The 57,671-nt window shown below is 49.0% G+C and carries 50 protein-coding genes (2 of these 50 only partly in view); 32 read left to right on the forward strand and 18 right to left on the reverse strand.

What is annotated here, in order from left to right; all coding sequences use genetic code 11:
- Positions 1–1,076, forward strand: partial view of an ABC transporter ATP-binding protein/permease gene (locus LPA26_RS09220; RefSeq protein WP_229008075.1) — the 3' portion only. 739 nt of this gene lie to the left of the window's left edge; 1,076 of the gene's 1,815 nt are visible here — the last part of the coding sequence; the start codon falls outside the window, past its left edge; it ends in the stop codon at positions 1,074–1,076.
- A gap of 141 nt (positions 1,077–1,217) precedes the next feature.
- Entirely contained in the window at positions 1,218–2,309 is a 1,092-nt protein-coding gene (locus LPA26_RS09225) for an ADP-ribosylglycohydrolase family protein (RefSeq protein ID WP_229008076.1), read from the forward strand.
- An 88-nt stretch (positions 2,310–2,397) separates the two neighbouring features.
- Here LPA26_RS09225 and LPA26_RS09230 read toward each other — a convergent pair whose 3' ends face one another.
- The gene (locus LPA26_RS09230; RefSeq protein WP_229008077.1) at positions 2,398–2,601 is read right to left on the reverse strand and encodes a hypothetical protein; all 204 of its coding nucleotides are present in this window, start codon (positions 2,599–2,601) and stop codon (positions 2,398–2,400) included.
- A gap of 46 nt (positions 2,602–2,647) precedes the next feature.
- On the reverse strand, positions 2,648–2,806 hold the full coding sequence (locus LPA26_RS09235; RefSeq protein ID WP_229008078.1) for a hypothetical protein: 159 nt from the start codon (positions 2,804–2,806) through the stop codon (positions 2,648–2,650).
- A 110-nt stretch (positions 2,807–2,916) separates the two neighbouring features.
- Between LPA26_RS09235 and LPA26_RS09240 the strand changes: the two genes are divergently transcribed.
- From LPA26_RS09240 to LPA26_RS09250, 3 genes are all read left to right on the forward strand, one after another.
- Positions 2,917–3,852 (forward strand): hypothetical protein, encoded by a 936-nt coding sequence (locus LPA26_RS09240; protein ID WP_229008079.1) that lies wholly within the window; start codon positions 2,917–2,919, stop codon positions 3,850–3,852.
- A gap of 139 nt (positions 3,853–3,991) precedes the next feature.
- Positions 3,992–5,656: an anti-phage dCTP deaminase gene (locus LPA26_RS09245; RefSeq protein WP_229008080.1), complete on the forward strand. Its 1,665-nt coding sequence runs from the start codon at positions 3,992–3,994 to the stop codon at positions 5,654–5,656.
- A complete protein-coding gene (locus LPA26_RS09250; protein ID WP_229008081.1) occupies positions 5,628–5,816 on the forward strand; it encodes a hypothetical protein in 189 nt (62 codons plus the stop codon). Before LPA26_RS09245 ends, LPA26_RS09250 begins: the two co-directional genes overlap by 29 nt.
- 70 nt (positions 5,817–5,886) lie before the next feature.
- Here the strand turns inward: LPA26_RS09250 and LPA26_RS09255 are convergent, their stop codons facing one another.
- The 3 genes from LPA26_RS09255 to LPA26_RS09265 form a co-directional block, all read right to left on the reverse strand.
- Entirely contained in the window at positions 5,887–6,174 is a 288-nt protein-coding gene (locus tag LPA26_RS09255) for a hypothetical protein (protein ID WP_229008082.1), read from the reverse strand.
- Between the two features lie 12 nt (positions 6,175–6,186).
- The gene (locus LPA26_RS09260) at positions 6,187–6,735 is read right to left on the reverse strand and encodes a hypothetical protein (protein ID WP_229008083.1); all 549 of its coding nucleotides are present in this window, start codon (positions 6,733–6,735) and stop codon (positions 6,187–6,189) included.
- A gap of 316 nt (positions 6,736–7,051) precedes the next feature.
- Positions 7,052–7,696, reverse strand: a complete 645-nt coding sequence (locus LPA26_RS09265) for a hypothetical protein (RefSeq protein WP_229008084.1) — start codon at positions 7,694–7,696, stop codon at positions 7,052–7,054.
- 318 nt (positions 7,697–8,014) lie between these two features.
- On the opposite strand from LPA26_RS09265, the gene LPA26_RS09270 reads away from it, so the two are divergent.
- From LPA26_RS09270 to LPA26_RS09290, 5 genes are all read left to right on the forward strand, one after another.
- Positions 8,015–10,342, forward strand: coding sequence for an ATP-binding protein (locus LPA26_RS09270; RefSeq protein ID WP_229008085.1), 2,328 nt, complete (start codon positions 8,015–8,017; stop codon positions 10,340–10,342).
- A gap of 172 nt (positions 10,343–10,514) precedes the next feature.
- Complete coding sequence (locus LPA26_RS09275; RefSeq protein WP_229008086.1) at positions 10,515–12,737, forward strand: bifunctional (p)ppGpp synthetase/guanosine-3',5'-bis(diphosphate) 3'-pyrophosphohydrolase; 2,223 nt, start codon at positions 10,515–10,517, stop codon at positions 12,735–12,737.
- 386 nt (positions 12,738–13,123) lie between these two features.
- Complete coding sequence (locus LPA26_RS09280) at positions 13,124–13,735, forward strand: hypothetical protein (protein WP_229008087.1); 612 nt, start codon at positions 13,124–13,126, stop codon at positions 13,733–13,735.
- A 346-nt stretch (positions 13,736–14,081) separates the two neighbouring features.
- Positions 14,082–14,369 carry a hypothetical protein gene (locus tag LPA26_RS09285; RefSeq protein ID WP_229008088.1) on the forward strand — a complete coding sequence of 96 codons (288 nt, stop codon included), beginning with the start codon at positions 14,082–14,084 and terminating at the stop codon, positions 14,367–14,369.
- A 2-nt stretch (positions 14,370–14,371) separates the two neighbouring features.
- On the forward strand, positions 14,372–15,154 hold the full coding sequence (locus tag LPA26_RS09290; protein ID WP_229008089.1) for a sce7726 family protein: 783 nt from the start codon (positions 14,372–14,374) through the stop codon (positions 15,152–15,154).
- On the opposite strand, the gene LPA26_RS09295 is transcribed toward LPA26_RS09290, so the two are convergent.
- The 4 genes from LPA26_RS09295 to LPA26_RS09310 form a co-directional block, all read right to left on the reverse strand.
- Positions 15,151–16,206 (reverse strand): beta family protein, encoded by a 1,056-nt coding sequence (locus tag LPA26_RS09295; RefSeq protein WP_229008090.1) that lies wholly within the window; start codon positions 16,204–16,206, stop codon positions 15,151–15,153. The genes LPA26_RS09290 and LPA26_RS09295 overlap by 4 nt on opposite strands.
- Complete coding sequence (locus LPA26_RS09300; RefSeq protein WP_229008091.1) at positions 16,196–16,615, reverse strand: hypothetical protein; 420 nt, start codon at positions 16,613–16,615, stop codon at positions 16,196–16,198. Before LPA26_RS09300 ends, LPA26_RS09295 begins: the two co-directional genes overlap by 11 nt.
- A gap of 71 nt (positions 16,616–16,686) precedes the next feature.
- Positions 16,687–17,379 (reverse strand): NrdJb, encoded by a 693-nt coding sequence (locus LPA26_RS09305; RefSeq protein ID WP_229008092.1) that lies wholly within the window; start codon positions 17,377–17,379, stop codon positions 16,687–16,689.
- Positions 17,380–17,566: 187 nt separating this feature from the next.
- On the reverse strand, positions 17,567–19,732 hold the full coding sequence (locus tag LPA26_RS09310; RefSeq protein WP_055868885.1) for an adenosylcobalamin-dependent ribonucleoside-diphosphate reductase: 2,166 nt from the start codon (positions 19,730–19,732) through the stop codon (positions 17,567–17,569).
- A gap of 371 nt (positions 19,733–20,103) precedes the next feature.
- Here LPA26_RS09310 and waaA point away from each other — a divergent pair, with 371 nt between their 5' ends.
- Entirely contained in the window at positions 20,104–21,369 is a 1,266-nt protein-coding gene (gene waaA / locus LPA26_RS09315; RefSeq protein WP_229008093.1) for a lipid IV(A) 3-deoxy-D-manno-octulosonic acid transferase, read from the forward strand.
- A 978-nt stretch (positions 21,370–22,347) separates the two neighbouring features.
- Here waaA and LPA26_RS09320 read toward each other — a convergent pair.
- Both LPA26_RS09320 and LPA26_RS09325 read right to left on the reverse strand, forming a co-directional pair.
- The gene (locus tag LPA26_RS09320; RefSeq protein WP_229008094.1) at positions 22,348–23,088 is read right to left on the reverse strand and encodes an LrgB family protein; all 741 of its coding nucleotides are present in this window, start codon (positions 23,086–23,088) and stop codon (positions 22,348–22,350) included.
- Entirely contained in the window at positions 23,081–23,461 is a 381-nt protein-coding gene (locus tag LPA26_RS09325; RefSeq protein ID WP_055830336.1) for a CidA/LrgA family protein, read from the reverse strand. Before LPA26_RS09325 ends, LPA26_RS09320 begins: the two co-directional genes overlap by 8 nt.
- An 80-nt stretch (positions 23,462–23,541) precedes the next feature.
- Between LPA26_RS09325 and LPA26_RS09330 the strand changes: the two genes are divergently transcribed.
- The 6 genes from LPA26_RS09330 (at position 23,542) to LPA26_RS09355 (ending at position 35,633) form a co-directional block, all read left to right on the forward strand.
- Positions 23,542–24,243, forward strand: a complete 702-nt coding sequence (locus tag LPA26_RS09330) for a DUF2490 domain-containing protein (protein ID WP_229008095.1) — start codon at positions 23,542–23,544, stop codon at positions 24,241–24,243.
- 58 nt (positions 24,244–24,301) lie between these two features.
- The gene (gene metH / locus LPA26_RS09335; protein WP_229008096.1) at positions 24,302–28,090 is read left to right on the forward strand and encodes a methionine synthase; all 3,789 of its coding nucleotides are present in this window, start codon (positions 24,302–24,304) and stop codon (positions 28,088–28,090) included.
- Between the two features lie 1,224 nt (positions 28,091–29,314).
- Positions 29,315–29,638 (forward strand): hypothetical protein, encoded by a 324-nt coding sequence (locus LPA26_RS09340; protein WP_229008097.1) that lies wholly within the window; start codon positions 29,315–29,317, stop codon positions 29,636–29,638.
- A gap of 266 nt (positions 29,639–29,904) precedes the next feature.
- On the forward strand, positions 29,905–30,984 hold the full coding sequence (locus LPA26_RS09345; RefSeq protein WP_229008098.1) for an efflux RND transporter periplasmic adaptor subunit: 1,080 nt from the start codon (positions 29,905–29,907) through the stop codon (positions 30,982–30,984).
- Positions 30,985–31,006: 22 nt separating this feature from the next.
- The gene (locus LPA26_RS09350) at positions 31,007–34,195 is read left to right on the forward strand and encodes an efflux RND transporter permease subunit (RefSeq protein WP_055830345.1); all 3,189 of its coding nucleotides are present in this window, start codon (positions 31,007–31,009) and stop codon (positions 34,193–34,195) included.
- A 49-nt stretch (positions 34,196–34,244) separates the two neighbouring features.
- Complete coding sequence (locus LPA26_RS09355; protein ID WP_369814566.1) at positions 34,245–35,633, forward strand: TolC family protein; 1,389 nt, start codon at positions 34,245–34,247, stop codon at positions 35,631–35,633.
- A gap of 679 nt (positions 35,634–36,312) precedes the next feature.
- Here the strand turns inward: LPA26_RS09355 and LPA26_RS09360 are convergent.
- The 3 genes from LPA26_RS09360 to LPA26_RS09370 all read right to left on the reverse strand — a co-directional run bounded on the left by LPA26_RS09360 (position 36,313) and on the right by LPA26_RS09370 (position 39,057).
- Positions 36,313–37,005, reverse strand: a complete 693-nt coding sequence (locus tag LPA26_RS09360; RefSeq protein ID WP_229008099.1) for a VacJ family lipoprotein — start codon at positions 37,003–37,005, stop codon at positions 36,313–36,315.
- Positions 37,006–37,454: 449 nt separating this feature from the next.
- Positions 37,455–37,811, reverse strand: coding sequence for a DUF4186 domain-containing protein (locus tag LPA26_RS09365; RefSeq protein ID WP_229008100.1), 357 nt, complete (start codon positions 37,809–37,811; stop codon positions 37,455–37,457).
- Between the two features lie 13 nt (positions 37,812–37,824).
- Positions 37,825–39,057: an MFS transporter gene (locus LPA26_RS09370; protein WP_055868875.1), complete on the reverse strand. Its 1,233-nt coding sequence runs from the start codon at positions 39,055–39,057 to the stop codon at positions 37,825–37,827.
- Between the two features lie 165 nt (positions 39,058–39,222).
- On the opposite strand from LPA26_RS09370, the gene LPA26_RS09375 reads away from it, so the two are divergent.
- From LPA26_RS09375 to tmpT, 14 genes are all read left to right on the forward strand, one after another.
- A complete protein-coding gene (locus LPA26_RS09375) occupies positions 39,223–39,918 on the forward strand; it encodes a hypothetical protein (protein WP_229008101.1) in 696 nt (231 codons plus the stop codon).
- Between the two features lie 58 nt (positions 39,919–39,976).
- Positions 39,977–40,576, forward strand: coding sequence for a hypothetical protein (locus LPA26_RS09380; protein ID WP_229008102.1), 600 nt, complete (start codon positions 39,977–39,979; stop codon positions 40,574–40,576).
- 80 nt (positions 40,577–40,656) lie between these two features.
- On the forward strand, positions 40,657–41,565 hold the full coding sequence (locus LPA26_RS09385) for a hypothetical protein (protein ID WP_229008103.1): 909 nt from the start codon (positions 40,657–40,659) through the stop codon (positions 41,563–41,565).
- A 50-nt stretch (positions 41,566–41,615) separates the two neighbouring features.
- Positions 41,616–42,254 carry a DNA oxidative demethylase AlkB gene (gene alkB / locus LPA26_RS09390; protein ID WP_229008104.1) on the forward strand — a complete coding sequence of 213 codons (639 nt, stop codon included), beginning with the start codon at positions 41,616–41,618 and terminating at the stop codon, positions 42,252–42,254.
- Between the two features lie 209 nt (positions 42,255–42,463).
- A complete protein-coding gene (gene hpf / locus LPA26_RS09395; protein WP_055830357.1) occupies positions 42,464–42,790 on the forward strand; it encodes a ribosome hibernation-promoting factor, HPF/YfiA family in 327 nt (108 codons plus the stop codon).
- A gap of 162 nt (positions 42,791–42,952) precedes the next feature.
- Positions 42,953–43,903, forward strand: a complete 951-nt coding sequence (gene hprK / locus LPA26_RS09400) for an HPr(Ser) kinase/phosphatase (protein ID WP_229008105.1) — start codon at positions 42,953–42,955, stop codon at positions 43,901–43,903.
- A gap of 19 nt (positions 43,904–43,922) precedes the next feature.
- Positions 43,923–44,804, forward strand: coding sequence for an RNase adapter RapZ (gene rapZ, locus LPA26_RS09405; protein WP_229008106.1), 882 nt, complete (start codon positions 43,923–43,925; stop codon positions 44,802–44,804).
- Positions 44,805–44,828: 24 nt separating this feature from the next.
- Positions 44,829–45,236, forward strand: a complete 408-nt coding sequence (locus LPA26_RS09410; RefSeq protein ID WP_055830362.1) for a PTS sugar transporter subunit IIA — start codon at positions 44,829–44,831, stop codon at positions 45,234–45,236.
- A 12-nt stretch (positions 45,237–45,248) separates the two neighbouring features.
- Positions 45,249–45,518 carry an HPr family phosphocarrier protein gene (locus LPA26_RS09415; RefSeq protein ID WP_055830364.1) on the forward strand — a complete coding sequence of 90 codons (270 nt, stop codon included), beginning with the start codon at positions 45,249–45,251 and terminating at the stop codon, positions 45,516–45,518.
- Positions 45,519–47,270 carry a phosphoenolpyruvate--protein phosphotransferase gene (gene ptsP, locus LPA26_RS09420; protein ID WP_055830366.1) on the forward strand — a complete coding sequence of 584 codons (1,752 nt, stop codon included), beginning with the start codon at positions 45,519–45,521 and terminating at the stop codon, positions 47,268–47,270.
- A 159-nt stretch (positions 47,271–47,429) separates the two neighbouring features.
- A complete protein-coding gene (locus tag LPA26_RS09425) occupies positions 47,430–49,460 on the forward strand; it encodes a M3 family metallopeptidase (protein WP_229008107.1) in 2,031 nt (676 codons plus the stop codon).
- Positions 49,461–49,537: 77 nt separating this feature from the next.
- A complete protein-coding gene (locus LPA26_RS09430) occupies positions 49,538–49,855 on the forward strand; it encodes a hypothetical protein (RefSeq protein WP_055830371.1) in 318 nt (105 codons plus the stop codon).
- Positions 49,856–50,060: 205 nt separating this feature from the next.
- Positions 50,061–51,323: a hypothetical protein gene (locus LPA26_RS09435; RefSeq protein WP_055868870.1), complete on the forward strand. Its 1,263-nt coding sequence runs from the start codon at positions 50,061–50,063 to the stop codon at positions 51,321–51,323.
- A gap of 82 nt (positions 51,324–51,405) precedes the next feature.
- Entirely contained in the window at positions 51,406–52,047 is a 642-nt protein-coding gene (tmpT, locus tag LPA26_RS09440) for a thiopurine S-methyltransferase (protein WP_229008108.1), read from the forward strand.
- Here tmpT and LPA26_RS09445 read toward each other — a convergent pair.
- Positions 52,040–52,699 (reverse strand): HAD family phosphatase, encoded by a 660-nt coding sequence (locus tag LPA26_RS09445; RefSeq protein ID WP_229008109.1) that lies wholly within the window; start codon positions 52,697–52,699, stop codon positions 52,040–52,042. The two genes, tmpT and LPA26_RS09445, sit on opposite strands and share 8 nt — an antisense overlap.
- Positions 52,700–52,979: 280 nt before the next feature.
- Between LPA26_RS09445 and LPA26_RS09450 the strand changes: the two genes are divergently transcribed.
- On the forward strand, positions 52,980–53,888 hold the full coding sequence (locus LPA26_RS09450; RefSeq protein WP_229008110.1) for an N-acetylmuramoyl-L-alanine amidase: 909 nt from the start codon (positions 52,980–52,982) through the stop codon (positions 53,886–53,888).
- Positions 53,889–53,916: 28 nt separating this feature from the next.
- Here LPA26_RS09450 and LPA26_RS09455 read toward each other — a convergent pair whose 3' ends face one another.
- From LPA26_RS09455 to LPA26_RS09465, 3 genes are all read right to left on the reverse strand, one after another.
- Complete coding sequence (locus LPA26_RS09455) at positions 53,917–54,804, reverse strand: transglutaminase family protein (protein WP_229008111.1); 888 nt, start codon at positions 54,802–54,804, stop codon at positions 53,917–53,919.
- A gap of 2 nt (positions 54,805–54,806) precedes the next feature.
- A complete protein-coding gene (locus LPA26_RS09460) occupies positions 54,807–57,347 on the reverse strand; it encodes a circularly permuted type 2 ATP-grasp protein (protein WP_229008112.1) in 2,541 nt (846 codons plus the stop codon).
- Between the two features lie 107 nt (positions 57,348–57,454).
- Positions 57,455–57,671 carry the 3' end of a DUF2126 domain-containing protein gene (locus LPA26_RS09465; protein ID WP_229008113.1) on the reverse strand. 3,071 nt of this gene lie beyond the right edge of the window, so 217 of the gene's 3,288 nt are visible here — the last part of the coding sequence; the start codon falls outside the window, past its right edge; its stop codon occupies positions 57,455–57,457.

Consider the following 57,671-nt stretch of genomic DNA (forward strand, 5'->3'; position numbering starts at 1 on the left):
AAAATCTAAAAAAATATGCGCATGCCGCCATCAAATCGCAAAAATCACTGGCTTTTCTAAACGTGGGTCAACAAACCATCATCGTGATTGGCCTGGTGTTTATTTTAGCGTTGGCAAGCCAAGGCGTTGCCAGCGGCAAAATGACTATCGGCGACCTGGTGCTGGTGAATGTACTGATGATTCAGTTATATATCCCACTGAATTTTTTAGGCGTGCTTTACCGCGAGATGAAACAATCGCTGACAGACATTGATCGCATGTTTCACCTGCTTGAAATGGGCCAGGAAATTGCCGATGCACCTGATGCACAAGCATTGAAAATTCATTCTCCGGCGTTAGGACCCCACGTCAGTTTCAAAGACGTGTGTTTTTATTATGAACCAGACCGGGGCATCCTGAACGGCGTGTCATTTGAGATACTACCTGGCCAAACCACGGCAGTGGTCGGACATAGCGGCGCGGGTAAAAGCACCCTTTCACGCCTGCTATTCCGCTTTTACGATGTGCAATCGGGCGAGATTCATATTGACGGGCAAGAGATTAAATCCGTCAAACAAGACAGCCTGCGCAAAGCCGTAGGGATTGTGCCGCAGGATACGGTGCTGTTTAACGACACCATTGGTTTCAATATCGGCTATGGCAAGCCCGGCGCTACTCAGGCTGAAATCGAAGCGGCGGCAAAATCCGCGCAAATCCATGACCTTATTACGCGTTTACCAAAAGGTTACAACACAGATGTGGGAGAGCGTGGGCTCAAGCTGTCAGGCGGTGAAAAACAGCGGGTGGCCATCGCAAGAACGCTGCTGAAAAACCCTGCTATGCTCATTTTCGATGAAGCGACTTCAGCGCTGGATTCCGAAACCGAACGCTCCATTCAAAACGCGTTGAATGCACTGGCCAAAAACCGGACTACCTTGATCATTGCCCATCGCCTGTCTACGATTACGCATGCCCATCAGATTTTAGTCATGGAAGATGGTCAAATCATTGAGCGCGGTACGCATGCTTCATTATTGATGCTGGGTCAACGTTATGCCGAGATGTGGCGGGTACAGCATACTCAAACTGAGTCATAAAAGCATACCGCTGAACCCCTCTTTCACTTTACGTTTTGGGCTTGAAAAATGGATGACAGCATAGACCGTTGAACTTCGTCTCATCATGCTAGCCTCCTCTCAAGGACGCAGCCCGCCAAACCATTAAAACAGGATAACCTTATGCCCGCCCAACCATTGAGTAAAGCCGACCGCATGCGAGGCGCGCTATGGGAAATGTTTATTGGAGATGCATTAGCGATGCCAGTGCATTGGTACTACAACATCGCTGCCCTCTGGCAAGACTTTGACCAAATCCGCGATTACCAGGCGCCAAAGTCACACCATCCAAACTCGATCATGCCCTTAGCTAACACAGCCAAAGCTGGCCGTGGCACTCAAGAAGGCGACATCGTCGGCAACGTGATTCTTAAAGGCAAAAAACAGTTTTGGGGGTTACCCAACGGCCATTATCACCAGGGCATGCAAGCAGGTGATAACACCCTGAACCTGTTATGTGCGCGTGTATTCATGCGCTCACTGATCGCCACCGGCCATCACGACCCGGCAGACTTTTTGCGTGAATACATCCGTTTTATGACCGAGCCAGACCGGCACAACGATACCTACGCTGAATCGTACCATCGTGATTTTTTTGCAAACTACGCACAAGGTGTCGCGCCAGAAAACTGTGCCGGCAAAGAAGGCCATGACACAGCCTCCATCGGTGGCCTGGTCAGTTTACCTCTGGTGATGATGGCGACCTTACGCGAGGCCGACCTGGCAGCTTCCAATCAAGCAGCGTTGACCCAGCAACGCCTGACACACCGCTCATCCGTGTTAGAAAAACACACACTGGAACTCAGCCAGTTACTGTTTCATATTTTTCATGACACAGCGCCAGAGACAGAACAGCTGGCTTGTGCGGCGGCTAATCGCCTAGGTTTTCCGGCGGCAAAAGTGCTTGCGCGTGTGCGCGCCAACCAGAGTCCGGATCGCGATATTATTGGCGGCATGCTCAGCCCTGCCTGCTATGTAGACCAATCGTTTCCCGCAGTGCTCTACCTTGCCGCACGTTACCATGATGATTTTGAAAAAGCATTGATAGCCAACACAAACGTGGGCGGTGATAACTGCCACCGCGGCGCCGTGCTTGGTGCAATACTGGGTGCCTCACTGGGTGTGGACGCCATCCCTCAACGCTGGATTCACGGACTTACTGCGTATGCTGAATTAAACAATGAGATAGAACAGTTTATTGCCCGTTTTGCATAAAAAAATGTGAGTGGGTTCAGGTAATTGAGCCTGTCGGAACAATAAAAAATAGCCCGTGCAGGGCTATTTTATTAGGGCGAAAACACATTTAGTTCTCAGTGAATTTCTTATCTTCAGGTAATTTTCCCGGCTCAACATCCGGCGGTGTTTTCCGGTCAATGGCAGGGTTTTTCGCGATGTTACCCAAGTTATCTTTTACGTCTTCTTGCTGCCTGGTATCTTTATCTACATTCTTCACCACAGTAGATTTTTCTTCCACGCCTTCCACAGGTACTGCTGAATCAAATGCCATCATCATCTCCAATTCAAGTTATATTTTTACCAGAAGCATCACTACGCTAAAGCTCTTCTGCCGGAATAAAGTTTTCTGAATCCTTCAGTGGCTTCTCCACCGATTCGTCATAAGGTTCTAAATCGGGATCAACCACAGTATCGTCATCGGGTTCAACGACTGTGTCTGATTCAGGGTCAGCAATCTCGTTTGGGTCACTAGCCATTTCACTCTCCTTTTACCGAGTAGAAATCCAAGTCTAAATATTAGTGAACAACTGACACAATATTTATCAGAGATAGGCTGATTATGTTGTCGGAGTTTTCAGCGCTTAAAATGATGTTTTACTGGCTTAAACAGCCGACTGGGCATTCGCAAGATAAAATGGATGACATGAAAGTGAACTACGATTTCAACCTGCCACCAACCTATACCACGGTGCGGCTGCAAAACCTCAGTGTGGCCGAACAAACCAGACTGCTGCCGCAAGTGTTTGCGCTTGCCAGAGAACAGTATCCCGAATGGCCTGCCGAGCAACTGGAAAACTGGCTTGCCGCCTTAGCGGGCGGCAATAAAAACGGCACCAAAATGGCAGTCTCGGTAGTGCTGGATGAACTTGGCGATGTAGCCGGCACCAGCGCAATGGAGCTGTATCACAACGGCACCGCCATGATCAACTATAGCCTGGCCAGAAAAAGTGCCGACAACGATTCTTTCCCTAGCTATGCCGCCCTTATATACGCTGCCACTAAAGACATGGCTGCAGGCATCAAAGAGCTACAGGCACGCGGACAAATCATCCACTTTGTTGGCAAAGAACATCATCTAAAAAGCCTGCGGGCGATTGCGGGCTACTATGCGGTTGGTAACGTGCCCATTGATGGCCCGACTTCGCTGCTGACAGCTAAAGTGAAATATTACGAAGTGGCCTATGGCGACCCAAAAGAGGTAGAAAACCAGGACAGGATAACCCATGCGTTTAAGCTGGCAGACCCTAAAAATGGCTATAAAGAAGAGGAAGATGTTCACCTGTGGTTGCTTGGTGACTTCATCCCCAGCGACTCGAATAAACCACTTGCTGAATCGCTTAGGGCGCTGGCGGAAACTTACGCCAAGGAGCACAGCATATTTCGAGAAAAAGATTATCGGTTAGACCCTGGTTATATATCGCTAAATCAGCTTGCCGATCATTTGCCAACTACGACAACTTACCGACGAATATTAGTCGCTTCCGGACGCGGTGCAAAGCAAGTGATGGGCTTGGCTTTATGAAGATAAAGTCGCAAAAGCTGTATAACCATACATAAAGTATGGCTTTTTCGTAAACTTTATATAAAAATGTCAGAATACGTAGCTAAAAACTCAGATTCCACGATCTAGTGATCAAACTCAAAAAACAATGGAGATCGAAGTGGCAACAATTCAAATAAAAATAGCATCCAATGAAGCTTTAACAAGCTCAAAAAAAGTAGACTCCACAAAAGAAGCTATTGCTAGCCTTACTCCTGAACTGGTAGTTGCTTTATGTGGTCCTATTGGCTCTCCAATTCACGAAGCTTCAGATCAAATTAGTTACAGTCTTAGCGACTTTGGTTATAAAACTAAACAGATTAGGCTAAGTGATTTAATTAGATTAAATGCTGATATTGCGCAAGTACCAATCGATGACTCAAGTCGATTTAATCAAATTAATACACTAATAAAGGCTGGTGATGAGTTACGTAGGACATTAGGTAATGATGTATTAGCGAAAATGGCAATCGCAAATATTGGTGCAGACCGTAAAAAAAGTTATGGTGACCCTAGTGATCGAGCTGATGAAGTTAATAAACCGCAAGATAAGAAAGTAGAATCGCATCGAATCTGCCATGTAATTGATTCAATAAAAAACATAGATGAGTTAAAACTACTTAGACTAATCTATGGTGACGCCTTAATTGCAATTGGAGTTTTTTCTCCGCTTGAAGTTAGAAAGCAGAATCTAGCACGACCTGGTTCACTAACTCAAACTGACATTGAAAAGTTAATTGATATTGACTCAGGTGAAGAGTTTAGTCATGGACAATCAGTTCGCGATACATTTCCAATGTGCGATTTTTTTCTGAGGGTCGATGGAGCTGTTAGCGGTCCAAGTGAAGAACAATCGATAGGCCAACTAGTTTCAAAACTTCGGAGACTTTTTAATTTAATTTTCAGAACCTCGGTAATATCTCCTTCCTCAGAAGAAAATGCTATGTATGCAGCTGCATCTGCTGCTAAAAACTCAGCCTGTCTTTCTAGACAAGTTGGTGCAGCCGTAACCTCATCGTCTGGTGAGCTATTGTCTACAGGATGGAATGATGTTCCAAGAAGCGGAGGTGGTCTTTACGGGAAAAGTCCATTAGTTATTAACAATGATCCGTCAAAAGATGATGAAAGGTGTTACGCATTAACGGGTACAAAATGCCACAACGATGCAGAAAAAAGAATTATTACGGAAAAACTTATAGATTTATTAGTGGATAATTCTGTTTTAGATTTAAGTAAGAGAAGCCTTGCTATTCAGACAATTTCAAACTCTAGAATGAAAGATTTAATCGAGTTCTCAAGAGCAGTACATGCAGAGATGCACGCAATTCTTGGTGCTTCAAGAGTTGCTGGGGATAGAATACTTGGTGGAAAAATATTTGTCACGACCTATCCATGTCACTCATGTGCGAGACATATTGTTGCCTCTGGAATATCTGAGGTGTACTACATCGAGCCATACCGTAAAAGTCTAGCAACAAGACTCCATTCAGATTCGCTTAGCGAGGATGTAACTGACAACAGTAAAAAAGTTAGATTAATGCAGTTTGATGGAGTATCACCAAGAAGATTTATTGATTTTTTTGATGCAGGGAATCGTAAATCTAAAGCTGGAGTGTTAGACTTACCACCTAAGAATTTAGCAACACCATATACAAATGTAAGTATGAAAGCTATTCCGAGGCTTGAACAAGTTGTGGTTGCAGAAATTTCTAAAACCAACTTGAAACTTCCAGAATTATCAGACTTAGGAGAAGCAAATGACCCGACTCAAACACCAGCAGCTTGAACTGCCAGTAATGGTTGATATAAATTGCAAATCTAATAAAAGCAGTATTTCTGAAGGCAGCCAGGTTATCGATATCAAAAGTGATGAATATCACAAACAAGCTACCCACTCAGATCAGCTTATATATAAATCCATAAGTGATAACTATTTCAAAGATTAAATTTTTTGTGAATTTAATTAAAAATAAGCCGCAATATGCGGCTTATTTTTTTAGGTTTTAAGAGTAAAAACTAACTAGAGCTTCTATTTTCTCTATCATTACGATTATCTGTCACGAATAGCTTTAATGCCTCATATATATATCTTCTACGATATGTATTCATTTCGGTAGTAACTTGTTGACCATCAAGCCTCGCTGTAACTCTAGGTCCTATTTCGACATTATTAAACTTTAAATTCTTTCCGACTAATGAAGAAAGATTGTCTTTAGAATTAGGAAACAGCGGCATTACACTCGAATCAAAACCTTTTTCTGTAATTGCTTGTTTTACTGTTATAAACTCATCTAAGTCTCGCATAGTAGGAAGTGCTTATTTGATTTCAGCAATTACTAAATCATGTTCTAAAAGCTTATCATCATGAGCACGTAATCTGGGCGCAACAGCTTGCTTAATTGCTTCTAATAAAGTTTCTTGAGTAACTGGCGTATTTCTCTGGTTATCGCTATTAAGAACACTACTTAAAGCACGCTCCTGTAAGTCATAACCCCAATTAATTAACCTCTCGTAGTTATTATGAAATGTCTCAATTTCTCTCTGCTCATCTAAAGGCCTGCGCTTATAACCATGCTGATACCACTCACGATCAAATGCTCTTAAAAGGTCTCCAACAGCATGCCATCTATATACTGGGGTATCTAAATGTATCATTTCCAGATCGCCACCAGCTGAGTCTTTTTTCAGCATCGCTGTTCTAGTCAAACCAGTCTCAAACCACTTTTGCATTGAGCTAGGCACTTGCAATGCTCGAGTCCATGATTTAGCCGAAGCATATACTCTGCCGCCACTAAGTAAATAATTAAGCTTATTTCCGTTTGGAGACAAATCAGTCATCGTAATAATGTTTGAAAGCTGTTTCATATCCTGTATCCCATGACAAATATTGTGACACCGTTCGCAAACTGGAATCAAACTGTGAGGATGCTCATCTCCGAAGCGTTTTGGATATTGAACGTGATGAACGTTAATTGCAAAGTTTCCACAAAATTGACAGAAACCTTCAGTACGCGCAAGAGCATAAAGTCTATGCTCCTTCCAAGTATCAGAGTTCAAATAATTTTTATACTCGTTCTTTCGGGTCATTCAATTTTATCTTTGAGCACTACAACTCTAACAAATAGTAGATTTATCAAATCCTTTTAAGCTTTGGCGTTATACCTTTTACTAAATTGAGCATTTAATATGTTTGAAGCACAACCTTAGCCCAAACAAAAAAACCACCTGCTTTAGCTGAAGAATAATCCAGCTCTACCACTTTCAGCTTATCACCTATCTTCGAAACCGTAGTCACCGGCGCTTTAGAGTGCCATTGATCATTAGTGACTGCACGTATGTAAACATCATCTTTAACCGTCACCACATCATCGGGTTTGATTGGCCATGCTGCGGTAGTGGTGGGTGAGCCGCCGTCTTGCCATTGGGTTTTATTTTTATCCACGCGCCCCAGGAAAACCCAGCCTGCGGATGGCAGAATTTGTGGTGCTACGCGCTCTGCTTTGAGGATGGCTTCTTTAAAGTTTGGATCGACGGGTTTATTGGATGCTTCGACGGGTGCTTCGTCTGAGTTGGTGCTGGTGGAGGCGACCACCTGGGCGGTGACTTTTTCTTGGGCTTTGGCGATGATTTCTTTTTCTTCAGCTACTTCAACCGTGAAGCCCCAGCCGCCGAATTTACTCAGGCCGCTCTCTTTAAGAAATGATTTGATATAGCTGGGCTGGAAAAAGCATATGGCGATCAACAGCGTGATCAGGATATCTCTGGCTAGTGATGAAAATTCTTTTAAATAGAATAAGACATCAACCTTTTTTGGCTCTTCACTCATGGCTTCTCCCTTTTTATTATTTGGGCAAAACGTATTTACACGGGCAAAAGAAATGCGGGTTAACGCATCAACTGTATTCAACCACCACTACAAATCAAACACTTACCAATCAAGAAAACATCTTAATGCGAAACTGATTTACGCATCAGTTGCAACTGTCTTTAATATAATAACTCCAATCACGAATTCAGGCTTGAATGGCGCAGTAAACCATTCGCCAGATCAAAAACCTGGTAAGGCATATAAGTAACGCTATAAAATTGCCTTAAGTGTAGTTAAACATTGAGCAGGTAGTCATAAGGGGACGCATCCATGCGGATGGCTGATGTAATCGATTCACATTTGGACGACATTCTTAAAGAGTGGGATGCATTCGTCGCGTCGCAGTTTTCATCTGCCGCAAACACAAACGCACTGGCGGGACGTGACCACCGCTCTGAAATTCTTCGTTCTATTGCCGCAGACTTGCACCAGCAACAAACCGGTGCCGCCAGTATCGATAAATCGCGAGTATTGGCACCGGCTGTAAAAAGTGCACCGGAAACCGGCGCTGAAATGCATGGCAGGCTGCGGGCAGAAGAAGGGTTTTCCATCACCGAGATTGTGAGCGAGTTTCGCAACCTGCGAGCTACAGTGATGCGGTTGTGGGCCATGAGGAATACTACGTTATCCGATGTCACGGCCATAGAGGATGTGACGCGCTTCAACGAGGCGCTCGATCAGGCGATTGCCGAATCTGTCGATTACTTCAACCAAGTGTTTTCCAGTGACCGCATTGCACGGGATACCTTGGATAAAGAACTCAAGATCAATCGCGGGCGCCTCGAATACGCAAGCCGGATATCGCATGTAGGCTTTTGGTATTGCGACCTGCCCTTTGACGTTCTGGAATGGGACACGCAGGTAAAGAATCATTTCTTTATGGAACCTAACGCGACGGTCACGATAGAAGACTTCTACGACAGGATTCATCCAGAGGATAGGGAGCGCACCAGGCTAGCGATTGCTGAATCGATCAGCAGCCGCGATGCCTATGACATCATTTACCGCACAGTGCACCCCATGACGAATGAGGTGAAGTGGATTCGCGCGCTCGGGGGCACCGATTACGACGCTGACGGTAACCCTATCCATTTTGACGGGATCACCGTGGACGTGACAGCGCAAAAACTGGTTGAGATGCGCGTGGCTGAAAGCGAAGCCAGGCACCGTGGTGTGATCACCAATATGGATGAAGCGTTTGCCCTGTTTGACCAGGACTTCAACATTATTGAAGTCAATGACGCCACTTGCAAGTTTGTAGCCATGCCCCGCTCGCAAATGCTAGGTGCTAATCACTGGCAGCTGTTTCCGGGCACATACGAATCTGATATTGGCAAAATGTACAGGCAAGTCCAACTGGATGGGCAGCCTAAATTCCTGGAACATCATTATGTATTCCCGGACGGCCGTACATTCTGGTTTGAGGCACGCGCCTTTAAGGTTGGGGATGGCGTGGCGGTACTTTTCCGCGACATTACCAAAAGAATCAAACTGATTGAAGCGCTGAAAGAGTCCGACAAGCGCAAGGATGAGTTTCTTGCCATGCTGGCCCACGAGCTTCGCAATCCGCTGGCCCCGATTGTGACGGCAGGCGAGATTCTTTTGCGGCTTTCTCAAACGAATGAATCGATTGCGCGCCCTACTGCCATCATCCGCCGACAGGCCAAGCACATGACGCGGCTGATTGATGACTTACTGGATGTTGCCCGGGTCACGCAAGGGCATATCCACCTGCAAAAAGAAGTGATTGATATTAATGAGGTGCTCGCTCAGGCAGTTGAAATGTGCGAGCCGCAACTGCAGGCAAAAGAACTGCACCTTAATATATCCACAGAGAAGACCACGCCGGTATTTGTTGAAGGAGATATGGCACGGCTGGTGCAATGCGTCGCAAACATACTGACCAATGCCATCAAATATACCGAACCCGGTGGGAAGATTAGTATCGTGGTCCGCAGTGAAGATGCGGAAGTGATCATTGAAGTGGCTGACACCGGCAGTGGCATTGCGCCTGAGATGCTCACCCAGATTTTCGAACTGTTCGTGCAAAGCCAAATTACCATTGATCGCTCCCAGGGAGGGTTGGGCGTAGGCCTGGCCATCGTCAAGCGCCTGATCAACATGCATGGCGGCCATGTAAGCGCATTCAGTCAGGGTGAGGGGCTAGGCTCCACTTTCGAAATACGACTGCCGCGCATTGTTTCTTCCACCACCACTGATCTCCAGGCCATAGAAGACAATGGAGCGAATGGGCGCGTGTTGATTGTCGACGACAACGTGGATGCAGCCGATACCCTGGTGATGATCATGGGGATACTGGGGCATGATTGTATGGCTGTGCATAGTGCTCAAGAGGCACTGTCCACTATTGATACTTTCAAGCCAGACATAATGCTAATTGATATTGGCCTGCCTGATATCAATGGTTACGAACTGGTACAGCAAATTGGCAAGTTGCCGATGGGGCGAGACCTGCGCAAGATTGCTTTAACGGGTTATGGGCAGCCTGAAGATAAACAGCGTGCGCTTGAGGCCGGGTTTGACGAGCATCTGGTAAAGCCGGTCGAGATTGATATATTGGAGCGGGCGATAGGTGGAGGTTAAGGTTCATACATTGAACTGAAAACCATCACCAGGCAATTGACTGTCGAGCCTTTCCGTACTTACAGGAAAATACACGGTGAATGATGGCTTTTGCTTGTATCGAGATGCGATTTTGCAAAATCCGGCCCCGTAGATTCTGGCTTGTTGCACAGGACTGATGCCATAATATCCCATGGTTTCTGTGCATCATCCAATCTCTGCTTTACTCGCCTCAAATGAAGGCGATTTTTCCACATGGCTGCAAGCGGCAGCGAAACGATTCTCGCCCTCCGAAGTGGAGTTGATCAGTTGCGCCTATGCGTTGGCAGTGCCTCTCTATGCCGGGCGCTCATCACTAACTGGCACGCCACTGCTGTTACATGCACTAGGTGCGGCGACTATCCTCATTGACATGAACATGGATGTCGAAACAATCGCTGCCACGATATTGCATGCAGTGCCTGAATATCTGGCCGATTGGCGTGCAACGCTGGAAACGCGTTTGGGCACCAATATTGCGGACCTGGTGGAAGGCATTTCACGCATGGAGCAAATCCAGGCACTCAGCGAGACCGAGCGCTTGCATGGCACGGACCGGAAAAACGACGACCACGCGCAACAAATAGAAAGTCTGCGCAAAATGCTTCTGGCCATGGTGCAGGACATCCGTGTGGTGTTGATCAAACTGGCAGATCGTACGCAAACCCTGCGCCATTTGTCCGGGGCTAGCACTAGCCTGCAGAAACAGATTGCACAGGAAAGCCAGAGCCTCTTTGCGCCACTTGCCAACCGACTTGGCGTGTGGCAAATCAAGTGGGAGCTGGAAGACCTCTCTCTGCGCTATCTGGAACCCCAGATCTACAAGGAAATCGCACATAAGCTGGATGAGCGCCGCGTCGACAGGGAACAATATATCATTGACGTCGTGGCAGAGCTGCAAAAAGAGTTGCTTGAAGCAGGCATCAAAGCGGAGGTCGCTGGGCGTCCCAAGCACATTTACAGCATCATCAAGAAGATGAAAAGCAAGCGTCTGGATTTTACCCAGCTCTATGATGTCCGTGCTGTGCGCGTGCTGGTTAACGATATCAAGGACTGCTATGCCGTGCTCGGGCTCATCCACAACCTGTGGCAGCCCATCCCCGGTGAATTTGACGACTATATCGCGCGCCCCAAGAGCAACAATTATCGTTCGCTGCATACCGCGGTCAGTGGGCCGCGTGGGCTGGCACTTGAGGTGCAGATCCGCACTTTCGAAATGCATCAGCACTCTGAATTGGGTGTCGCGGCACATTGGCGCTATAAGGAGGGTGGAAAATCCGACGCCAAATTTGACGAAAAGATCGCCTGGCTACGCCAGATTCTGGCATGGAAGGATGACGTCTCTGAGAGTGGCGACCTGATTGAGCAATTCAAGAGTGAACTGTTTCAGGATCGCGTCTATGTGCTGACGCCACTTGGTAAAGTCATCGACTTACCAAAAGGGTCTACGCCGATCGATTTTGCTTACACGCTACACACCGACCTGGGGCACCGTACGCGTGGCGCCAAGATTAATGGCAGCATCGTGCCGCTCAACACCAAATTACAGAATGGCCAGCGCGTAGAAATCCTGACTTCAAAACTTGGTTCGCCTAGCCGGGACTGGTTGAATGCTTCACTGGGTTATCTGCAAACCACCAGCGCCCGCGCCAAAGTCAGGCAATGGTTTAAATACCAGCATTTTGATGAACATGTGGCCCAGGGTCGGGTGAAGCTGGATCGTGAGCTACATCGGGCCGGCATCGGTACCATCAATCATGAAAAGATCGCACAGAAACTGCACTTCCAGAAACTGGAAGATTTTCTGGCTGCCATTGGGCGTGGTGATGTCACTGAACATCAAATCTCGCTTGCGATCCAGGAAGATACTTCGCCCAAGACAGTAGACGTCGCAATCACACGCCCTCCCAGACGGAACACAGCGGTGCACCCCCACGCCGGTATCGTGATTGAAGGCGTTGGCAACTTGCAGACGGGGTTTGCCAAATGCTGCAAACCATTACCGCCGGATGCGATTGTTGGCTACCTGACGCGCGGTCACGGGGTGACTATCCATCGCAGCACCTGTGGCTTTATAGCACGGTTACCAGAGGAGCGGCGCGACCGTGTACTTGGTGCGCAGTGGGGCAGCTACGAGAACTTCAGCGCAAATGTTGATATTGAAGTGGAGGCCCATGATCGCCAAGGCTTGCTCCGGGATATTAGCGATCTATTTGCACGGGAAAAGATCAATGCCACCAAGGCTAACACCATCAGCAGGCACAATCTGGCGCTGATGCAGTTTTCGATTGAGGTGACAAACCTTGAGCAACTCAGCCACCTACTGACGTTGATTCAGCAGGTGCCGAATGTCATTTCGGCACAGAGACGGTACTAGTCGGCTTCCCGCACGATGGTAGACACCGTGATAGTGAATTAAACTGAAGGCCATAAGCGTCAGGTCCTGAATAGCAGCAAATCATCATCGCCTACCTCAGCCCATGAATATGCTACATAGCTAGACCCGACCCCTCGCTTTCCTGGTTATGTATCTCTGCATCAGCTGGCTGAGCGTTTGCCAGACATTGCCACTTACCAGCAAGCCGTACAAGCGTCGTCGCGAGGCCAGAGCAATGGTTGGGATGAGCTTGATTAAACATTAAGATATCTGGAAATCACTTATCAAAATCAATCGAGTCTGACTTTATCGACTTGCAAATAGGTAGAGACGCGTAGAAAATAACTTTAAATATTGAGTCAAACAAACAATAAGAAAGAAAAACTATGGGTTTGCAACAATTTGATCCAACCACCTATCGCTTTGAATATATTCCTCAAAGAATCGCTTCACTTGAAACATGCATCATCGCTTGCCACACAGTTCTATCATCTCATGTAGATATGCCTCTTGATTTAAATTTCGGCAACACTAAGTTAAGTCTTCCAGATTCAAACCTAATTATCGGATTAGCTATTGATGCTGGTTTAATTGCTAATCGCACTCTGCTTAATTTTATGGGACTTAAACTTTCAAATGGATCCGTTATCAATGAAAGCTATGCTCTTACAATCGAAAGATTCTCAATACCACTTACCCCTGTGGTGGACGCATTTAAAATACTTGAGCCTATGATTCCAAGCACTGAGATGCATAAAATTTGGGCCGAAACCCTTAAGGTTGCGAGTAAATCTGCAGCTCACTTTACTGAAGATGGCGCTACAATTCAAGTTGCTCGGTTAGGGTTTGCTTGCCTAGCTACAGCGAAGTTGGTCAGACATCGATTTTTTAACGTGACCGGAACTCCTGAACCACATTGTATTATACCTTCTGATATTGAGCCGAAAATTGGAAGTATTTGGGATGCGGTTGATCCAACTGTGAATCTTTTTTGCTAATCGCTGGACTCAATTGTTTCTTGTAAAAAGACAAACTAAAAGCTTAAAAAAATTCTCTTTCATTGTTTTAGATATATTAAATTAGTCAATGTTACTAATACGTAAAATTGAATTCAGATTTTCTTTAAGTTGGAATTGAGTTTCTTCTAAAGACCTTCCCCATATCTCTGACAAATGCGTCTGGGATCAGAGTAAAATTTATATCTTCTACTGAGCCAACTTCAAGTGTTTTAACCAGTTCTTGTTTTATTTATCTGCAATTACTCCGCTAATTTTAATTATGTATTGACTTAAGCATAAGTAATGCTCATATTATTGTGAGATATTCTCTTTTTTTATTGCATCTATGGACTATATCGAGTTCCGCCGACATTTAGGTAAAGCTGGCATGACTATTGAAAGGTTTTCAAGTCTAGTTGGTGTTAGAGCCAATTCGGTTTCTAACTACTCTAAAAAGAAACATGTACCTACTCAGTATGCAATTATTGCAATACTAATGGGTGACAGCGTGGATAGAGGTGTCGATGTGAATACTCTACTTTCCAGATTTGGCATTAAACCTCAATCTACAGCAATGAAAAATATTACCAATATTGATCATTTTCGTACCCAGCACTCCCTTGGTGAAATCTAAACATGTTAGATGAATTAGAAATTAAAACTGCAGTAATTGACCGTTTGTATTTAACAAACGCATTGGAGAATGCCGTCTTAATTAATGAAATGGTTATTGCAAACTGGAGCCGAAGAACAGATTTAACCGTCGTTAATGGCAAGCTTCATGCCTTTGAAATCAAAAGCGACCTTGACAATCTTGATAGGCTAGAAGGTCAAATAACAACTTATTTGACAAGGTTTGACAAAGTGACTGTTGTAACAACACCGCGATTCTTATCAGTAATGAAAGAAAAACTACCAGAGAATGTAGAGTTGTGGGAGATATCAGAGCTGAACTCTGAAATAACTATTCGGACTATAAGACGTGGCAAGACTAAAGCTATTACTAACAAGAGAATGCTATGTGAATTTCTCCATAAGCCTGAATTAGTATCCTTTCTAAAACAAAATGATATCGCTTCATCAACATCTTTTTCACGCAATTATTTAATTGGGAAATGCGAAGAAATGGCATCCAGGAAGCTAAGAGATTTTGTTTTATTTGCGTTAAAAAATCGATATAAAAACACTTTTAATCGATTCGATAGTAATCGCAATGGCAAAACGAAAATTGAAGATTTATTGTCTCTTAGTAAAAGCAGCTTGCTTAAAAAAACTTATGTTAGTCAAAGACCTGTGTTTACCCCAAGCCCTTTACACGAAAAGTATACAAGGACATTAGACATATCATCTCTTAGAATGAAATATGGGCTAGAGGCCGAAAATATCCAAAAAACTGTATTGCTAAGAAAACCATCTTAAAACTCATCATCCAACGTATCAGTTAAAGACAATTCAAGTTGTTTTTCTATATGTATATTGACTCGAGTAGCGATCCATTTAGATCGCACCTTCATACCATTATTATTGCCTTGTGAGACTTCAATAATTTTTTTGCTACCCCAATAGTCCTCATCGAGAATCTCTGGATATCTTTCTACGAGCGCTTTCGCAGTTTCAATATATCCATCCCCATCCAATCCTGGCCTTCTCTCAATTGCCCATGCATCATAAAGCGGATACTCAATTTGAGGCGTATACTTCCCCCCCTTTGCAAGATAAACTTTTGAGTGAATTGACCCATGATCTCCATAAATTGCAGCATCCACTCCAATAGCTTGGAGAAGTTCACGCTCTAAGATATTTATTACGCCACTTTTTCTATCACTATTCACTTCAAGAAATTGGGTAACTGTTGAAGGGTAGCTAGTCGATATAATTGAAATTATGGCTTCAGGTATTTCCTCACGTATATCGTTTATAGCAGACACACACGCTGCAATAGATGCGGCCATAGTCTCACGTATGTAACCTGCATCAATTATAACAAGCGCGTTTTCTGGAGAATCCATTGCGGATATGGCATTAATAACCTTCGAAGTATCATTTACGTAATCCGTTATACGAAATGCAACTCGATTTAAACCAATCCCCTCTAAAAATCTTGTTTGCCTAATAATTTGAGACTGTTTTGCCTCTTGCACCATCTGTATGGTTGGGATGAAGTTATTTTGTGATTGAATAAAATCACACCATGCGTTGAAGTTACCACTAGGATTCAATAACTTTGTGAGCTCATCATTTTGATATGCATTTTCTCTTGTCAAGTCAACAATACAAGGCCTTTCATCAACAGCAGATTTTAACTTACTGATAGACTCACTTAAGCCATCCATTTTTGGCCATGCACCTATAGTGAAAATTGGGATTAAACTATCTTTTGTGGATTGTTTTAGCTCCGAATATCCTTCAATTTCGGATGGTCGAGTTCTTAAAGCAGGGTAATATTGACGCTCTTGAAATTTAATTGTCATTTTCTAAGCCCTCTTCTTTAACTTCTTGTTTAGGTTTTCTCGGTGTAGCTGATCGCAAAGATTTAGATGCAAGAAACTCACTAATAGATATTAATCGTTGCTTCTCATTCTGCAACTCTACTTTTACCTCAGTAAGCTCAATTAATTGATCAGTATATGATTTTGCTAACTTGGAAGCTTCTTCAGATTGGTTTGCTAATAACTCAATAAGTTTTGAACATACTCTGATAGAGGCTATGGTTGAAAGAATCGCAGCCCCCCACCCAGAAAGCGCCAAATAATATGCATTCGGATTTGATGAGTAAGAAAAATAAAGAGTCAAACCTATGCCAGCTAATCCCGTAATAAAACCGCCGACACCAAACCACAAGCCCAAGATCGTTGCAGAGTCTGTATTAATTTTTTTCATTTAGCGATCAAACTAGAAAATGTCTTCTGTAATAGCCATAAAAAAAGCCAGCTCACACTGGCCTTTACTTTTTAACCGCACTTACTATCCCCACAATTCAAGCAGGTCATACATCCATCCATCAATATGCTTGCTTTGGTATTACACTTTTTGCAAAGCTGCGCTCCTTTTGGGAAGCCTTCGTCGTTTGCTTCTTCACCTGACTTGGCGTGCTTTTCCATGTATTCCGCTTTTTTCTCTTCAACCAGTTTTTGCTGGTGTTCGTCCAGGCCCGGTTTTTTCAGCATGCCGATTTCCTGCAGGTGGGTTTCGACTACTTCACCAATTTCGGCGACCAAGCTAGGCACGAACTTGCCGCCTTTTTTGAAGTAACCGCCTGAAGGCTCAAACACGCTTTTCAGTTCTTCTACCAGGAAAGTGACATCGCCACCTTTGCGAAACACGGCGGACATCACGCGGGTCAGCGCGACGATCCACTGGAAGTGCTCCATGTTTTTGGAGTTGATGAAGATTTCGAACGGACGGCGGTGCTCTTGCGGCGTGCCTTCGTTCATGATGACGTCATTGATGGTGATGTAGAGCGCGTGCTCGGTCACCGGCGTCTTGATCTTGTAGGTGTTACCCACAAGCATATCCGGGCGGCTTAGCGGTTCGCCCATCTGGATAACATTCGTAGCAGCCGCTGCTGCGGCTTCGGTTGCTTTTTTGTCTTCATCGGTCACCAGTTTGTAGGCGGTGATTTTTTTGTCGATCTTGATTGCCATGTTGTTCTCCCTATTGGAGTAATCAATTATTTAATAATTTCCTGTCAGCCAAAAATTCTATGGGATGACCGTAACGAGCGACTCGGGGGCTAGGCGCAAAGTGATTTTTAACCGGAGTGTACAAGTAGTACATGAGGATTAAAAATCACTTTGTAACACCGCACCCGTGAGCGCAGTAGGTCAGGGCTTAGAATTTTCCGTAGTAGCCTTCTTTAAAGGCATCGAATAAGTTGGCCGCCGTATGAATCTCGCCGTCATACTCAATCTCTTCATTCCCCTTGGCTTCGATCTCGGTGCCATCTTCCAGCGTGAACTTGTAAGTGGTGCTTTCGAGATCTTTCTCGGTCACCAGCACACCCTGGAATGCTTCCGGGTTGAAACGGAACGTCGTACAACCTTTCAGGCCCTTGTCATACGCGTAGAGGTAGATGTTCTTGAAATCCTCAAAGTCGTAATCGGTAGGCACGTTGATGGTTTTGGAGATGGAGCTATCAATCCATTTTTGTGCTGCGGCCTGGATATCGACGTGCGCTTTCGCCATGATGGTGGATGAATCGAGGAAGTAATCCGGCAATTGCTCTTCTGGTTTATCACTGAACGGCATGGCGTTGGCATTCACCAGTTCGCGGTAAGCCAGCAGCTCATAGCTGAATACATCGACTTTCTCTTTGGACTTTTTGCCTTCACGAATCACGTTACGTGCATAGTGGTGGGCAAAGCTGGGCTCGATACCGTTGCTGGCGTTGTTGGCCAGGCTCAGGGAAATCGTACCGGTAGGTGCGATGGAGCTGTGATGCGTGAAGCGTACACCCTTGGTCGCGATCTGGTTACGCAGGCCTTCCGGGAACTGCTGCATGTAGCGGCTGTATTTACCCAGCAACACTTTACCGGCCAGTTTCTGGCCGACCTTGATGCCATCGGCAGCCATTTCAGGACGCAGGCGCAGCATGTCGGCAGTCACTTCAAATTTTTCGTCCATGATAGGTGCCGGGCCTTTTTCTTCGGCCAGTTGCACGCCGACTTCCCAGCCTACTTCGGCCATGATGCGGGTGACTTCTTCGGTGAATTTTACGGAATCATCTTCACCGTATTTCATTTTCAGCATGGTGAGTGTGGAGCCCAGGCCAAGGTAACCCATGCCGTGACGGCGTTTGCGGGCGATTTCCACGCGTTGCTGTTCCAGTGGCAGGCCGTTGATTTCCACCACGTTATCCAGCATACGGGTAAACACACCAACCACGTCGCGGTATTCTTCCCAGTCGAAATGCGCTTCTTCGGTAAATGGCTTGCGCACGAACTTGGTCAGGTTGACGGAACCCAGCAGGCAGGCACCATATGGTGGCAATGGTTGTTCGCCGCAGGGGTTAGTAGCGCGGATGTTTTCGCAGAACCAGTTGTTGTTCATTTCGTTAACGCGGTCGATCAGGATAAAACCTGGCTCGGCAAAGTCGTAGGTGGAAGACATGATCACGTCCCACAGGCGGCGGGCCTTGATGGTTTTGTAGATGCGGCAGGCGACCTTGCCTGCATCCGGGCCATCGACCTTGCTCAGGTATTTATGCTTGATTGGCCAGTCACGCCACACCACCTGTGACTCGTCATTCACGTTCAGGCCATCAATAATCGCTTCTTTCTCGGTGACCGGGAAAGCCAGGCGCCATTCGTCATCGGCTTTCACGGCTTCCATGAATTCTTTGGTGATCAAGCAGCTCAGGTTGAACTGGCGCAAACGGCCGTTTTCACGCTTGGCCTTGATAAAGTCAGTCACGTCGGGATGCGAAATATCAAAGGTTGCCATTTGCGCGCCACGACGGCCACCGGCAGAAGACACGGTGAAACACATTTTGTCGTAGATATCCATAAACGAGAGCGGGCCGGAGGTATAGGCACCGGCACCGGCGACAAATGCGCCTTTTGGACGCAGGGTGGAGAATTCGTAACCGATACCGCAACCAGCTTTCAGGGTCAGGCCGGCTTCGTGCACTTTGCCCAGGATGTCATCCATGCTGTCTTCCACCACGCCGGATACCGTGCAGTTAATGGTAGAAGTGGCTGGCTTGTGCTCCAAGGCACCGGCGTTGGAAGTGATACGCCCGGCAGGAATGGCGCCGCGGCGTAACGCCCACAGGAATTTCTCGTGCCATTCGGCTTTTTTCTCTTCGGTGGTTTCTACATCGGCCAGCGCACGGGCGACACGGCTATAGGAATCATCCATGTCCTGATCGACATGCTCACCGGTTTTAGTCTTGAGGCGGTATTTTTTATCCCAGATATCGAGCGAGACCGGCTGCACCGGAATGTCCACTGCACCCTCTTCTGAATAAACCTTCTTCGTTTCAACTGCTTTTAGCATTGAGCTTCTCCATACCTTGGTGATTCTTATGATTTGACACATCAGTCTGTAAGCACCAAGGCTTGAGCGACTGACATCGCTTTCTGAAACCCGCCGGGCAAGCATTTGCATACTCGTCAATGCACGCGCTACTGCTAGAAGCACGTACCCGGCTAAACACAATATCTTGTGTTAGTTGCGGTAATTTATGCCTATATTTTGTTGACGTCAACCCATTTTTTACGCCTTTTTTTGGTGCGTAATGCTTGCATTTTTCCAATCACTTTAGACACAAGGGCTGTGGCATAGGTGAGTCATCACTCTCCTGTTTCGCATGCATTTCATTGGTGCGTTCAATCAAGATATCAACACAAATATGCGAGAATAGCGCCATGCCAAAATTCGTGTATACCGCACTGATCTATATGGTGGCGCTGCTGCTGCCAGTCAAGCTGCTCTGGCGCGGCCTGAAACAACCCGCATACCGCCAGCATGTGGCCGAACGTTATGGGTTCTATACCCAAAAAATAAACGCACCATTGATCTGGGTACATTGCGTCTCGGTCGGCGAAACCCGCGCCACTCAACCGCTGATCCAGGCACTACTGAAAGAATATCCGCAACACCAGATACTGATGACGCATGGCACCCCCACTGGGCGCGAAACCGGTCAGCAGGTATTGCGTGAAGAAATTGCCAGTGGCCGTGTGTTACAAGCGTATTTACCGGTAGACACGCCTGGCGCCGCCAAACGCTTTTTTGCTCACTTCAAACCGGCATTAGGTTTGTTAATGGAAACAGAACTATGGTTTCACCTGATTGCTGAAGCCAGTCGCAGGCAGATGCCGGTCGCCTTATTAAGTGCTCGCCTGTCGGAAAAATCAGCACGCGGTTACGCCAAACTGGGCAAGCTCACGCATGATTGCCTGGAGCAACTGGCGCTGGTGGCTGCCCAAACTGAGGCGGATGCAAAACGACTACAAGCCTTAGGTGCCAGCAATGTGATGGTATGCGGCAACCTGAAGTTTGACGTCACGCCACCGGCAGAGAGTGTGACCAACGGTGCACGTTTGCGCGAGCTGCTTGGTACAAACCGCACTGTGCTGATGGCTGCCAGCACACGTGAAGGCGAAGAGCAGCTGATTCTGGATGCGGTAAAAGACAGTGACGTTTTGCTGTTATTAGTCCCGCGCCATCCGCAGCGTTTTGCCGAAGTGGAAGCATTGCTAAAAGCACGCGGCTTACGCTATGTGCTGCGCACCGAGCTTGCGCAAACGCTGAATGAAGATGTGCAAGTGGTGCTGGGTAACAGCATGGGCGAGATGTATACCTACTATGCGGCGAGTGATTTTGCGGTCATGGGCGGCAGTTTGCAGCCACTGGGCGGGCAGAACCTGATTGAAGCAGCGACGATGGGAGTGCCCACTATTTTAGGGCCGCATATGTTTAATTTTGCGCAGGTGACGAGAGAGGCGGTTGCGGCGAATGCGGCGATGCAAATGGCGGATATTGCTGAGTTAAAAAACACGATTGCAAACCTGGCGAAAGACAAAGCCAAGGTTAGAGCAATGTCTAAAGCGGCGAAGGATTTTACGGTGCAACATCGTGGAACGACGCAAAGATTGATGGCAGCAATCAATAAATTATTAAAAACTTAATTCTTTAGAATTAAAAGCTATTGGCTAAATTTATTAGCTTCGTAACGCTTTTACTGCATTCCTTTTCGCCTCTAGGCGACCGTTCTTTCTTCCATAAGTAAAAGCAAAGAGAAAGACGAGCATCTTTTTCAGAAAAGTTATGCTTTGTAGAAGGTTTCTAGTTAGGGGAGTTTCCATTTCGCCTCTAGGCGAGTTACTTTTCTTTGCTTGCACAAAGAAAAGCTAACCAAAAGAAATGCACCCTAGCTTCCGCTTGTTTCCTGCGTTGCTCGTCAAAACAAGCGGTCGCGAAACTCGACCTGGCAACTCACACAAATCGTGAGCTGCCGCGGGACTCAAACAAACGCTCCCTTTCTCCTTGTTTTGCCTGCGCTACTCGGCGCGTCAGATAGGGACCCGTTTAAAACCACCACGATGGAACATACCTTAGGCATGTAAGGTTAAAGGGCGCTAAGTGCGTTTTGAGCCTTGAAGACAAAACTCAAATTCTAATAAATCTAATTCTTTTGTTTCTTTTTCCCAGAGTGGTCGAGCGTGGTGCGACGCAAAGAATTACAGTCAAGCGAAAGCGTGTGCTTTTCATGGGCCCCTATCTGACGCGCCGAGTAGCGCAATCAGCGTGGGAGCCTTTGGCCAGCGTCTGTTTGAGTTCCGCAACAAGCCACGTTGTGTGTGGCTTGTCAGGGCGAGTTTCGTTGGACGCCCACGTTGATGAGCAACGCAGGAAACAAGCGGAAGCTAGGGTGCCTTTTCTTTTGGTTACTTATTCTTTGGGCAAGCAAAGAAAAGTAACTCGCCTAGGGGCGAAAGGCACTGGTAAATATTCTTAGAAGTACCTATTAAAAACAAACCTAAGCAAGTGCAGCATACCCTCTTCGATTGCAACTAAGTTAAGTCACCACCTCGCCTGGATTCTGGCCGTCGCCAGAATGACGATGAGATGCAATAAATTAATGTACGAGGCATTCCTCCTCAATCTCAAAACCCCAAATGCGGCCGTAAATAAGTCAGCACTATCGGCAATCCAATCGCACTGATCACCCCATTCAAACCCATCGCCATACTGGCATAAATACCCGCCTCTTCATTCACACTAAATGCCCGCGTAATCCCCAACCCATGTGCACCCACACCAATCGCCGTGCCACGTATCCACCATTGATGTACTTTGCAAGCATTCAAAATATAGGGTGCCAGGATCGCGCCCAGCATTCCGGTAATCACAGTAAATACCGCTGTCAGCGTGGGCGACACACTCAGCCGCTCGGCAATGCCCATCGCAATCGGCGCAGTGACCGATTTGGCATACATGCTGCCGACAATATTGTCAGACGCGCCCATCAGTTTGCTGATGGCAACTGCACTGACGATCGATACCGTACTGCCCGCAGTCAGTGCAACCCAGATATGGAAAATCTTGCCCTGCATGCGTTTGAAACCGTGATAGATAGGTACTGCCAGCGCCACGGTTGCCGTGCCCAGCAGGAAGTGTACAAACTGCGCGCCTTCAAAGTATTTCTCGTACGGCATATCCAGCGCATCAATAATCAGGCAGGTCAGGATCACCGCAATTGCCACCGGATTGACCAAGGGATGGCGTTTGGCACGTACATACATCAGATAGCCGAGCTGGTAAGTGGCCAGCGTGATGATCAGCGCGAACAGCTGGTCGCCGGAAAGGTAGACCCAGATTTCCGAGATAGGCAGGCGGTTACTCATGGCGCTGCTCCCGGGTGATGCCTTTATTACGCTTCAGTGAAAAGTACCAGAATACTTTGAGCACGATTGCCGTCACCGCAATGGTCAGGATGACGCTGACCAGCAAGGCGGTACTCACTGCCAGCGCATGCGTTTGCAATTCAGGCAGGAATAACAGCACGCCGACCGAAGCGGGCACAAACAGTAAGCCCAGATGCTGGCGGAAAGCGTCCGCAACGTCGGCAAGGTCTTTATCCACCTGGCCGCGCAGGCACAGGAATGCCAGCAGTAACAATAAGCCAAGCACCGGCCCCGGAATACTGGGCAGGAAAAACTTGCTGAGCAACTCACCCAGGCCCTGCCACAAAAAGAGTTGAACCAAACCTGATATCATGCAATCCCCTTATATACATGGCCGCGCTGCTACGGCCGATTTTCCATGCCGATTTACAGCCATAGAATGCCGCGATGTTAATGTCATTTACCAGATTCGACCATATTTTTTTCAACCGTGTGCTGTTCATGCTGGGATTACTGTTCGCAGCTGCCGCTTTTGCCGATACAGAGGAAGATGGCCGTTACTGGTTAAGCATCTACACCCAGGGCAAGTTACCGGCAGATAACTTTTACTGGAGTATGGATACGCATCCGCGTTGGCGTGAAGAAGGCATGGAGTTTGACCAGCTGATTTTGCGGCCAGCGGTATTTTACAGATTCAATCCAAAATCCAGCGTCTGGCTGGGTTATGACACCGTGATCAATCATCCTGCCGGGCAATCCGATTTTCGCGAAAACCGGCTATGGGAGCAGTTCCAGTACCAGTTTGATGAAGTGGCCGATATCACTTTCACCAGCCGCACCCGTTTCGAGCAACGCCGCCGGGAGGACTTCCAGGACGTAGGGCATCGCCTGCGGCAGATGGTGCGGGCTACGACGCCAAGTACACTGCATCCGCAGATGCAGTGGGTGGTGTATGACGAATTGTTTATCAACTTCAACCAGACCGAATGGGGCGTGCGGCGCGGCATAGACCAGAACCGCCTGTTCCTGGGTATCAACTGGAAATTCAGCGATTTTTCCAACGTGGATGTCGGTTACCTGAACCAGTTCATCAATACCCGCACGGTAGACCGCGAAAACCACGTATTGATGACCACCTTTCGCTTCAACTTCTAGCCACTGAGCTTGAAACGCGCTGTGTTAAAATGGCGCTTTTATTTTCAAGTTGATACGCATGACGCAACTGACGGTTTCCCCCACCGAGCAATGGCTACGTGAAGCCTTGTCCAAACGCATCCTGATCCTGGATGGCGCGATGGGGACCATGATCCAGCAATACAAGCTGACTGAAGCCGACTACCGTGGCGAGCGTTTCAAGGACTTCCAGGGACCGGCCGGCGAGCGGGAGCTGTTTGTCAAAGGCAATAACGAACTGCTGACACTGACCCAGCCGCATGTGATCCAGGAAATCCACGAGAAATACCTGGCTGCCGGTGCCGACATTGTAGAAACCAATACCTTTGGTGCTACCAGCGTGGCGCAAGATGATTACCATATGGCGCACCTGGTGTATGAAATGAACGTTGAGGCGGCCAAATTAGCCAAGGCCGCCTGCGTCAAATACAGCACACCGGACAAGCCGCGCTTTGTGGCTGGCGCGTTGGGCCCTACTCCAAAAACCGCTTCGATTTCACCGGATGTCAATGATCCCGCCGCCCGTAATGTCAGTTTTGACCAGCTGGTAACTTCTTACCACGAGCAGATCCGCGGCCTGGTGGATGGTGGCGCCGATATCCTGATGGTGGAAACTATTTTCGATACCCTCAACTGTAAAGCCGCCTTGTTTGCGATCGAGACGTTTTTTGATGAACAGGGCAAGACTTGGCCGATCATGATTTCCGGCACGGTGACTGATGCTTCCGGCCGTATCCTTTCCGGCCAGACCGTCACGGCTTTCTGGCACTCAGTCCGCCATGTCAAACCGCTGACCGTAGGCCTGAACTGCGCGCTGGGTGCGACGCTGATGCGCCCATATGCTGAAGAACTCAGCAAAGTGGCGGATACCTTTGTGTGTATCTACCCAAATGCCGGTTTGCCTAACCCGATGTCAGACACCGGTTTTGACGAAACGCCGGATGTGACTTCCAGCCTGGTCAAAGAGTTTGCTGACAGCGGCTTTATCAATATCGCCGGTGGCTGCTGCGGTACCACGCCCGGGCATATCAACGCGATTTATACCGCGATCAAGGACCTGCCCCCGCGCCAGGTACCCACGTTACCGGTCGCCACCAAGTTGTCCGGGCTGGAGCCATTTATCATTGATGAAAGCTCGCTGTATGTGAACGTCGGCGAACGTACCAATGTGACCGGTTCGAAAGCGTTTGCGCGCATGATCATCAACGAGCAATACGAAGAAGCGCTCAGTGTCGCCCGCCAGCAGGTGGAGAATGGCGCCCAGGTCATCGATATCAATATGGATGAAGGCATGCTGGATGCGGTCAAGGCGATGACGCACTTCCTTAACCTGGTTGCCTCCGAGCCGGATATCGCCCGCGTGCCCATCATGATCGACTCCTCCAAATGGGCGGTGATTGAGGCTGGCCTGAAATGTGTGCAAGGCAAGGCCATCGTCAACTCGATCTCGATGAAAGAAGGCGAAACCGAGTTCCTGCGCCAGGCCAAGCTATGCCAGCGTTATGGCGCGGCCGTAATCGTGATGGCGTTTGACGAAGCCGGCCAGGCCGACACATTTGCGCGCAAAACCGAGATCTGCAAACGCGCTTACGATCTGCTGGTAGGCCAGGGTTTTCCGCCGGAAGATATTATCTTTGACCCGAATATTTTTGCGATTGCCACCGGTATCGAAGAACACAACAACTACGCGGTGGACTTTATCGAAGCCACGCGCTGGATCAAGCAAAATCTGCCGTATGCGCGTATTTCCGGTGGCGTATCCAACGTCAGTTTCAGCTTTCGTGGCAACGAACCGGCACGTGAAGCCATCCATACCGTGTTCCTCTACCACGCCATCCAGGCCGGCATGACCATGGGTATCGTTAACGCCGGCATGGTCGGTGTTTATGACGATATTCCCGCAGAATTGCGGGAACGCGTCGAAGACGTGGTACTGAACCGTGTGGTCGACCCGGACAATCCGCTGGCGGCGACAGAGCGCATGATCGAGATCGCCGGTACTTTGGTCGCTGGTGGCAAAAAGGCGGAAGCCACACTGGCCTGGCGCGGTACACCGGAAAATCCGGTGCCAGCCAGCAAGCGCCTGGAATATGCACTGGTACATGGTATTACCGACTATATCGTCGCCGATACGGAAGAGGTTCGCCAGGACATCATGAACAACGGTGGTCGCCCTATCCATGTGATCGAAGGCCCGCTGATGGACGGCATGAATGTGGTCGGTGACCTGTTTGGTCAGGGCAAGATGTTCCTGCCGCAAGTGGTGAAATCGGCGCGTGTGATGAAATCCGCGGTCGCGCACCTGATCCCGTTTATCGAAGAAGAAAAAGCACTGGAAGAAAAACGCACCGGTGTGGTGGCCAAGCCCAAGGGCAAGGTGGTGATTGCCACGGTAAAAGGCGATGTACACGATATTGGTAAAAACATCGTCTCGGTGGTGTTGCAGTGCAATAATTTTGAAGTGGTGAATATGGGTGTGATGGTGCCTGCCGCTGAGATCCTGGCCATGGCCAAGGCTGAGAATGCCGATATTATCGGCTTAAGCGGCCTGATTACGCCATCGCTGGAAGAAATGGCCTATATCGCCAGGGAAATGCAGCGCGACCCGCATTTTGTAGCACAACAGACACCATTGCTGATCGGTGGCGCGACAACCTCTCGCGCGCACACCGCCGTGAAAATTGCGCCTAACTACGAAGGCCCGGTGATTTACGTACCGGATGCTTCCCGCTCGGTCAGCGTCATGCAAAACCTGCTGACGCCGGAAACGCGCGGCGCTTACCTGGCCGAGATCCAGGCCGATTACGAAAAAGCCCGTCACCAGCATGCCAATAAAAAAGGCGTGCCTATGCTGACCATCGCTGATGCGCGTGCCAATGCAGCCAAAGTAAACTTCGCCGCGCCAAATGCGCCGGTAAAACCCAAATTCATTGGTCGTCGTGTATTCAAAAATATCGACCTGGCATTGATTGCACAATATATAGACTGGGGTCCTTTCTTCCAGACCTGGGACCTGGCCGGTTTTTATCCTGCCATCCTCAAGGACGAGGTCGTCGGTGAAGCCGCGACCAAAGTGTTTGCCGAAGCGCAAACCATGCTCAAGCGCATTATTGATGGCCGCTGGTTAAATGCCAATGGCGTGATTACCTTGCTGCCAGCCAACCAGGTCAATCACGATGATATCGAGATCTATACTGATGAATCCCGCAGCCAGGTAGCGTTGACCTGGTACGGCATGCGCCAGCAAACACAAAAACCGGTGATTGACGGCGTGGCACGCCCTAACCAGTGCCTGGCCGACTTTGTTGCGCCCAAGGGCACCGATGACTACATCGGCCTGTTTGCGGTGACGGCTGGCCTAGGTATGGAAAAACGCCTGGCTGAGTACGAAAAGAATCATGATGACTACAACGCCATTATGTTCAAGTCACTGGCTGACCGTTTGGCCGAAGCGTTTGCCGAGTATATGCATGAGCGTGTGCGTACCGATTTCTGGGGCTATGCCGCCAGCGAAGCACTGGATAAGGAAGCGCTGATCAAAGAGCAATATAAAGGTATCCGTCCGGCGCCAGGCTACCCAGCCTGTCCGGACCATACGGTGAAAGCGGATATGTTCAGGGTGCTGCAGGCGGAAGAAATTGATATGCAGTTGACGGATAGTTACGCGATGTTGCCGGCAGCGGCAGTAAGCGGTTTTTATCTGGCCCATCCGGAATCCAGATATTTCAGTGTCGACAAGATAGCCAATGACCAGGTGGAAGACATGGCGAAGAGAAGGCATGTGGATAAGGCCTGGTTGGAGAGATGGTTAGCGCCTAACCTTGGGTAAGTAGTAACTACATATACAAAGCGCACTATTCAGTGCGCTTTTTGTTTTGTCTGATTGATTTAGAAGTCATTCTTTGGGTTGTTGTATTGGCGGATTGGTTGGCGTTTTTTCGCCCCTCGGCTACCCTCTTTCTTATGCTTGTCCGTAAGAAAGAGGGTAAAGAACAAGACACCCTAGCTTCCGCTTATTTCCTGCGTTGCTCGAACCAGGACTTTCGTCCGTTGCTTTGCCGGACTTAGGCATAAGCGGTCACGAGACTCGCCCTAGCGGCTTGCATACTGCGCAAGCCACCGCGGAGCTCAGACAGTCGCTCCCTTTCTCCTAATTTTGCCTGCGCTACTCGGCGCGTCAGATAGGGGCCCGTTTAAAATCACCACGATGAGACAATGGTAGAGCGCAAGAGGCAGCGGGCGCTAAGTAACCTTTTAAAAAGCTAAGACTAAAACCCACAAGCTATTCGATATGTCTTGTTCGTTTTTTGCTTTGCGTTTTTTTCACTGATTGAGCGGGAATGACTGTGACGAGTCTGAACATAACTAAAAGCGTGTTGGTTTTTACGGGCCCCTATCTGACGCGCCGAGTAGCGCAGTCAGCGGGGGAGTTGTCGGCTAGCGTCTGTTCGAGTTCCGCGGCAGCTTGCGTTCTTTGCAAGCCGCTAGGGCGAGTTTCGCTGGACGCCCACGTTGATGAGCAACACAGGAAACAAGCGGAAGCTAGGGTGCCTTTTCTTTTTTAGTTACTTTTCTTTGGGCAAGCAAAGAAAAGTAACTCGCCTAGGGGCGAAAAATAATCTTGAATATCGAAGAATTAACGATTAGAACTATCAGCAAGCGCGATACTAGCTTTTATATTGCAGCCAAGCTAAGCACTAACCCGGCCTGGATTCTCCCTGCGGAACCCCTGCTATACCCTCCCCCAGAATGACAATGCAAACACCAAACCATGTTCTGAAAACTCTTGTCACATTCCCTCAACCACCCGATAAATTGAAATAAATGCTTACGAAACTGACACCCACCTTACAAAGCGCCATTTAATGCGAACTACGCCCTTTGGCGACTTGTCATTTCCCATGTAAAAGCGTTTAATGTAAGTATTGTAAAGATCATAAAATCTTTTTGATACTTGGATCTTGATACTTTGCCTTACGCATTTACACCATTATAAAAACCGTTATTACAGAAATTTGATTCTTTTCCGTTAACTGATTTAATGCATAAACATTTGAATACAGCCGCAACACAACTCAGACTGTGGGTCGTCACAGTGCTGCTGACTGTACTCGGCTTTGCATTAGTCGCTGAATTCTCCGATCACTCCAGCTACAGCGATGATACCGTCCGGATACGGGTCGCTGAAATTGTTGAATATAGCGGCGATGGCGAATCACCCCTGACTGCGCCGCTTTACCTGATCCCCCCCGCCGCAAGCATCACTATTGCCTGCATGATTCCTTTTGCGTTGCTGTGTCTCTCTCGCCGTCGCGTGGCTCCACGCCCGGTGGTTGTTCGTCACCTGCATTCGCGCGCTCCGCCTGCCTCAAACTAAGGTGTCATCCGCGTAAGCGCCTGTGCATGGCGCGCGCTGAACCTGAACACCCACACGCCTAATTCCGCCATAAGGTACCCGTTTGCTTGCCTCAAAATAAGCAAGAATGACCTAGCAATATCACCTTAATCACCGCGGACAACACAGGCTGTGTATCACAAGACAGGTTCAACGCTCATGCCAGTTCAGCACCCGGATGGTCATGCGTTGCATTACCCTTTCTTTATTATCTGATACACATAAATATGATGATTAAACAGCACTCAATGATTAAGCAGTTGGTCGTTTTAGGCTTTCTTGGCACTGTGCTCAGCGCCTGCCACAAAGAGGAAGAGCACAAGGAAGCGCCTCCTAAACTGGAAGTCACGTCGCCGTTGCGCAAAGACACCAACATTACCAAGGAATATGTCGCCCAGATCCATGCGACCCAGCATATTGAATTGCGTGCGCTGGAGCGTGGTTACCTGCAAGACATCTTTGTCGATGAGGGGCAAGTCGTCAAACAGGGGCAACCGATGTTCAAGATCATGCCTAACGTTTATCAGGTCGAATTACTGAAAGCGGAGGCGGAAGCCAAAACGGTGCAGATCGAATATGAGAATACGCGTGCGCTGGCGGAGAAGAATATTGTTTCGCCCAACGAACTGGCGCTGGGTAAAGCCAAGCTAGATAAAGCCAACGCCGAAGTGAAACTGGCGCAGACGCATTTGAATTTTACCGATATCAAGGCACCGTTTACCGGCGTCATGGACCACCTGGCAGCACGAAAAGGCAGTCTGATGGACGAAGGCGACCTGCTGACTACGCTGTCTGATAACAGCAAAATGTGGGTGTACTTCAACGTGCCGGAAGCCGAGTACCTGGATTACATGGCGATAAAAGACCGCGATGAACACCGCAAGGTCAAACTGAAAATGGCCAACGGGCAAGTGTTTAACCAGGAAGGGACCATCGAAACCATTGAAGGCGATTTCGACAATAAAACCGGCAATATTGAGTTCCGTGCCGTGTTTAACAATCCTGACCGGGTGCTCAGGCATGGTGAAACCGGCAATATCCTGATGAATGTGCCTTTCCCTAATGCGTTGCTGATTCCGCAAAAAGCGACATTTGAAGTGCTGGATAAAACCTATGTGTATGTGGTGACCAAAGCCAACAAGCTGGAACAGCGCCTGATTACGATTGCTGCCGAGCAACCCCATCTGTTTATCGTGAAATCCGGCCTGAAGGAAGATGATCGCGTGTTGATCGAAGGCCTGCGCAGGGTACAGAACGGCGAAACCATCGCGGTGAATTTCCAGACACCGGAGCATGTGTATTCCCATTTAGACCTTTACGCCGAATAGTCAGCCAGAAAGCGAATCCCCCATGCTAAGTATCTTTATCAAAAGACCGGTCATGGCGATTATTTTGTCGCTATTGATCGTGTTTTTAGGTTTTCTTTCTATCAAGTCACTGCCGACTTCGCAGTTCCCTGACATTGCGCCACCACGCGTGATCGTATCCCTGGCTTATCCTGGTGCGAGTGCCGACGTGCTTGTGCAATCATCGCTGATTACGATTGAACGCGCCATTAACGGCGTGCCTGGCATGAAATACATCGTGTCAGATGCGACCAGTGCCGGTGAAGCGACTATCCAGGTGATTTTTGCGCTGGGTACCGACCCTAACCAGGCCATGATTAACGTCAAGACCAGGATTGACCAGGTGATGAGCCGCTTGCCGGAACTGGTGCAACTCGAAGGTGTAGTCGTCGAACGCGTGCAGCCAAGCATGCTGATGTACATCAACCTGTTCAGCAAGGATAAGAACGCTGACGAGAAGTTTTTGTATAACTACGCCAACGTCAATGTGATTCCGGAAATCCAGCGTGTAAACGGTATTGCCAGTGCCAAGATCCTGGGTAGCCGCCAGTATGCGATGCGTATCTGGCTGAACCCTGACCGCATGCGTGCTTACAAGGTGTCTATCGAAGACGTGATGAAAGCCATCAGCGAGCAGAGTATCATCGGCCGTCCAGGTCGCCTGGGGCAAAGCTCGGGTATTTCCGCGCAATCAAAAGAATATGTGCTGGTTTACAAAGGCCGTTACAACAAGCCGGAAGAATATGGCGACATCATTATCCGCGCCGATTCCGAAGGTGAGATCCTGAAACTGAAAGACCTGGCCAAGATTGAACTGGGCAGCGAGTTTTTCGATATTTATTCCAACAAGGATGGTTTCCCGTCTGCTGCCATCGTACTCAAGCAAAACTACGGCAGTAATGCCAGCGAGGTGATTGAGAACGTTAAAAAGAAAATGGAAGAGTTGAAACCTAACTTTCCGGCGGGGATGGCTTACGAGATCGATTATGACGTTTCCAAATTCCTGGATGCTTCTATCGAGAAAGTATTACATACGCTGGTAGAGGCCTTTTTCCTGGTCGCGCTGGTGGTGTATATTTTCCTGGGTGACTGGCGCTCAACGCTGATCCCTATCCTGGCGGTACCGGTGTCGCTGATTGGTACTTTCTTTTGTATGCAGCTGTTCGGCATCACCATCAACCTGATCACCCTGTTCGCGCTGGTGCTGGCGATCGGTATCGTGGTCGATAACGCGATTGTGGTGGTGGAAGCGGTACACGCCAAGTTTGAAGAAGACGAGCACATCTCGCCCTACCGCGCGACGCAAAAAGTGCTGGGCGAGATTGGTGGTGCGATTGTCGCGATCACACTGGTGATGACCGCGGTATTCGTACCGGTGGCTTTCATGACCGGTCCGGTCGGGGTGTTTTACCGCCAGTTCTCCATTACCATGGCATCGTCTATTGTGATTTCCGGTGTGGTGGCGTTGTCGTTAACGCCAGTGCTGTGCGCGATTTTGCTGAAAAACCATCATGGTCAACCCAAACGCAGGACACCGGTGAGCTGGCTGATCGATAAATTCAACCGCTGGTTTGACCGCTTGACCGGGCATTACACCAGGTTCCTGAGCAAAATCGTGACCCTACGCAGTGTTTCTATTTTGGCCCTAGTCGGATTCGCCTTTGGTACCTTTGTGATGAACCAGACCTTGCCTGCGGGTTTTATTCCGGGTGAGGATCAAGGGCAGATTTACGCGATCATCCAGACGCCGCCGGGCTCAACACTGGAGGCAACGAACAAGGTCGCGCGTTTGCTGCAGAATGAGGCCAAAAAAGTAGACGGCATTGAATCAGTTTCTGCATTGGCGGGTTATGAAATACTGACTGAAGGCCGTGGTTCTAATGCGGGAACCTGCTTGATCAACCTGAAAGACTGGTCTAAACGCGATAAATCAGTGCAGCAGATTATCGAAGAACTGGAAGAAAAGACCAAAAACTTCGGTGCGGTGATCGAGTATTTCGAACCGCCTGCGGTGCCGGGTTATGGTGCGGCATCGGGGTTGGCTTTGCGCCTGCTGGATAAAACCAACGGCACCGATTATCATGCGTTCGACAAAATCAACCAGGAGTTCATGGCGGCTTTAGGCAAACGCAAAGAGCTGACCGGCCTGTTCACATTTTATGCGGCCAACTATCCGCAATATGAACTGGAAATCGACAACAAGGCAGCCATGCAAAAAGGCGTATCGATCGGTAAAGCGATGGATAACCTGAACATCCTTATCGGTAGTACTTTCGAGCAAGGCTTTATCCGCTTTAACAATTATTTCAGGGTTTATACACAGGCGAGTCCGGAATTCAGGCGCTACCCTAGCGATATCCTGAATTACTACGTGAAAAACGACGACGGTGAGATGGTGCCTTACTCCGCTTTCATGAAGATGAAGAAAATGCAGGGCCCGAACGAGATCACCCGTTATAACCTGTATAACTCAGCCACTATCCGTGCTACACCCGCGCCTGGTTACACCAGTGATGACGCGATCAAGGCAGTGAAAGAAGTTGCCAAAGCCACCTTGCCACACGGCTATGATATTGGCTGGGAAGGCCTGTCATTCGACGAGGCGCAACGTGGTAATGAAGCGTTAGTGATTTTCGCCGTGGTGCTGATCTTCGTTTACATGGTGCTCGCCGCACAATACGAAAGTTTTGTGTTGCCACTGGCGGTGATCCTGTCGCTGCCGGCAGGTGTATTCGGTACTTTCTTCCTGCTGAAATCACTGGGGCTGGCCAACGACATTTATGCGCAGGTCGGGCTGGTGATGCTGGTGGGTCTGCTCGGTAAAAACGCGGTGCTGATCGTGGAGTTTGCGGTGCAGAAACGCAATCAGGGCATGTCATTACGTGATGCGGCGATTGAAGGCGCCAAAGCACGGTTCCGGCCTATCCTGATGACCTCGTTTGCGTTCCTTGCCGGCTTGATTCCTTTGGTAATGGCCACTGGCGCAGGTGCCGTAGGTAACCGCACCATCGGTACCTCAGCCTTTGGCGGCATGCTGTTCGGCACAGTATTCGGTGTCATCCTCATCCCCGGCCTTTACTACATGTTTGCCAAAATGACGGATGGTAAAACCCTGATCAAGCACGAGGAACAAGACCCTCTGACTGAAATTTATCACTATAGCAAGGGCCTGGAAGATGATGATGAAGCATAACCTTAATTCTCGCAAAACCGTGGCCTGGCTGATTGCGGGCAGCACAGCCATGCTGCTGCAATCTTGCTCCATTCCCGGCATCACGACCAAACAGGCGGATACCACTCTACCCACCCACTTTCAGCAGGGGGTGGAGCCTGCCGGCAATAGTGCCACCGTCAACTGGAAAGACTTTTTTGAAGATCAGAACCTGATATCCCTGATTGATATCGCAGTAGCCAACAACAAGGAAGTCAACATGATGGCGCAGCGCATCAGCGTCGCCCAGAATGAAATCCAGGCCCGGCGCGGTGAGTACCTGCCATTTGTCGGCATCGGTGCGAGTGCCGATAAAGAGAAAGTTGGCAAATACACCCGTAACGGCGCCGTGGAAGAAAACCTGGATATCAAGGAAGGCCGCTCCAATCCGCGCTTCCTGGGTAACTACCAGTTTGGCCTCACCGCCTCGTGGGAGCTGGACGTATGGAAGAAACTGCGTAACGCCACCAAGGTTGCGGTGACAGAATACATGGCCAGTATCGAGGGCAAGCACTTCCTGGTGACCAACCTGGTGGCCGAAGTCGCCAATGCATACTATGAGCTGGTCGCGCTGGACAACGAGCTGGAAACGCTGGACCAGAATATCGCCATTCAGCAAAATGCCTTTGAAGTTGTGAAACAGCTGCAACAATATGCACGCGCCAACTCGCTGGCAGTGAAACGGTTTGAAGCAGAAGTGAAAAAGAACCAGAGCCGCCAGTTTGTATTGAAACAGCAAATTGTAGAAACCGAAAACCGCATCAACTTCTTGCTGGGCAGAACCCCACAACCGGTGGCGCGTTCATCGGCACACTTTATGGATATGCAACCGAAGATGGTACAGGCAGGCGTGCCATCCGAGTTGTTGGCTAACCGCCCGGATATACGCCAGGCGGAGCTGGAACTCTCAGCGGCTAAGCTGAATATCGATGTCGCGAAAGCCAACTTTTACCCTTCCTTCTCTATCCGTGGCGGGTTGGGTTTCCAGGCATTTGATCCAAAATACCTGCTCAACATTCCAGCCTCGGTCATGGCCTCGTTTGGCGGTGAGCTGGTCGCCCCGCTGATTAACCGGAATGCGATAGAAGCACAGTACAAGAGCGCAAGTGCCATGCAAGTGCAGGCCGCTTATGAATATGAGCAGAAAATCATCAATGCCTATATGGAAGTGGCCAACCAGGTATCCAATATGGACAACCTGGATAAAAACTACCAGTTGAAAAACAAACAGGTAGAGTCACTGACCCAATCGATTGATGTCGCCAACCAGCTATTCAAAGCCGCACGCGCTGACTATATGGAAGTGCTGCTCACACAACGTGATGCACTGGACGCCAAAATGGAGTTAATAGAAACCAAGCAACAACAGGTTTCTGCGGTTGTGAATCTTTATCGTTCGCTGGGTGGTGGCTGGAAGTAAGGCCAAAAATATACAACTTAACAGAAACCGACTTTAGTTTTTTGTAGCAACCGTACTTAGCGCGATTATAGGTGACCCTAATATCACCAACACCACAGCGTGGTGGTTTTAAAAGGGTCCCCTATCTGACGCGCCGAGTAGCGCAGGCAAAATAAGATACAAGGGAGCGACTGTCTGAATCCCGCAGTAGCTTACGTTTTTTGTGAGCTACCAGGTTGAGTTTCGTGACCGCTTATTTTGACGAGCAACGCAGGGAATAAGCGGAAGCTAGGGTGCCCTTTCTTTTGGTTACTTATTCTTTGGGCAAGCAAAGAAAAGTAACTCGCCTAGGGGCGAAAAGGTATGGTCAATATTCAAAGAAATACCCATTACAACTTTCAGTAATTGCATCACTTGTTGTTTTTATTGTAACCAAGCTAAACAGTAACCTAGCCTGGATTCCGGCCTCCGCCGGAATGACGATTCGTTGCATGGCGCAGTATTTTTTACAGGAGCCAACCGTTACCGAGGGGCAGAGTATGCGCGGCGAAACCCCTGCTACCTCTTTGCACAAAACCATTAAGTTGCAACCACCACCCTTGAAACGCACAAGCTGCAAATTGTTGCTAAATCCCCAGAACTTTAATCTCTAACACTTACTCATGTTCATCTGCACCGAGTGAGATTGAATACCAATGCCTTATTCAAAATCCGGGTCAGCAGGCAAGTTTCCATTATGAACTAATGACTCCCTGTAACGCAGATAGGCGTCCCGAACAAACAGATATTGATCGATTGAAATATCATCAAGAATTTCCGATGTCGTTAATTGATCGCTTCTGGCATTGGTAATTTGTAATGCAGTCAGGGAGTAATAAAGTGAATTATCAGATACAAGCGCTTGCGGAGTAACAACAAGATTACTTACCAGCGTCGTGGTATCTCTTAAAGAAGATGGCCCGAAGATTGGCCAAACGATATATGCCCCAGAGCCCATTCCCCAGTATCCAAGCGCTTGCCCTATATCCTCGTTATGCTTTTCAAATCCCAGCGGGGTCGCTACATCAAATAGCCCAAGCACACCAATCGTACTGTTGGTAGCGAAACGCATTAAATCAGACGCACCATCGATTTGCCGACCTTGAAGAAAAGAACTGATAGCAGACAGCAAATCACGCGGATTGGCGTAAAAATTACGGACACTTTGCCTTACTGTACCTGGTACAACTTTCTGATAGCCTTTAGCGACGGGCTTTAATACTACGTCATCTAATTTTTGATTAAATGCGAAAGTCTTCCGATTCACTTGTTCCAATGGGTCAGGATTACCTGCTGTTGCACATCCCGATAACGCTGCCAGCGTCATCAAATGCATCATATTTGCTACTTTCATCTGTGCTACTCCTCGTTGAAGCTTAAATGCTTCCTGTGCACTCTATTACTAGACCGTTACTGGCCTGACTAGTTGCCAAATTAAAAAATATCCCATGAATTAATGACACCCATCTTTTCTGCATCTATGCTTCAGCAGCCAGAAATCCAAAACAAGAGAAAATCCAGAGAATGGGCACGTCATAGGTCTGGTATACATAGGTGTTATAACGTGTGGTTATCCGTAACATTGCTGTTTAGGCCAGGTTCCTTCAATCGGCACCCCAGGCCGAACACTTGCAAACAATCTAGCTCAGTCTAAAACAGGGGCATGACAAGATTATTTCTATGCAAGGGCAGTGAATGTCTTAGGATAAGAAAGACTTAGGGTAAGAAAGACTTAGAAAGCAGCTAGTCAATGATTTTTATAGTGCAGGATAAAAAGAAAGAGATGTTCTTTTGATTGGGCTGTCACTCAGAAACCAACGGCATCAACCACCGCTCAATCACCACCACGATATATGCCTGTTCATCCAGACTAAGCGCCCTCCCAGACGGGATTCTGTGCCACTTGGCCAAACACCCGCGACAACAAGTCGCTGTTGCATGCTGCGCCACAAACACCGGATGCCCGCGCATCGGCGTTTGCTGACCCTCATTGGCAATGACCGCCGGGGCAAGCCGATCCGCAATAAAAGCCTCCGCGTGATCCAGCACCACCGCCAGGCCTTTTTGCCGCAGGTATTGCGTATCCCTGGCATTCAGCCGGAAACTGGTGCGGAATGTTGACCGTTGTAACGCCTGGAACAACTGATCAAGATCGCGCATGGTTTATCCGGGGTTAATGCAGTTCCGACACATGCAGATCGCGCAGTTTAGGCGCTTTGACCGCGGTGACGCCAACCACCGCAATCGTCATCAAGCCGCCGAATACCACCGAGGGCACCAGCCCCATTAACCTTGCCGTGAGGCCGGATTCGAATGCGCCCAGCTCATTGGATGAACCTATGAAAATCCCATTGATGGCAGACACCCGCCCGCGCATGCCATCAGGCGTTGCCAGTTGCAGAATGGTTTGCCGCAGAATCACCGAGACGGCATCCATCATGCCGGATATCGCCAATATGACGGCGGCCAGCCAGTAGGTAGTGGTTAAGCCGAAGGCAATCATGCACAGGCCAAATCCGGCCACTGCCAGTAATAACCAGCGTCCGCTGTGCTGATGAATCGGGTTTTTCGCCAGCCACAAGCCGGTAATAATCGCGCCTACTGCCGGTGCCGCGCGTAATACACCCAGCCCTTCAGGACCCATCTGGTAAACATCATGCACAAAAGCGGGCAACATCGCCACCGCGCCGCCAAACAGTACCGCAAACATATCCAGCAATTGCGCCGCCAGAACCACCTGCGTACGTCGGACAAACTGCAAACCTTCCGCGATACTGGCAAACACTTTCATGGGTGTATGGCTACGATGTTCTTTAACATGCAAGGTCATCGCTGAAATGGCCGCACCCAAGGCGAGTAAGGCAGATATTTCATAAGCGACGTATTTATTGGCAAAACCGACTAACAGGCCACCCATCGCCGGGCCAACAATCAGGCCAATCTGAAACATAGAACTGCCGATACCCGATGCCTTGGCTATCGATGCACGCGGAACAATCAGTGCAAACAGCGTGTTGTAACTAGGGGAAATCAGCGCTCTTGCGAAGCCGGTCAGTGCGACCGTGCCATAAATCCACATCACGGTATGCGCTGGCTGATGCAAAGTGATCAGCACCAGCATTACCGCGTTCACTGAAAGAAACAGTGCGGCGACGGTGGCAAACCCTTTGCGTGAAAAATAATGATCCACTGCGTGGCCGAGAAACAGGGCACTACTCATGTAGGGGATGACTTCTGCCAGCCCGATCAGGCCGAGTGACCAGGGGTCGTGCGTGAGTTCGTAAATATGCCAGCCGATGGCAACCATCATCATTTGGTAAGACAACACCATCTGGATACGAAAAGCGAGTAACTTGGGGAAAGCGTAACCCTGATGGGCGAGAATCTGGCGGACGGACAAGGACATACAGTCATTATACGCTATCAATATTCGCGCCCAGCCGATCGCACAAGCACTTTAGAAGTCGCGTTGATTGCCCTACAATAGCGGCGCGGGTGCGGTGAATCAGGCAGTACGCGAAGTGATTCGCTGATGAGCCGTCGTTGACCCCGTGCGACTCTGCCGATATAGATGGGGCGCACCCGCCGTTTTATTTTCAAGAACGCTTATCATGTGTCCTGCCTTAGCGATATTGCAGTATTGAGGTTGCCAAGCTCACTCACCCAATTAACACTATCCGCCATGCGTATATACCCATTTGTTATCTCATCACTGCTATTTCTGATCTCATCGCCAATCATTGCTGGCGACGCTATCAGCGCAAATCAGGCAATTGATCATCCGGTCACTATTCCTGGTTCCGTGATTAATTATTTAACCAAAGAAATTGATAGCGTGTACGCAGAGTGTGAAGAAGAAGGGTTAATTGTCAGCAAAGCCTTTGAAGCCAGACCTGTAGAATTGAACTCATCTGTGAAAGCCTTAGTCGTAAAACCACGCTCAAGATGTTTTTGCAGTAATGACGAATGCCCGATGTGGGTGTTTGATACCTTGCCCCAAAAAGCGAAAGTGATTTTTGAATCATCTATGGCAGGCTTGTTAACCCTCTCGGACAAGAAAACCAAAGGATTCCCGGATATCAGGGTTTCTGGCGGCTTACCCAGCCATGGTTATGAAGTGCGTTATGTGTGGGATGGCACCGAGTATCAGGAGATTTACAACCAGGTCTGGATCTGGAATCCGGACAGGAAATGTAATGAGGCTGAAATCGAGGAATTGAAAAACGGCAAATGGGTTAAGACATCAAACGTATGTCTTAAAGTTTAAAAATACATTCGTGCGGTGGTTACTCACCACATGAAAAATCTTAAAAGGCATCACAATAATGTTTGTAACCATGCGATCACTAGCTGCAAACGCAGCACTATCTTTTCTATTGTTTAACGCGATGCTTGCCCAGGCGGATGAAACGTTCAGCACCAAAGAGCAGTTCAAAAACCCGGCTAAAATTCCTGCCTCTATCATTTCTCACCTGACCAAAGAAGTAGGTAAATCTGCACTAGCCAGTTGCTCGGAACACAAACCTGCAGAGCTGTTTGAAGCAGAGTTATTGAGCTTGAATAAAAGCGCAAAGACTTACCTGGTGAAACCTGCGCGCACCTGTTTATGCAGCGAATCTACATGCCCGGTATGGCTGTATCAGATGAAAAGCGGTGCAGCGAAACTGATCTGGAATATGCCAGCCACCAGCAAGGTAGAGGTACTGGACAAAAAATTAAACGGATACAGGAAAATCAGTGAAGCTTCGAGTGAGGCGACACATGGTAGCGAATCTACGTGGTCATGGGATAGAAATAGTTATACGGAAATCTACAAGAACGAATGGCATATGGATGCCGAGAAAAAATGTCGTTTAGGTGAAGAAACCATACAGCTAATGGATGGAAAAATGGTGAATCACACGATTAAATGTACCCAGGATTAGTGGAGTTGCGCTAATCTGAACAACTCAGGTAATGACTCTCCGGCGTTTATTGGGATCATATGTGATTGGGATGCATGTCTATGCGCAGTCTACTCGATACATGGTTGCTGTTCGTGGTATTACTCATTTCAGGAACAGCAATGGCGACAGACAGCATGCAGCTATGGGTGACTGTCGATTGGGAAGGTTTATCGCTGGAAGAAGATAACCTACAGACCATGCGTTCTTTCCGGGAAAAATTTCCGTACATTCCCTTACTTCATCTCATCAATCCTGCCTACTTCATACAGCCAGGCGTCAATCGCGCACAGATAGGCAGCTATATCCGCAGCACGTTTTTACCGCATGACACGGTAGGTTTGCATGTGCATGCCATGCGTTCATTGGTCGAGCATTGCGGGGTAACTTTTCAGGCTAGGCCTTCCATCACTGATACGCCGGAAGACTGCGCCCAGGCCAGTTGTGGTTATACAGTGAGCCTTGAGTATGCCTACAGCCAGCAAGAACTGACCAAACTGGTTGCGTGTAGCAGCGAGTTAATGGTGACGAATGGCTTTCAGCGGCCACGTCACTTCCGTGCCGGTGCCTGGCAATCTGGCCCCAAGCTGCAAGCCGCACTGGAGGCAAACCGTTTTAAGTGGGATAGCTCAAATATCGATGCCAATTTACTCGCCGGGCGATGGCACCAGGACAGCAGCATGATCAGGCTGTTAAAAGCACTGCACCCGCATAGTACGCCGCTGGAGCAGCCTTATGCACTCAGCACCGAGCTGATGGAATACCCTGATAATGCCGCGCTGGCCGATTACACCAACACCAAAGAGCTATTGCAGCTGTTCGAGCAACTATTGAATGCCCATAAGCCAGTCATGGTGCTGGGTTTTCATCAGGAATCTGCTGCTGATTACCTATTTCATCTTGAGCGGGCTATTCCGCATATGGAGAAACTTGCCAGGCAGAAAAATGTCCGTATTGAGTGGATGCACTGAGCGCTGGCAGCGATCCCACCTGGCATTTTCTTCATACAAGATCATTATCGATGGATTTATTTTCTGAACAACAATCTTCGCAAGTAGAGCTTGCAGAAGGCGCTTTCTGGTTACCCGGCTTCGCCCTGCCATTCATAGGGATGATTTGGCCTTATTTGCAGCAGCATTTAGCGTTGCATCCTCCGCAAAAAATGACGACACCCAGCGGTTACCCTATGTCGGTTAAAACAACCAGCATAGGTGATTTTGGCTGGGTGAGCAGTCTGCGAGGCTATAGCTACAACGCAACCAATCCTGCGAACAATCTACATTGGCCGACCTTACCACCTGTCATTTTGCAGTTGGCTGCTGAGGCGGCTCAAGCTGCCGGTTATACACACTTTATGCCAGATAGCTGCCTGATTAATATCTACGAACCCGGCAGCAAGATGGGTTTGCATCAGGATAAAGATGAAAAGGATTTCTCGCAGCCGATTGTCTCGGTGTCGCTAGGTATTCCGGCTACGTTTTTATTTGGCGGGGCCAAACGCAGTGACAAATCTATCAAAGTGCCATTAAATCATGGCGATGTTGTGGTTTGGGGTGGCCCCAGCCGACGTTTTTACCACGGAATTACCACTATAAAACCAGATGTGCATCCTGTCATTGGCGCCCAGCGCATTAATCTTACTTTAAGAAAAACGCAATAAATATAACTGTTCATTACCTTGCAGTTTATGTAGTTATTTCAATATCTTAAGCGCATGGGTATCTGCAAAACGCCTGATCAGCATCAAAAAACCAGTGCTATTCCGGGTTGCATCTGTTTTTCAAAAGAGTACACTGAACTTGTCCCGGCCGCCCAATTGATAAGGCAATTGAGAACAGGAAGGGATCTTTTTCACTAAAGGAGTTTGTCATGAATTTACAACTTACAGGACATCATTTAGAAATCACTCCGGCATTGCGCGAATACGTTTTATCCAAATTTTCGCGCATCAGCAATCACTTCGACCATGTGATTGATGTCAAAGTCACCATGTCTGTAGAAAAGCTCGCCCAAAAGGTTGAAGCCACGCTACATGTTCCAGGCAATGATTTACACGCTGCCTGCGCAGATGAAAATATGTATAGTGCGATAGATATGCTTACTGACAAACTTGACCGACAGGTATTGAAACACAAGGAAAAAAACGGCGACCATCATAAATCCGGTGGTGCTGTGAAACATCAGTTAAGTGCATAACTTAATTACTTAGCCTTAGTTTCATCCTTCTCTACCCACCCGGGTAGAGAATTAAATCACCCTCCCTATACTTCAGCACTTTTACCTCGTTTGACTCCCCAGCAACAACTTTCGGTTGTAAAATAAGATTCGACTTTTTGTTGCAACTGGTTCAGGACATACATGGCACAAATCTCAGTGGCCGACTTGTACAAGCAAATTCGCGGAAAACTCAAATTGAAATGGGTGGCGGGCGAATCCGGCGGCAAAAAAATCCTTAATTCCGGCACTGTGACCAAGCCGTCACTCGCGTTGGTCGGGCATTTAAATTTTGTCCATCCAAACCGCGTACAAGTGCTGGGCTGTGCGGAAATGGATTACCTTGGTGGCCTCACTATTCTGGCGCTGCAACAGGCTGTCACCAATCTATTTTCTACCGATCTCGCCATGGTGGTAGTCGCCAATGGCGAAAAAGTGCCGCCGGCCATGCTGGAAGCAGCGCAGCAAAACCAGGTACCCTTATTCACCACACCTATGATCAGCCCGCAGCTAATGGAATTGCTTGGCCATTACCTGGCCGTCGCTACTGCGGAAACCACCAGCCTGCATGGCGTATTTATGGAAGTGCAAGGGTTTGGCGTGCTGATTACCGGCAGTGCCGCGATTGGTAAAAGCGAGCTGGCGCTGGAACTGATTTCACGCGGCCACCGCCTGGTAGCTGACGATATTGTCGATTTTTACCGTATTTCGCCGGAACGGGTCGAAGGCCGTTGCCCGGAGTTGTTGCAGGACTTTCTCGAAGTACGCGGCCTGGGCATTTTGAATATCCGCGCACTGTATGGTGATAATGCGGTCAAACCAACCAAGCCGCTGGATATGATGATACAGCTGGAACTGGCCGACGACATGAACCCGCTGGAACTGGATAGATTAAGTGCCAACCGTCATACCGAGCGACTGCTGGATGTAGAAGTCAGCAAAGTGATTATTCCGATTGCCGCCGGGCGCAACATTGCAGTACTTGTAGAAGCGGCAGTGCGTAACCATATGTTGTTATTACGTGGTGTAAACGCCACCAAGCAGCTGACGCAACGGCAAAAACAAATCATGCTGAGAGAAAGCAAATTAAGATGACAAACAGGTGGTCACACTAATGCAACTGGTGATTGTGACCGGCTTATCCGGCTCGGGTAAAACCATCGCGCTGCGCATGTTTGAAGACAGCGGTTATTACTGTATTGATAATTTACCCGCCACCCTGCTGCCGCATATCCAGAATCATGTGGCCGACCAGAATGCGGCCAAAGTCGCGGTGAGTATCGATAGCCGCAGCATCGCCATCGAATCACTGCCCGATATCCTGCAAACACTGAAAACGCAGGGCATTCAGTTTCATTTGCTGTATCTTGACGCCAACCATGAAACACTGGTCAAACGCTTTTCTGAAACCCGCCGCAAACACCCGCTCAGCACGCCTAGCCAGGCACTGGCTGAAAGTATCACCCACGAACGCGACCTGTTGTCAGGACTGAGCAATATCGGCCATCATGTCGATACCAGCAATCTGTCATCCAACGCATTACGTAACCACACCCGCGACTGGATGCTGCAAATCGAACAGGGCTTCCAGGAAGTGCGCCCGCATAACCTGGTGTTATCGTTTATTTCATTTGGCTTTAAACATGGCATTCCACTCGACGCCGATTTTGTATTTGATGTCCGCAGTCTGCCGAATCCGCACTACGACCTGATTTTGCGTCCTTACAATGGCAAGCAGGCGCCTATACAGCAATTTCTGCAAAATGAACCCATGGTGCTTGAAATGCAACATGATATTCAGCACTATATAGAAAAATGGCTACCAAGCTTTTATCACGACCATCGCAGCTATGTCACGGTTGGCATCGGCTGCACAGGGGGGCAACACCGTTCCGTCTATCTGGTGGAACAATTGGGGGCGTATTTCAAGCAACTGCATCAGGTGATGATCCGTCATCGCGAATTGCACGAGGTTGCAGCTGTTATATCTCCTTAAACAACGGACTCTGAAAGTAAAACTATGATTGGTGTTTTGATTATTGCGCATGGCAGTTTTGGCCAAAGCCTGATCGATTGCGCGACCCATGTCATGGGAAATCGCCCGGTACAATTGGATTATCTCGAAATATCCAATCACGATGACCCTTCGCAAATTCTGCCAAAAGCCCAGGCACTGGTGCAACAGTTAGATAGCGGCCAGGGCGTGCTGGTGTTATCCGATATGTATGGCGCGACGCCCTGCAATATCGTCACCCGCTTGCTGACCCCGGATGAAACCGAAGGCGTTGCGGGCGTAAACCTGCCCATGCTGGTCCGCGTGCTTAATTATCGTCACGAAGGCTTGCATGCCTGCATAGAAAAAGCCCTCAGCGGTGGCCGCGAAGGGGTGGTCCACTTTACCAAAACAACCTGTCATCACACCCAATAATTCCAATAATTTATGGCCAAAATTTCTTTAGAAATCATCAACAAGCTCGGCTTGCACGCGCGTGCTTCTACTAAACTTACCCAGACTGCCAGCCAATTTAAAAGCGAAGTCTGGATAGAAAAAAACGGTCGCCGCGTGAATGCCAAAAGCATTATGGGCGTGATGATGCTGGCCGCCGCCAAAGGCAGCATTGTGGAGATTGAAGCCACCGGCGCGGATGAAGAGCAGGCCATCACTGCCCTGCAAGCGCTAATCAACAACTATTTTGGCGAGGGTGAATAATTGACCAGCTTTAGCATGCACGGCGTGGGTGTTTCCAGTGGCATTGCCATTGGACATGCCCACCTGATCTCCCATGCCTTGCTGGAAGTTGTGCACTTCAAAGTGCCTGCCGCAGCTGTCCCGGTCGAAATCGCACGCTTTGAAAGTGCGATTGATATCGTGAAGAAAAACCTGGAACAGATCAAACTTCAGTTACCTGTCAATGCGCCTGCCGAACTGAGTGCATTTATCAATACGCATCTTGCAATGCTAAGCGACAAGGCGCTGTCCGAAGCGCCTAAAGCCATTATCCACACGGAGCGATGTAATGCCGAGTGGGCACTCAAGCAGCAAATGGATGATATCGTCGCCCAGTTTGATGCGATAGAAGACCCTTATCTGCGCGAACGCAAACACGATGTGGTGCAAGTGGTAGAGCGTGTCATCAAGGTTTTACTGGGCCGCGACCAACTGGATGCCAGCGAAAAGAAACAGCAGGCTAAACAAGAGCGCGCCATGATACTGGTGGCACATGATGTGTCGCCAGCCGACGCTATCCAGTTCAAGCATCACCAGTTTGCCGCGTTTATTACCGATGTCGGCGGCATCACCTCGCATACCGCGATCCTGGCGCGTAGCCTCAATATCCCGTCTATTGTGGCCCTGCAGCGTGCACGCGACCTGATCAATGACGGCGAGCTGATGATCGTCGATGGCACCCAGGGCGTGGTGATTGTGAATCCCGACCCGGAAGTGCTGTCCGAATACCAGCTCAAGCAAAACCAGTGGCAGCTGGCACAGCAAAAACTGCAACGCATCAAAACCACCAAAGCAGTCACGGTAGATGGTATTGCGATTGACCTTTTTGCCAACATTGAAGTGCCTGAAGATGTGGTCAGCGCCAAAGCCTCAGGGGCGGTAGGCGTAGGCTTGTACCGTACCGAATTCCTGTTTATGAACAGGCGCGAAATGCCGGGTGAGCAGGAGCAGTTTGAAGCGTACAAACATGTAGCCGAGGCCATGAAAGGCTATCCGGTGACCATACGTACGCTTGATATCGGTGCCGATAAACAATTACATCCTGATGAAATCGTGACTGCCACTAACCCGGCACTCGGTTTGCGCGCAGTACGCTATTGCCTGTCCGAACCGCATATTTTCCATACGCAGTTTCGTGCCTTATTGCGCGCCTCACATTACGGAAAAGTCAAAATCCTGATTCCCATGCTGTCGACGCTGGCAGAATTGCGCCAGACCAAACTGCTGTTACAACGCGCCAAGGATTCATTACGCCAGCAGAATATTCCTTTCGATGACCAGATTGCCCTGGGCGGCATGATTGAAATTCCTGCTGCGGCCATCAACTCCGAAGCGTTTGCGCAAGAACTGGATTTTCTGTCGATTGGCACCAATGACTTGATACAGTACACACTGGCGATCGACCGTGCCGATGATACGGTGGCGCACTTGTATAACCCGCTGCATCCGGCAGTTTTAAAGCTGATTCAGATGACGATACAAGCCGCAGAAAAATATGGCAAACCGGTTTCCGTGTGTGGCGAAATGGCGGGGGATATTCGGCTGACACGCTTACTGGTGGGCCTCGGCATGCGCCAATTGTCCATGCATCCCTCCCAGATTCTCAGCGTGAAATCCCAGATTTTGCAATGTGAAGAAGCGATACTGTCTCGGCAGGCGAAGAAGATCTTATCGTTTAGCGACCTCGAAAAAATCGAACCGCTGGTCAGGAAATTTAATGGTGAGTTTGCCTGACAGATGCCTGTGCATGCTCAGGCAATGGCCTTGATTAAACAAAACTCATCACCATCATCAAAATATACAATCACGCAATTGTGAACATTTGGCCAATAATTGCCATCTGATCATTAAAGCACTGCTTGAACTCAAACGCATTCATCAAAGGACATTGTTGTGAGCACGAATCCATTACTCGTTTTTAACGGCCTGCCAAAATTTAACGAAATTCAGCCTGCGCATGTGTCACCGGCGATTGACCAGCTGATTAGCGAAGGCCGTGCACTGGTTGAGCAGTTGGCAACCTCGCGCGAACAAGCCTCCTGGAAAAACTTTGTGCAGCCGGTAGAAGACTTCTCGGAAAAACTCTCGCGTAGCTGGGGGCCGGTGGGGCATATGAATGCCGTGGTGAATACGCCAGAACTGCGTGAGGCGTATAACGATAATCTGGCTAAACTGACCGATTTCTACAGCGATTTATCACAGGATGAGCGTTTGTATAACAAATACAAAGCGATTCAGGCCAGCACTGAATATGCACAATTGAGCCGGGCACAAAAGAAAATCATCGAAAATGAAGTCCGTGGTTTCAAACTCGGTGGCGCTGAACTGCCTCCGGCAGAAAAAGTGCGCTTCAAGGAAATCGCGGAGCAGCTTTCCAAGCTCGGCAGTAAATTTGAAGAAAACATCCTGGATAACACCAATGACTTCAAACATATCGTTGAAGATGCCTCCGAATTAACTGGATTACCTGAAGATGCGTTGCAAGCGGCTGCTGAAGCCGCCAAAGCTGAAGGTAAAACGGGCTACCTGTTCACCCTGCATTTCCCATCCTACATGCCGGTCATGCAGTATTGCGACAACCGTGCACTACGCGAAACCTTGTACCGCGCCTACGCCACACGTGCTTCTGAATTCAGCAAGCCGGAATGGGATAACACATCACTGATTGCCGAGCTGCTGAAACTCAAACGGGAAGAAGCACAGTTATTAGGTTTTAAAAACTATGCCGAATTATCATTAGCCACAAAAATGGCCGATGCACCGCAGCAAGTGACCGACTTCCTGGATACATTGGCCAAGCGTGCTAAGCCATATGCCGAGAAAGATGTGGCGGAGTTAAAAGCCTATGCCAGCAAACTTGGGTTTGACGAAATGCAAGCCTGGGACACCGGCTATATCAGCGAGAAATTGCGTCAGGAAAAATATGCGTTCTCTGACCAGGAAGTAAAACAGTACTTCCCCGAAGACAAGGTAAAAGCCGGCCTGTTCAAAGTTGTGGAAACCATCTTTGGCGTACAAGTTCGCCAGGTGGATGCGCCGCTATGGCACAAAGACGCCAGCTTTTACGAAATCAGCGACCAGAACCGCCAGCCTATCGCCTATTTCTACCTGGATTTATATGCGCGTAACGGCAAACGTGGCGGCGCATGGATGGATGAATGCATCACCCGCCGCAAAACTGCCAATGGCATTGAACTGCCTGTCGCTTACCTGACCTGCAACTTCTCGGCGCCAGTGGCCGGCAAGCCTGCCCTGTTCACGCATGACGAAGTGATTACCTTGTTCCATGAATTTGGTCACGGTTTGCACCACATGCTGACGCAGGTGGATGAATACAGTGTCTCGGGCATTAAAGGCGTGGAATGGGATGCAGTGGAATTGCCCAGCCAGTTTATGGAAAACTTCTGCTGGGAATGGGAAGTGCTGCGCCACATGACCGCACATGTAGATACCGGTGAACAACTGCCACGCGCACTGTTCGACAAAATGGTCGCTGCCAAAAACTTCCAGGCTGGCATGCAAACTGTTCGCCAGATTGAGTTTTCATTATTCGACATGCGCCTGCACAGCAGCTTTGATCCTGACAGCAACCAAACCGCGCTGGATATTCTGGAGCAGGTACGCGACGAAGTAGCAGTACTTCGCCCGCCTAAATGGAACCGCTTCCCGAATAGCTTCAGCCATATTTTTGCCGGTGGCTACTCAGCAGGTTATTACAGTTATAAATGGGCAGAAGTATTATCTGCCGATGCTTATAGCCTGTTTGAAGAGCTAGGTGTATTGTCTGCAGAAGCTGGCAGCCGCTTCAAGAATGAAGTACTGGCCCAGGGTGGCTCGCGTCCGGCGATGGAATCGTTTGTTGCCTTCCGTGGCCGAGAACCTAACCTGGATGCTTTACTCAGGCATAATGGCATGGCCAGTTAATTGCTTGAAAAAAGCCAAGTGAACAAGACTTGGCTTTTTTCTGTTTAACTCCAAGCTTTATTTATAAGGATAACAATATGTCTCGCTTATCTACGCTTATTTTTACTAAGCTTATTTTTCTTGGCCTGCTAATCCCTGCGCTGGCATTCGCCGCCAAAGATGAAGCAGATGATATCCACGCCAAAACAGCTGATGGCGATGAAGTGGTGTTACACGCCAATGGTTACTGGGAGTTTAAAGATGCCAAGAAAGCCGAAGTCGCAAAAGAAAAAGTAGAGCAATTTGAACGTAGCAATGGATGCCCTCTGGGCATGCGCCCGAGCTTTTTAGGTGTCGGGCGATGTATTGCGTTTGATGACCCGATTTTACGTCGTGGTTCGTTGAAACCTCGCTGATTTCCTTTTTGCTTGCGCTATCTTCTGGCGCAATCCGGCACTAAAACAGGGCGCGCTAATGTGCCCTGTTTGTTTCTTGCGGCTTGATTCTGGTTCAAATCGGCGATTTTATACAGTTCAGCAGCATTTTTGCACTGTGTTATGCATATGCAGCAATAGGTACAAGCCTTGCTTAATAGGGATCAAGACATCACTTGATAGCGCCATGAATACTTTATCCCGTTTTAATTCATTCCAGTTCGCCCGCCATGGCGACAAACAAAACTCGGCTTTTTTTGAGGAGTATCTGCAAAAACTGCTGGAAGAGCGTGACCGGGTCGGATTGACTGACCTGATCCAGGAAATCGACGCGCTGATGATCACAGTCGACCCTGATCATTCGATTCAATATATTGCAGAATTATCGCTGATGACGTCTTACCACTACCTGGTGACGCTGGAGAGCGAACAGCACTGGACACATGTGCTGCGCATAGACCTAGATTCACCGGATTTGCTGATCCGTGAGGTCAAAGATCCTAACTTCCGTGGCATTTTCCGTTCTTTAAATGAAATTTACCCGGTGGGCGCACGCAAGCCGAATAGTCGTTATATGGGCGAAATTATCCGCGTCACCAATATGCATGAGGTGGTCAAATTGCAGGAAGATCGCGAGTTCCGCTTCTTCACCCGTGATGAGGTGCGCAAAATGGAGCTGCCGGATAATGTCGCCGTCAGTAAACCTTCGCCATATACGCATAATATTGTCGGCTACATGCAGCGACAGCCTGGTGAGTTACGCGTGTATGCACTGGGTACCAGCACCATACGCCCTGATGTACAGGCAGCTTACGATGCAGCCAAAAACCAGCAGGCCAGACTGCGTATAGATGATTTGATTTTGCCGGTGGACCACCTGGCGACCCGTGTCTACAGTCAGAACCGGGAAGTGGCTATCCTCGAATACTTATCCTGGTCTAGCTACTATTTCTGGGGTGCTTACAACATCTGGGATCAGAACTCCTCTACCAATGTGACCAAGAGCGTGCATGGTCTGGCCGAAACCAAGAGCCCGGCCAAAGTGTTTACTGCTAACAACACGCCCTACTTCGTCAATCATTTGGGCAAACTGGCCTCTCCTACCGAAACCTTTGTGCGCAACTATGGGCCAAGGCTGCACCATGTGGCGTTATCAGTCAAAGACGGCATGCGCGATGGCATGGAAAACATTGAGTTTGTGGTCGATGCCATCGCCGCACAGGGTAAAGGCTTTTTGCTGGATGTGATTGGCTCCAAGGAAGAAGGGCTGAAACAGATTTTTTCCAATGCCTCGGAACATTCGTCACTGATCATCGAATATGTACAACGTTATGATGGTTTCGATGGCTTTTTTACCCGCGATAATGTCGCCAAGCTCACTGCGGCTGCAGGGGTAGAAGAAGGCGTACTGGAGGCGCAGGCTAAACTGAGTCAGGGTTCCGGCGTGTAGTCATCGTCAACGATTACTGGGATGTTACGCAGCATGCTGATTTATACTATCGGCAATCATACCCTTCTGTCGCGAATACTTTATGCAACACGATTTCTGGCACCAACGCTGGCAAAACCAGCAAATTGGCTTTCACCTGAGTGCAGTCAATCCGTTATTAGCGGCGCATTTTCAGGCGCTTGAGTTGCAAGCCGGCCAGCGCGTTTTCATTCCTTTATGCGGCAAAACGCTGGATATTCACTGGCTGCTTTCTAAAGGTATACGCGTGGCCGGTGCCGAACTCAGCCAGTTAGCGGTGGATACTTTATTCACAGAATTGGGGGTTACGCCGACTATTACCCGATGCGGTTCGCTGCGACACTACAGCGCTGGGCATATTGATATTTTCCAAGGTGATTTCTTTGCGCTCGATAAGGCGCTACTAGGTAACGTACATGCCATTTATGACCGCGCGGCCCTGATTGCGCTACCACCGGAGATGCGGATTCGTTATAGCGAGCATCTGATCAACCTCACCAACGGCGCACCTCAATTGTTAATCAGCTTTCACTACGCCCAATCGCTGGCAGAAGGGCCGCCATTCAATATCAGTGCTGAAGAAGTGGCAGCGCACTATGCACAAACGTACAACATTCACTTACTGGCAGATGAAGTCCTACCGACGGGTTTAAAAGGGAAGTTTCCTGCGCAGGAAAAACTGTGGTTCTTAAGCCCGCTTAAATAACGCACCCTGCCAGCGACTGGTGGTTGTCCAGCCAGTGCTGCAAACTTTCCACCACCTGGTGGGCATTGCTGCGCACCAGCGCACTCGGTTGCCTTAAATCCGGCACCACCACCACGCGCAACCCGGCAGCAATCGCGGCCTGAGCGCCTAATTCGCTGTCTTCAAATGCAATACATTCCTCCGCTTGTAAACCCAGTTTCTGCAATGCCAACAGATAAATATCCGGGTTGGGTTTGCCACGGGTGACTTCCTGGCCACTGGTGACATGGCTGAAGTAATCCAGCACACCGGTATGTGTTAAACGATGCGTAATATGCGGCGTTGGCGATGATGACGCCACACTGCAGATAATGCCTTGCGACTGGTAATACTTTAACAATGCGAGCGCGCCGGGCTTGAGCGGGAACACATGGTTGCAGGCATCCAGGTAGGTATTCAGACCCCGCATCACATGCTGGAAATTCTCTTCGCTGCCCAGTTGCTGCGTCATCAGCCGGGTAGAATCCGTCCATATGCGGCCCACCAGCTCTACATACTCGGCCTGTGTGTAAGTAATCCCTATGCTTGCTGCGGCCTGGATGCAGCCTTGCATAATGATGCGTTCGGAATCGATCAGCAGACCGTCCATATCAAAAATTGCTGCTTTAATCACCGAAATCTCAGCCAAATCTTAAAAAGGGAAAGCGCTATTTTAGCCGATTCCCTGCCCGCACCTTGTCCATCCCAACAAAAAACATACTTAATAACAACAACTTGCTTTCTGTATGCGCTAAAAATGGGTTCGAGGTATCGGTGTTAAGAAATGTTGGCTAATATAAATCCAGCATGATGCTGGTGTTCAGTGACTCATGCCATGAAAGCTGTTATGGCTGCCATTGAAATGAAAAGCTGGCGGCACATAACCATAAATATAAACGCTCAAGGAGACTCAGATGGATAAAGCCAAGCTCTACACTTTACGCTGGTCAGCCATGCAAATTGCCAGGTTAGCTTCCGACCCCAAAGTCGATGCCCTGGCGCTGCACCAGATTGAAATTTTGTCGCAATTGCTTGAAGAACCGATTCCACAGGAATTTGCCCCACCTGAACCTCCACGCCCCAGCCATCATCCCCAACCCACGCCAGCGGAGGCGGCAACCCCGGAAAAAAAGCGTTATCCGCCAGGCGAAAAAAAACTGTGGTACCCGGAAGCGCTGGTGCGCACTGATATACGCCGCGTTGCAAAAGGGGAATACCCCAAAGGCTACCCTTATGGCGCGATTGTGCACTTCACCGCCGGCCAATACAGCAAGGGGCTGGAGAATGCGATCAGTGCGATTTCGGATAGCCCTTATTTCTTTTGCAGCATAGGCACCGATGGTCGATTTGTGCAGGCCAACCCGCTAAACCAGTGGGGTTACCATGCCGGGGAAAGTGCGTGGACGATTGCGGGTGAAAAGCGCAGTGGCGTTTCCAATTTCCTGGTCGGTATCGAAATCACCAATCCAGGACGACTGGAGATACACAATGGCAAGTATTACACCTACTGGGATACCGCATTCAAACAACCTTTGGATAGCCAGAAAGTGCGAGTAATCGAGAAGAACCACGACAATATCCTCGCAGGCGCTTACTTGCCTTATACCAGGGAGCAGGAGGAAACGCTGATTGAGTTTTTGTTATGGGCGAAAGCAAATAACCCCAGTGTATTTGATTTTGATTATGTGCTGGGACACGACGAAGTGGCTGGCCCAAAAGGTATCGGGCGCTGGCGCAAAAATGATCCCGGGGGTGCTTTATCAATGACGATGACTGAGTTCAGGCAACTCTTGAAGGACGAGTATAAAAAGCGTTACGGATAAATGGTCTTGATAACCATTAGCGAATGGGTTAGGTCAATGCGTACTCAAGTGGTGTTACCGTCACACTGACATTCAGCTGCTGCTGTCCGCCCCCCAATACGACGCCGCGCATGGGCGACACGTCGCTGAAATCGCGCCCCCATGCCACCGTGATATGTTCGTGCTGCACCAGGCAATTATTGGTCGGGTCCAAATCGACCCAGCCATACACCGGGCAATACACCGAAACCCAGGCATGTGAAGCATCCGCGCCTACCAGGCGTGGCTGGCCTTTGGGCGGGTGCGTCAGTATGTAACCGCTCACATAGCGGCATGCCAAGCCCAGTGAGCGCATGGCGCCAATCATCACATGGGCAAAGTCCTGGCACACGCCGCGCTTGCCATTCAACACCTCATCTAAGGGTGTAGCGACATCGGTCGCTTGCGGATCAAACTCAAACTCCCGGTAAATCTGTTGTGTCAGTGCCATGGCGGCTTCAAGTAACGGTCTCTGGGGCGTAAAGCAGGTGCGCGCAAAACTTGCCAGCGCCTCGCTGCTTTTTACTTTTACGGTGGAATACATATAACGAGTGGCCTCGATATGTTGTGCACCTTGCGACTGCAACATGGCTTGCAACTGCTCCCAGGCAGGGCTTTGAATAAAGGCATCCATGGTGGGGCGCGGCAATACTTCTACCTGGAAGCGCGAGGTCACTTGCAGTGACTGGTGCGGCATCAGGATGGTAACGTAGTCATTATGGTTACCAAAAAAATCCAGGTGTCGTGATTGTTCTGCAGGTTGCGGATTGCAGACCAGCGTGCACGAAACGCTCTGCTGAAACGGCGTTTCGCGCGGCATCATGTGCAGTAATTGCTGCGACTGGATCACAGGGGTGTCATACCTGTAAAGCGTGCGATGTTCGACCTGGTAGCGCATTATCATGCACCCGGCGTCGCATGGGGGCTGGTGTAGCTGAAAAAACGCAAACTCAGCCGGTCAGATAAAGATTGCGTTATCCCATAGGCGTCATTGAGCCAGTTAGACAAGCTGATATTTCCAGCATGAAAACACTGGTCTGCATCCAGTTGCATCAGTGCCTGCCCGCAATGCCTGAGTTCAACGGCAATACCTCCTGCATTGTCTTGCGCATCCATTTCTTCCAGGTATTTCAGTAAACCCTTGATCTGGAACACGATAGAATTCGGGTTATTTTCATCCATCAATAACAAATCCAGCACCGGTAACCATTCCGGCTGTGCCGCGTAACGCGCGCGGTAAGTCACCAGGTTATTGGTCACTTGCAACAACCATTCCAGGTTACTTTGCTCAGGCATCGCCAGTGCGCGGCTCAGCAATACACACATAAATTGCAGGCGCTCAATGCGCCGGCCCAGCGACATGAAACGCCAGCCGAGGTCACGCGTCATCCAGTCCATGGCAAAGCCGGTCAGGGTAACAAAATGATTAATCGCCTGTTCTATGGATGCCATCGCATCTTGCAGGGTCGGTTGTTGATGGCGTGTAATAAACTGCCGTGACAACAGGTTAACCGTGCGCCAATGGTCATTGGATATACGTTCACGCAGGTTAAACGCCTGCTGGAAAAGTTGCTGCACGCTGGTAGCCAGGCTGCTGGAATATTGTGAAAACACAGCCTGTATGAGTAATGGCGCGATGTCATCATCAGACCAGAGCTGCGCGGGCTGCCAAGATGACGTAGCGGTTTTATTAGCTGGCAGTAGTTCAAACCACTGACACAAGCCCTGTATGGTGGGCCACTCACCTACCCGGGTTCCTGGTGTGTATTCCACCAGGGCGCGGATAGCCACACGTAACATAATGGCTTTTTGCAGATTGCGCACACAATAACGGCCATACCAGAACAGGTTTTCAGCCATGCGGCTGGAAAGGTAAGTATTCTCGCGCACCAGGTCATGGCTGGAATTAGTCTTGCGCAACATATTGCCGGGTGGCTGGTGATATTGCGAAAGCACCCAGGTATCCTTGCTGGTACCACCGCGTTGCATGGTCACATCGCGCGCATCTTTACCACTGGCAACACGGGCCAGGCCGCCCGGCATAATCGCATAGCCATTGGGAGTGGCGAAAGCGTACACCCTTAAACTCACAGCTAGCGAACTGATTTGTGGTTGCTGGTGATTAACCAGCACCGGTGCGTGCGAAATATCCAGCCGTTCCTGCGCGATGTAATGATCAGGTTGTGCCAGCAATCTGGCAATCAGCGACTCACGCTGAGCCTGGTTTAAATCTTCGCAAAACACCGGCGATGATTCCACATGCGGATAGGCTGGATGAATCACCAGGTAATCCAGGTTATTGATGACGTATTCCAGCGCGGCCGGCTCGCCACACCACCAGGTGGCAACGGATGGCATGCGTAACTCTTCACCTAATAGCGACCTGCACAGTTTAGGCAAAAAGCCTAATAAAGCACCGGATTGCAACAGGTTAGAGCCCAACGCATTGGCAATCACCACATTACCCAGTCTCGCCACTTGTGCCAGCCCAGCCACGCCGAGCAGCGACTCGGCATTCAACTCCAGCGGGTCACAGTAGTCATCATCAATGCGCCGCAAAATCGCATGAATAGGTTTGAGTCCGGCCACGGTTTTTAACCAGACCACACCATTACGCACCGTCAGGTCACTGCCGTGTACCAGTGGATAGCCGAGGTAACCGGCCAGGAAGGATTGCTCATGGTAAGTTTCGTTATAAGGGCCAGGGGTCAGGATCACCACCAATGGTGGCTCACCGGCACCCAATGGCGCCATGTCAGGTACTGTCAGCGCCTGGTTTTCGGCGACGCGGTGGCCCCAATGCGCCAGGCTGTCGCGCATGCTGGCAAAAAAACCACTCAGGCGCTCGATATTCAGGTCACGGAATAATTCGGGAAAAGCACTGGAAATAATGGTGCGGTTTTCAAGCGCATAACCGGCGCCAGTTGGCGCTTGCGTGCGGTCAGTCATGACCCACCATTGGCCGTTGGGTGCGCGGGCAATATCCACCGCATAACTATGCAGGGCGATATTGTCGTAATGTGGCGCACCGACGCACGAAGGTAAAAAGCCACTGTGCCCATACACCAGTGCCGGCGGCAGCTGGCCGCTTTGCAGCAGGCGTTGCTCTCCATAGACATCCAGCAATACTTTATTCAGCAAGGTAGCGCGTTGCGCAACTGAAGCGGCAATGTGCTGCCATTCATCCTGCGCAATAATCAGGGGCAGTACATCCAGGTCCCATGGCCTCTGCAGGCCATGCGTATCGGCATAGACGTTATAGGTGACACCATTGTCGCGTATCTGGCGCTGCACCGCTTCCAGCCGCTGACGCATCACCGTCGGTGCTTCAGACTCTAGCTGTGCCGACAGCGCCTGCCAATGCGGACGCAACTGGCCATTGCTATCCAACAGTTCGTTGTAGCGATCAGAAAAATACAGTTGGTTTAGCACTGTTTGCATGCTGGCTATCTAAATACAGAAGCTTTCGAATAAAGTGAGCACATTAACCATAGAGAACATGATCCTGATAGTAGGTTCATCACAAATCGCAATCTGGCTACGGCTACCTAAACCGCCTGCCAGCGCAAATCCAGTGTAAACGGAAAACGCGGATTCGGTGGTTCTTTTACAACTTCCACTTTGCCAGGCGTATGCCCATGCGCCCAGAAGCGGGCAAACCGGCGCGCCTCAGCTTCATTCGCATTCACCGGGAAAGTATCGTAATTACGCCCACCTGGATGCGCGACATGATAAGTGCAACCGCCGAGTGACTGACTGTTCCAG

Origin of the sequence: Methylophilus sp. Leaf408 (genome assembly GCF_916856905.1) — a bacterium.
Classification (GTDB): Bacteria; Pseudomonadota; Gammaproteobacteria; order Burkholderiales; family Methylophilaceae; genus Methylophilus.

What these genes read in the sequence shown, in the direction of transcription:
- LPA26_RS09455 (WP_229008111.1), bottom strand. Translation starts at nt 54,804, where the DNA reads ATGCGCTACCAGGTCGAACATCGCACGCTTTACAGGTATGACACCCCT.
- LPA26_RS09265 (WP_229008084.1), bottom strand. Translation starts at nt 7,696, where the DNA reads ATGAGTGAAGAGCCAAAAAAGGTTGATGTCTTATTCTATTTAAAAGAA.
- LPA26_RS09300 (WP_229008091.1), bottom strand. Translation starts at nt 16,615, where the DNA reads ATGAAAAAAATTAATACAGACTCTGCAACGATCTTGGGCTTGTGGTTT.
- LPA26_RS09415 (WP_055830364.1), top strand. Translation starts at nt 45,249, where the DNA reads ATGGCCAAAATTTCTTTAGAAATCATCAACAAGCTCGGCTTGCACGCG.
- LPA26_RS09365 (WP_229008100.1), bottom strand. Translation starts at nt 37,811, where the DNA reads ATGCGCGATCTTGATCAGTTGTTCCAGGCGTTACAACGGTCAACATTC.
- LPA26_RS09435 (WP_055868870.1), top strand. Translation starts at nt 50,061, where the DNA reads ATGAATACTTTATCCCGTTTTAATTCATTCCAGTTCGCCCGCCATGGC.
- LPA26_RS09325 (WP_055830336.1), bottom strand. Translation starts at nt 23,461, where the DNA reads ATGATATCAGGTTTGGTTCAACTCTTTTTGTGGCAGGGCCTGGGTGAG.
- LPA26_RS09330 (WP_229008095.1), top strand. Translation starts at nt 23,542, where the DNA reads ATGTCATTTACCAGATTCGACCATATTTTTTTCAACCGTGTGCTGTTC.
- LPA26_RS09380 (WP_229008102.1), top strand. Translation starts at nt 39,977, where the DNA reads ATGTTTGTAACCATGCGATCACTAGCTGCAAACGCAGCACTATCTTTT.
- LPA26_RS09310 (WP_055868885.1), bottom strand. Translation starts at nt 19,732, where the DNA reads ATGCTAAAAGCAGTTGAAACGAAGAAGGTTTATTCAGAAGAGGGTGCA.
- metH (WP_229008096.1), top strand. Translation starts at nt 24,302, where the DNA reads ATGACGCAACTGACGGTTTCCCCCACCGAGCAATGGCTACGTGAAGCC.
- hprK (WP_229008105.1), top strand. Translation starts at nt 42,953, where the DNA reads ATGGCACAAATCTCAGTGGCCGACTTGTACAAGCAAATTCGCGGAAAA.
- LPA26_RS09360 (WP_229008099.1), bottom strand. Translation starts at nt 37,005, where the DNA reads ATGAAAGTAGCAAATATGATGCATTTGATGACGCTGGCAGCGTTATCG.
- alkB (WP_229008104.1), top strand. Translation starts at nt 41,616, where the DNA reads ATGGATTTATTTTCTGAACAACAATCTTCGCAAGTAGAGCTTGCAGAA.
- LPA26_RS09375 (WP_229008101.1), top strand. Translation starts at nt 39,223, where the DNA reads ATGGGGCGCACCCGCCGTTTTATTTTCAAGAACGCTTATCATGTGTCC.
- LPA26_RS09255 (WP_229008082.1), bottom strand. Translation starts at nt 6,174, where the DNA reads ATGCGAGACTTAGATGAGTTTATAACAGTAAAACAAGCAATTACAGAA.
- LPA26_RS09250 (WP_229008081.1), top strand. Translation starts at nt 5,628, where the DNA reads ATGACCCGACTCAAACACCAGCAGCTTGAACTGCCAGTAATGGTTGAT.
- tmpT (WP_229008108.1), top strand. Translation starts at nt 51,406, where the DNA reads ATGCAACACGATTTCTGGCACCAACGCTGGCAAAACCAGCAAATTGGC.
- LPA26_RS09290 (WP_229008089.1), top strand. Translation starts at nt 14,372, where the DNA reads ATGTTAGATGAATTAGAAATTAAAACTGCAGTAATTGACCGTTTGTAT.
- LPA26_RS09385 (WP_229008103.1), top strand. Translation starts at nt 40,657, where the DNA reads ATGCGCAGTCTACTCGATACATGGTTGCTGTTCGTGGTATTACTCATT.
- LPA26_RS09305 (WP_229008092.1), bottom strand. Translation starts at nt 17,379, where the DNA reads ATGGCAATCAAGATCGACAAAAAAATCACCGCCTACAAACTGGTGACC.
- LPA26_RS09285 (WP_229008088.1), top strand. Translation starts at nt 14,082, where the DNA reads ATGGACTATATCGAGTTCCGCCGACATTTAGGTAAAGCTGGCATGACT.
- LPA26_RS09450 (WP_229008110.1), top strand. Translation starts at nt 52,980, where the DNA reads ATGGATAAAGCCAAGCTCTACACTTTACGCTGGTCAGCCATGCAAATT.
- hpf (WP_055830357.1), top strand. Translation starts at nt 42,464, where the DNA reads ATGAATTTACAACTTACAGGACATCATTTAGAAATCACTCCGGCATTG.
- LPA26_RS09275 (WP_229008086.1), top strand. Translation starts at nt 10,515, where the DNA reads ATGGTTTCTGTGCATCATCCAATCTCTGCTTTACTCGCCTCAAATGAA.
- LPA26_RS09270 (WP_229008085.1), top strand. Translation starts at nt 8,015, where the DNA reads ATGGCTGATGTAATCGATTCACATTTGGACGACATTCTTAAAGAGTGG.
- LPA26_RS09225 (WP_229008076.1), top strand. Translation starts at nt 1,218, where the DNA reads ATGCCCGCCCAACCATTGAGTAAAGCCGACCGCATGCGAGGCGCGCTA.
- LPA26_RS09240 (WP_229008079.1), top strand. Translation starts at nt 2,917, where the DNA reads ATGATGTTTTACTGGCTTAAACAGCCGACTGGGCATTCGCAAGATAAA.
- LPA26_RS09460 (WP_229008112.1), bottom strand. Translation starts at nt 57,347, where the DNA reads ATGCAAACAGTGCTAAACCAACTGTATTTTTCTGATCGCTACAACGAA.
- LPA26_RS09230 (WP_229008077.1), bottom strand. Translation starts at nt 2,601, where the DNA reads ATGGCATTTGATTCAGCAGTACCTGTGGAAGGCGTGGAAGAAAAATCT.
- LPA26_RS09235 (WP_229008078.1), bottom strand. Translation starts at nt 2,806, where the DNA reads ATGGCTAGTGACCCAAACGAGATTGCTGACCCTGAATCAGACACAGTC.
- LPA26_RS09410 (WP_055830362.1), top strand. Translation starts at nt 44,829, where the DNA reads ATGATTGGTGTTTTGATTATTGCGCATGGCAGTTTTGGCCAAAGCCTG.
- rapZ (WP_229008106.1), top strand. Translation starts at nt 43,923, where the DNA reads ATGCAACTGGTGATTGTGACCGGCTTATCCGGCTCGGGTAAAACCATC.
- LPA26_RS09320 (WP_229008094.1), bottom strand. Translation starts at nt 23,088, where the DNA reads ATGAGTAACCGCCTGCCTATCTCGGAAATCTGGGTCTACCTTTCCGGC.
- LPA26_RS09345 (WP_229008098.1), top strand. Translation starts at nt 29,905, where the DNA reads ATGATTAAGCAGTTGGTCGTTTTAGGCTTTCTTGGCACTGTGCTCAGC.
- LPA26_RS09350 (WP_055830345.1), top strand. Translation starts at nt 31,007, where the DNA reads ATGCTAAGTATCTTTATCAAAAGACCGGTCATGGCGATTATTTTGTCG.
- LPA26_RS09355 (WP_369814566.1), top strand. Translation starts at nt 34,245, where the DNA reads ATGCTGCTGCAATCTTGCTCCATTCCCGGCATCACGACCAAACAGGCG.
- waaA (WP_229008093.1), top strand. Translation starts at nt 20,104, where the DNA reads ATGCCAAAATTCGTGTATACCGCACTGATCTATATGGTGGCGCTGCTG.
- LPA26_RS09280 (WP_229008087.1), top strand. Translation starts at nt 13,124, where the DNA reads ATGGGTTTGCAACAATTTGATCCAACCACCTATCGCTTTGAATATATT.
- LPA26_RS09295 (WP_229008090.1), bottom strand. Translation starts at nt 16,206, where the DNA reads ATGACAATTAAATTTCAAGAGCGTCAATATTACCCTGCTTTAAGAACT.
- LPA26_RS09260 (WP_229008083.1), bottom strand. Translation starts at nt 6,735, where the DNA reads ATGAAACAGCTTTCAAACATTATTACGATGACTGATTTGTCTCCAAAC.
- LPA26_RS09430 (WP_055830371.1), top strand. Translation starts at nt 49,538, where the DNA reads ATGTCTCGCTTATCTACGCTTATTTTTACTAAGCTTATTTTTCTTGGC.
- LPA26_RS09370 (WP_055868875.1), bottom strand. Translation starts at nt 39,057, where the DNA reads ATGTCCTTGTCCGTCCGCCAGATTCTCGCCCATCAGGGTTACGCTTTC.